This window comes from Psychrobacter glaciei, from assembly GCF_014652895.1.
GTDB classification, from domain to species: Bacteria; Pseudomonadota; Gammaproteobacteria; order Pseudomonadales; family Moraxellaceae; genus Psychrobacter; species Psychrobacter glaciei.
In genome coordinates, this window is sequence record NZ_BMZR01000002.1 from 1 (window position 1) to 57671 (window position 57671).

At 43.1% G+C, this 57671-nt stretch carries 43 protein-coding genes and 4 tRNA genes; 20 read left to right on the forward strand and 27 right to left on the reverse strand.

Annotated elements, in window-relative coordinates:
- Window positions 1-476: 476 nt before the first annotated feature.
- From IE130_RS04805 to IE130_RS04845, 9 genes are all read right to left on the reverse strand, one after another.
- A tRNA-Thr gene (locus tag IE130_RS04805) sits at window positions 477-551 on the reverse strand.
- 119 nt (window positions 552-670) lie between these two features.
- Window positions 671-744 (reverse strand) — tRNA-Gly (locus IE130_RS04810).
- Window positions 745-825: 81 nt separating this feature from the next.
- A tRNA-Tyr gene (locus tag IE130_RS04815) sits at window positions 826-909 on the reverse strand.
- Between the two features lie 67 nt (window positions 910-976).
- Window positions 977-1052: transfer RNA gene (locus IE130_RS04820), tRNA-Thr, on the reverse strand.
- A 193-nt stretch (window positions 1053-1245) separates the two neighbouring features.
- Window positions 1246-2742 carry an anthranilate synthase component I family protein gene (locus IE130_RS04825; protein ID WP_189582600.1) on the reverse strand — a complete coding sequence of 499 codons (1497 nt, stop codon included), beginning with the start codon at window positions 2740-2742 and terminating at the stop codon, window positions 1246-1248.
- 195 nt (window positions 2743-2937) lie between these two features.
- Window positions 2938-4278, reverse strand: coding sequence for an FHA domain-containing protein (locus IE130_RS04830; protein ID WP_189582603.1), 1341 nt, complete (start codon window positions 4276-4278; stop codon window positions 2938-2940).
- Window positions 4279-4357: 79 nt separating this feature from the next.
- On the reverse strand, window positions 4358-5212 hold the full coding sequence (locus tag IE130_RS04835) for an RsiV family protein (RefSeq protein ID WP_189582606.1): 855 nt from the start codon (window positions 5210-5212) through the stop codon (window positions 4358-4360).
- 330 nt (window positions 5213-5542) lie between these two features.
- Window positions 5543-7138, reverse strand: a complete 1596-nt coding sequence (locus IE130_RS04840) for a peptide chain release factor 3 (RefSeq protein ID WP_010201724.1) — start codon at window positions 7136-7138, stop codon at window positions 5543-5545.
- A 181-nt stretch (window positions 7139-7319) separates the two neighbouring features.
- Entirely contained in the window at window positions 7320-8225 is a 906-nt protein-coding gene (locus IE130_RS04845; RefSeq protein WP_189582609.1) for a hypothetical protein, read from the reverse strand.
- A 309-nt stretch (window positions 8226-8534) separates the two neighbouring features.
- Between IE130_RS04845 and IE130_RS04850 the strand changes: the two genes are divergently transcribed.
- The 3 genes from IE130_RS04850 (at window position 8535) to IE130_RS04860 (ending at window position 13388) form a co-directional block, all read left to right on the forward strand.
- Window positions 8535-8948, forward strand: a complete 414-nt coding sequence (locus IE130_RS04850) for an Ohr family peroxiredoxin (protein ID WP_189582612.1) — start codon at window positions 8535-8537, stop codon at window positions 8946-8948.
- Between the two features lie 476 nt (window positions 8949-9424).
- Complete coding sequence (gene polA, locus IE130_RS04855; RefSeq protein WP_189584048.1) at window positions 9425-12403, forward strand: DNA polymerase I; 2979 nt, start codon at window positions 9425-9427, stop codon at window positions 12401-12403.
- 448 nt (window positions 12404-12851) lie between these two features.
- Window positions 12852-13388, forward strand: coding sequence for a hypothetical protein (locus tag IE130_RS04860; RefSeq protein ID WP_189582615.1), 537 nt, complete (start codon window positions 12852-12854; stop codon window positions 13386-13388).
- A gap of 51 nt (window positions 13389-13439) precedes the next feature.
- Here IE130_RS04860 and IE130_RS04865 read toward each other — a convergent pair whose 3' ends face one another.
- Window positions 13440-14744: a right-handed parallel beta-helix repeat-containing protein gene (locus IE130_RS04865; protein WP_189582618.1), complete on the reverse strand. Its 1305-nt coding sequence runs from the start codon at window positions 14742-14744 to the stop codon at window positions 13440-13442.
- 196 nt (window positions 14745-14940) lie between these two features.
- Between IE130_RS04865 and IE130_RS04870 the strand changes: the two genes are divergently transcribed.
- Window positions 14941-15273, forward strand: coding sequence for a hypothetical protein (locus tag IE130_RS04870; protein WP_189582621.1), 333 nt, complete (start codon window positions 14941-14943; stop codon window positions 15271-15273).
- 101 nt (window positions 15274-15374) lie between these two features.
- Here IE130_RS04870 and IE130_RS04875 read toward each other — a convergent pair whose 3' ends face one another.
- Both IE130_RS04875 and hemH read right to left on the reverse strand, forming a co-directional pair.
- The gene (locus IE130_RS04875) at window positions 15375-16214 is read right to left on the reverse strand and encodes a BPSS1780 family membrane protein (protein WP_189582624.1); all 840 of its coding nucleotides are present in this window, start codon (window positions 16212-16214) and stop codon (window positions 15375-15377) included.
- Between the two features lie 192 nt (window positions 16215-16406).
- Window positions 16407-17426 carry a ferrochelatase gene (gene hemH, locus IE130_RS04880; protein WP_189582626.1) on the reverse strand — a complete coding sequence of 340 codons (1020 nt, stop codon included), beginning with the start codon at window positions 17424-17426 and terminating at the stop codon, window positions 16407-16409.
- A 300-nt stretch (window positions 17427-17726) separates the two neighbouring features.
- Between hemH and metX the strand changes: the two genes are divergently transcribed.
- The 5 genes from metX (at window position 17727) to trhO (ending at window position 23719) form a co-directional block, all read left to right on the forward strand.
- A complete protein-coding gene (gene metX / locus IE130_RS04885) occupies window positions 17727-19247 on the forward strand; it encodes a homoserine O-acetyltransferase MetX (protein ID WP_189584051.1) in 1521 nt (506 codons plus the stop codon).
- Window positions 19244-19861 carry a methionine biosynthesis protein MetW gene (gene metW / locus IE130_RS04890; RefSeq protein ID WP_010201738.1) on the forward strand — a complete coding sequence of 206 codons (618 nt, stop codon included), beginning with the start codon at window positions 19244-19246 and terminating at the stop codon, window positions 19859-19861. Before metX ends, metW begins: the two co-directional genes overlap by 4 nt.
- Before the next feature lie 402 nt (window positions 19862-20263).
- The gene (locus IE130_RS04895; RefSeq protein ID WP_010201739.1) at window positions 20264-20845 is read left to right on the forward strand and encodes a tetratricopeptide repeat protein; all 582 of its coding nucleotides are present in this window, start codon (window positions 20264-20266) and stop codon (window positions 20843-20845) included.
- A 172-nt stretch (window positions 20846-21017) separates the two neighbouring features.
- Window positions 21018-22364 carry an AbiH family protein gene (locus IE130_RS04900; protein WP_189582628.1) on the forward strand — a complete coding sequence of 449 codons (1347 nt, stop codon included), beginning with the start codon at window positions 21018-21020 and terminating at the stop codon, window positions 22362-22364.
- A 266-nt stretch (window positions 22365-22630) separates the two neighbouring features.
- Window positions 22631-23719, forward strand: coding sequence for an oxygen-dependent tRNA uridine(34) hydroxylase TrhO (gene trhO / locus IE130_RS04905; RefSeq protein WP_227676135.1), 1089 nt, complete (start codon window positions 22631-22633; stop codon window positions 23717-23719).
- A 288-nt stretch (window positions 23720-24007) separates the two neighbouring features.
- Here trhO and serA read toward each other — a convergent pair whose 3' ends face one another.
- Complete coding sequence (gene serA, locus IE130_RS04910) at window positions 24008-25234, reverse strand: phosphoglycerate dehydrogenase (RefSeq protein WP_189582631.1); 1227 nt, start codon at window positions 25232-25234, stop codon at window positions 24008-24010.
- Between the two features lie 336 nt (window positions 25235-25570).
- Between serA and IE130_RS04915 the strand changes: the two genes are divergently transcribed.
- Window positions 25571-27013 (forward strand): D-2-hydroxyglutarate dehydrogenase, encoded by a 1443-nt coding sequence (locus IE130_RS04915; RefSeq protein ID WP_189582634.1) that lies wholly within the window; start codon window positions 25571-25573, stop codon window positions 27011-27013.
- Between the two features lie 86 nt (window positions 27014-27099).
- Here IE130_RS04915 and IE130_RS04920 read toward each other — a convergent pair whose 3' ends face one another.
- The gene (locus tag IE130_RS04920; protein ID WP_189582637.1) at window positions 27100-27726 is read right to left on the reverse strand and encodes a BLUF domain-containing protein; all 627 of its coding nucleotides are present in this window, start codon (window positions 27724-27726) and stop codon (window positions 27100-27102) included.
- A gap of 772 nt (window positions 27727-28498) precedes the next feature.
- Between IE130_RS04920 and IE130_RS04925 the strand changes: the two genes are divergently transcribed.
- From IE130_RS04925 to lspA, 4 genes are all read left to right on the forward strand, one after another.
- Window positions 28499-30136 (forward strand): carbon-nitrogen hydrolase family protein, encoded by a 1638-nt coding sequence (locus IE130_RS04925; protein ID WP_189582640.1) that lies wholly within the window; start codon window positions 28499-28501, stop codon window positions 30134-30136.
- 120 nt (window positions 30137-30256) lie between these two features.
- Window positions 30257-30808, forward strand: coding sequence for a protein disulfide oxidoreductase (locus IE130_RS04930; protein ID WP_189582643.1), 552 nt, complete (start codon window positions 30257-30259; stop codon window positions 30806-30808).
- Between the two features lie 430 nt (window positions 30809-31238).
- Window positions 31239-34100, forward strand: a complete 2862-nt coding sequence (gene ileS, locus IE130_RS04935; RefSeq protein ID WP_189582646.1) for an isoleucine--tRNA ligase — start codon at window positions 31239-31241, stop codon at window positions 34098-34100.
- Window positions 34093-34743, forward strand: coding sequence for a signal peptidase II (gene lspA, locus IE130_RS04940; RefSeq protein WP_189582649.1), 651 nt, complete (start codon window positions 34093-34095; stop codon window positions 34741-34743). The genes ileS and lspA overlap by 8 nt, the downstream gene beginning before the upstream one ends.
- A gap of 87 nt (window positions 34744-34830) precedes the next feature.
- On the opposite strand, the gene IE130_RS04945 is transcribed toward lspA, so the two are convergent.
- Window positions 34831-35496, reverse strand: a complete 666-nt coding sequence (locus tag IE130_RS04945; protein ID WP_227676136.1) for a DUF1294 domain-containing protein — start codon at window positions 35494-35496, stop codon at window positions 34831-34833.
- Window positions 35497-35648: 152 nt separating this feature from the next.
- Window positions 35649-35966: a hypothetical protein gene (locus IE130_RS04950; RefSeq protein WP_010201751.1), complete on the reverse strand. Its 318-nt coding sequence runs from the start codon at window positions 35964-35966 to the stop codon at window positions 35649-35651.
- Between the two features lie 335 nt (window positions 35967-36301).
- Between IE130_RS04950 and IE130_RS04955 the strand changes: the two genes are divergently transcribed.
- On the forward strand, window positions 36302-36799 hold the full coding sequence (locus IE130_RS04955; RefSeq protein ID WP_189582654.1) for an FKBP-type peptidyl-prolyl cis-trans isomerase: 498 nt from the start codon (window positions 36302-36304) through the stop codon (window positions 36797-36799).
- 48 nt (window positions 36800-36847) lie between these two features.
- A complete protein-coding gene (locus IE130_RS04960; RefSeq protein ID WP_189582657.1) occupies window positions 36848-37888 on the forward strand; it encodes an aldo/keto reductase in 1041 nt (346 codons plus the stop codon).
- Window positions 37889-38022: 134 nt separating this feature from the next.
- Here the strand turns inward: IE130_RS04960 and IE130_RS04965 are convergent, their stop codons facing one another.
- On the reverse strand, window positions 38023-38823 hold the full coding sequence (locus IE130_RS04965) for a lysophospholipid acyltransferase family protein (RefSeq protein ID WP_189582659.1): 801 nt from the start codon (window positions 38821-38823) through the stop codon (window positions 38023-38025).
- A gap of 323 nt (window positions 38824-39146) precedes the next feature.
- Here IE130_RS04965 and hflX point away from each other — a divergent pair, with 323 nt between their 5' ends.
- The 4 genes from hflX (at window position 39147) to IE130_RS04985 (ending at window position 43444) form a co-directional block, all read left to right on the forward strand.
- The gene (gene hflX / locus IE130_RS04970) at window positions 39147-40652 is read left to right on the forward strand and encodes a ribosome rescue GTPase HflX (protein WP_189582663.1); all 1506 of its coding nucleotides are present in this window, start codon (window positions 39147-39149) and stop codon (window positions 40650-40652) included.
- Window positions 40653-41080: 428 nt separating this feature from the next.
- A complete protein-coding gene (locus IE130_RS04975) occupies window positions 41081-41509 on the forward strand; it encodes a CidA/LrgA family protein (protein ID WP_189582666.1) in 429 nt (142 codons plus the stop codon).
- Window positions 41510-41531: 22 nt separating this feature from the next.
- Window positions 41532-42221, forward strand: coding sequence for an LrgB family protein (locus IE130_RS04980; RefSeq protein WP_010201757.1), 690 nt, complete (start codon window positions 41532-41534; stop codon window positions 42219-42221).
- Between the two features lie 407 nt (window positions 42222-42628).
- Window positions 42629-43444 carry a lytic transglycosylase domain-containing protein gene (locus IE130_RS04985; RefSeq protein ID WP_189582669.1) on the forward strand — a complete coding sequence of 272 codons (816 nt, stop codon included), beginning with the start codon at window positions 42629-42631 and terminating at the stop codon, window positions 43442-43444.
- Window positions 43445-43591: 147 nt separating this feature from the next.
- Here the strand turns inward: IE130_RS04985 and tsf are convergent, their stop codons facing one another.
- The 10 genes from tsf to IE130_RS05035 form a co-directional block, all read right to left on the reverse strand.
- Window positions 43592-44476 (reverse strand): translation elongation factor Ts, encoded by an 885-nt coding sequence (gene tsf / locus IE130_RS04990; protein ID WP_010201759.1) that lies wholly within the window; start codon window positions 44474-44476, stop codon window positions 43592-43594.
- A 403-nt stretch (window positions 44477-44879) separates the two neighbouring features.
- Complete coding sequence (gene rpsB, locus IE130_RS04995) at window positions 44880-45683, reverse strand: 30S ribosomal protein S2 (RefSeq protein ID WP_010201760.1); 804 nt, start codon at window positions 45681-45683, stop codon at window positions 44880-44882.
- A 449-nt stretch (window positions 45684-46132) separates the two neighbouring features.
- Window positions 46133-46582 carry a chemotaxis protein CheX gene (locus IE130_RS05000; RefSeq protein ID WP_189582673.1) on the reverse strand — a complete coding sequence of 150 codons (450 nt, stop codon included), beginning with the start codon at window positions 46580-46582 and terminating at the stop codon, window positions 46133-46135.
- Between the two features lie 48 nt (window positions 46583-46630).
- Window positions 46631-47080 carry a chemotaxis protein CheX gene (locus tag IE130_RS05005; protein WP_189582676.1) on the reverse strand — a complete coding sequence of 150 codons (450 nt, stop codon included), beginning with the start codon at window positions 47078-47080 and terminating at the stop codon, window positions 46631-46633.
- Window positions 47081-47110: 30 nt separating this feature from the next.
- Window positions 47111-47473, reverse strand: coding sequence for a response regulator (locus IE130_RS05010; RefSeq protein WP_189582679.1), 363 nt, complete (start codon window positions 47471-47473; stop codon window positions 47111-47113).
- A 20-nt stretch (window positions 47474-47493) separates the two neighbouring features.
- A complete protein-coding gene (locus IE130_RS05015; protein ID WP_189582682.1) occupies window positions 47494-49725 on the reverse strand; it encodes an ATP-binding protein in 2232 nt (743 codons plus the stop codon).
- Window positions 49726-49738: 13 nt separating this feature from the next.
- The gene (locus tag IE130_RS05020; RefSeq protein WP_189582685.1) at window positions 49739-50614 is read right to left on the reverse strand and encodes a substrate-binding periplasmic protein; all 876 of its coding nucleotides are present in this window, start codon (window positions 50612-50614) and stop codon (window positions 49739-49741) included.
- Between the two features lie 421 nt (window positions 50615-51035).
- A complete protein-coding gene (locus IE130_RS05025) occupies window positions 51036-52295 on the reverse strand; it encodes a multidrug effflux MFS transporter (protein WP_189582687.1) in 1260 nt (419 codons plus the stop codon).
- A gap of 244 nt (window positions 52296-52539) precedes the next feature.
- Window positions 52540-53352 carry a crotonase/enoyl-CoA hydratase family protein gene (locus IE130_RS05030; protein WP_010201768.1) on the reverse strand — a complete coding sequence of 271 codons (813 nt, stop codon included), beginning with the start codon at window positions 53350-53352 and terminating at the stop codon, window positions 52540-52542.
- 166 nt (window positions 53353-53518) lie between these two features.
- On the reverse strand, window positions 53519-57094 hold the full coding sequence (locus IE130_RS05035) for an ATP-binding protein (protein ID WP_189582690.1): 3576 nt from the start codon (window positions 57092-57094) through the stop codon (window positions 53519-53521).
- Window positions 57095-57671 lie beyond the last annotated feature (577 nt).

Sequence of the window (57671 nt, forward strand, 5' to 3'; positions counted from 1 at the left end):
TGACGTGTGGCTTGCTGCGTTCAAACTTGGCCTTTGCCATGGGTATTTCCTCTTTTTTTGGTGAATCTTTATCAGTCAAAGATCGATGAATAGCTGTTTGACGGCTTATGATGCGTACAAAACCATCAAACCGTTGACGCTATGGCTTATCTACTAAAAATTACTTTATCGTGTTGCTATTAAATGCTTTAGTACAATATAAACACCGTACTTTTATATGCAGGCATTATACCTACTTTTCAATCACTAGCTTTTCAAGCATTACACTGTATTATACAACATTGTCATTACAGTATTTTTTCGTGAATGCAATTGATTTAGAAATTGACAGCACTAAAAGGCAACACCTCAGTGTCACCCTTAAATTTTTATTTACCGTACCAATTTTTTATTGTTTTCAATATTCTATAATTTCGATATCGACATAAAGCGGTGTGTTAAAGTAGCAAAGCAAACATAAAAGGCTAAATAATAAATGGAGCTCATATCGAGAATTGAACTCGAGACCTCTCCCTTACCAAGGGAGTGCTCTACCGCTGAGCTATATGAGCATGCTTTTAACAACTACAGTAGCCAACCAGTGGGTTGCACTAAAAAAAATATCACGATACAGCAATAATATACTGACTGTCGTGATGAATGTTTAATAGTTTTTGCGATTGTGCCTATATGGAGCGGGTGGCGGGAATCGAACCCGCGTCATTAGCTTGGAAGGCTAAGGTGTTACCATTATACCACACCCGCATTTACTCTTCTGTAAGCTCACTCTAAGAAAGAGTGACTATATATCGAGTATGCTTGGCGCTATGACAAACTTAGAAAATATGGTGGTGGGAGAAGGATTCGAACCTTCGAAGCTTTCGCGACAGATTTACAGTCTGTTGGGTTTGACCGCTCCCCAATCCCACCTTAGGTTGCTTTGAATAAAAATGGCTTTAATTCAAGACATATTCATAAAAAGCTACTTTGAGAGAGATGGTGCCGACTGCCGGGATCGAACTGGCGACCTACTGATTACAAGTCAGTTGCTCTACCAACTGAGCTAAGTCGGCTTGTTCTCTCAAAGTGGTGGCTATTCTATCAAATATTTGGACAGACGCAAGCTCTTTTTCATGTTTTTTCCAATTATTTTAATAATAATATTCAAGACATTGATTATATTGCTATTTTTTTCAGATAAAAATTCAAGCTTGATGGCTCTTTATGCTTGCGACTCTTATTTTTGCGATACAACTGACAATATCGCTAACGAATATACAATCCATTACAGGCCATTTTTACCGCTTTTACCAATATAAGTGCTTTTTTATTGGTTTCATCCCACTTCGCCTCTGGTACAGAGTCGGCATTGATCCCTGCCCCTGCTTGGATATGTATTTGGCCACGGCGCATCACTGCTGTTCGGATAGCGATAGCCGTATCCATATTCCCATTCCAGCCCAGATATCCTACTGAGCCACCAAACACTGTTCGACGCACCGGCTCTATTTTGTCAATGATTTGCATGGCACGAATTTTAGGTGCACCTGATAATGTACCAGCAGGAAAGGTAGCGCAAAACACATCTAGCGTATCTTTATCAGGCAGCACCTTGCCCTCAACATTGGACACAATATGCATGACTTGTGAATAACGCTCGATAGACATCTTTTCAGTTATTTTCACGCTGCCATCTGTACAGACACGGCAAATATCCTCGCAGCTTAAATCAATGAACCTTAAATGCTCTGCAGTCTCTTTTTCATCGTTGAGTAGCTCTTGCTCGAATGCTAGGTCTTCTGCTTCATCTCGGCCACGTTTACGGGTACCAGCCAGTGGACGCACCGTCACTTTGCCGTTTTCGATACGTGACAGGCTTTCAGGAGAAGCGCCAATGATATCAAAACGCTTGTGATCATCAAGCGTATAGCCATGTACCAAAAATAAATAAGGTGATGGATTAAGGTATCGTAGCGCACGATAGACAGCCAGTGAGTCACCTGTATAATCCGCCGTCAAACGCTGTGATGCGACCACTTGCGTCACAGCGCCTTCTTCGATGTGAGCTTTTATCTTTTTGACGTCGCCAACATACTTTTCTACACTTGTCTGCGAGGTAAAAGCTGGAGTCGGCATAACTGGCGCAGATAAATTTGACGGCTCTGCCAACTTCTCTTCGATTTTTTCTAGCTCACGTATGGCCATGCTATAACCATCCTCAGCCTGACAATCAGCATAAACAATAATTGATAAAGTACTTTCTAAATTATCAAAGACAATGACGCTCATTGAGAGCATCAGCCACATATCTGGCATTAACATCGGATTAGGCGCATCAGACAAGCCTACACTAGGCTCAATGACCCGCACCATGTCATAGCCAAAGTAACCCACCAAACCGCCACTGAAGCTCGGTAATGTGGGAATATCTTTAACTGTTGGCATCTGGTACTGAGCCATTAACTGACGAATATATTCAAATGGATTTTCTACTGACTCGGTGTCCGTATGATCGTTTTTTTTGGTCGTCATACTACCGTCAGCATACTGTACAATCAGATCACTACCCAAGCCTATCATAGAGTATCGTGCCCAGCGCTCACCACCTACCACGGACTCAAACAGATAAGCAGAACCATTCAAATCACGTACTTTAGAGAATACCGACACGGGCGTTTGCGCATCCATCAAACGCTTTTTTACCAAAGGGGCATGACTAAAGCCTTGATTTTTGAAAGCTTGATATTCTACAAAGGTCATCATAGTAGCTGTCTCTTAACACAATATTGGCAAAAGGCCATAAATTTAAAAGCAATCTTAAAAAGAGAGTAAAAGTACAATTAAAATATAGCGTCAACACTCTCATGAACGTTGACGCTATAGAACGCTAGTTATAAGTATAAGGACGTTAGCCTTAATTCATCTGAGCATGACATGATGGACATGACAAAGCTTGGCTTATACACCGCCCATATTGAACAGCCATAGCGCTAAGCCAATGATAAGAATGACGGCAAACACCCATATAAACCAACCACCGCTGGGCTTCTTCTCTACGTATCCAGCATTGGCAGGGTTATCAACGGCTTGATCCATGGCATTATTACCTTCGGTACCGAGATCGTGAGCCTGTCCTAGATTGGCCGTACCTGAAAACTGAGCAGTTGCTGCTTGCTTAGCACGTAAGACATCCGGATCAGCCTCTTCCTGCAGTTCAGTTTTGGTGGTTTTGTCATGCTCTGCACGGTCTAATGCTGGTTGCTCGACAACGGGCTGTTTGGCTAAAGGCTTTTCAGTAGCTAAAGGCGTCTCAGCAACAGGCGTCTCAGTTATTGTTTCTTTAGGCATGACCTCTTTAGACATGGCATTCTCTTGCTCAGTAATGGGCGTCGGCTCGTCTAATGCGGCGGCAACTGGAGTCGCTTGCACAGGTGTGGTATCCACAGTATCTTTGGCGGTTAAGACTTCTTCAATCATCGTTTCTTTAACGACTGGAGTAGCTGCCTCATTAGCCTTATCAACCTTGCTTTCCGTAATATCCGCTGGTTGAACAGGTGTGCTATCCGAGCTATTCACTGATGACAACACATCTGCAATGATGGTTTCTTTCACGATAGGCTCAACCTCTACAGGCGGCTCAGGATGAACTTCTGGTGTATCAGTAGCCATCTCTGGTTTGTCAGCAACAGTCGGTGCTAGCTGCTCTTCTACGACGGGAGACGGACTAATCTCAGAGTCAATAGTTTTGGAAGCAACAGTTTCAGAATCAACACTGCTTGAATCGGCAACGCTAGACTCAGCATCATGGGTATTAGCATCATGGGTATTAACAGAATCTGATGCGAGAACTGGCGCAGCAGTAACATCAACGACAGGTTCGTGGTCGACTATCGGTTCTTCAGCGATGACTGGCTGCTCTACAGCTTCATCCACTACAGCCTCATTTACGACACTCAACGGCGTTACTCTGAAGGCAAAACTGGCAAAGCCAAGCGTATCATTGGCCTCAAGGTGCTTAGACTTATTGCTATCAATACGTTGCTCATTAATAAACGTCCCGTTAGAGGAGTCCAGATCTTTGACGTACAGCTTACCGTTTAGTACGCTCAGCACCGCGTGATTGCGTGATACTTCCTTGCTGCCAAGTACGACCTCATTATCACTACCACGCCCCACAGACAAGCTGTCGCTCACAGTTAGTGCCAGATCACCCAGCGCTACTGTTAAGGCGTTGAGACGCCAAGTATCTGTAACTGTTGACTCTGTTGTCGCTACTGTGTTTTCTATATCGCTCGTCATAACATCGCTCCTTAATTTATTATTAAATGTTCAATGGTTCTCTAAAATTTATGACTCATATTATTTCGGAATAAAACGGTTATTTGGGCATAAAACGCGGCTTGATCACACCACCAAGCTTACTGTAAGGGATACTTAAGACTGGCATCCCATAAGCATAAGGCCCAATAGAATAATGTTGATAGCGAATATCGACGCCTTTATCCGTCAATGTGACGTTATCACTCAGGGTAAATGGCCAGTTTTTCTCATAGCTGCTTAGGTCATTGTCGACCGTTTTTACCCATGTTTTATAAGCAGCGTAAGCTTGCGCCTCAAAACGTGATTTTTTGCCCGTCTGTAACATATCTGCCAGCTGGATTTGTTTTTTGCTGCTGGCATCGAATATTAAATACTCACTATAGGGCATGCCATGCGCGCCACCTGTAAACACATACGAGTTGATTTCAAACAACTCAAAATCACTCACATGCCCCAAATAATCAGGCGTGACCATCAAATTATACGACCCTGAACTGTCGTTTGGCATATCTATAAATTGTGAGCTTGCAAAGTCATCGATAGCTACCTTGACAATAGCTGGCGTTGCTCTGGTGTTAATAGATGCTGACTCAGTCGGTTTACTATTGACGACGAAATGATTGATACGGGCATTGGTAATATCGTTTATCCAATCATGATTGGTTTTGAGATACTTAATCTCAATCTCTGGACAATTCTGTCGTTCGGCACATTTCTCTTGCACATCGTTGGGCAACTCATAATCCAAATAATCGGTACTGCTAATGAGATTACCCGCATTAGCTGACAACCCTATTGCCCCAAATAGTAGGCCAGTCACTAACGTACCAACTCGGCGTAGACTGGTCGTTCTCATTACTAACGATTGGTTGGCTTTTGGTGTGGCGCTACTAGATTGAGGTGTGACTGTCATAATTCTTTCCATAAAAAAACAATGGCTAATAATATAATGGTTAATAATATTCTACCGTAACTACTGTGATGTATTGTTGAAACACTGTTTGTGTTTTTGAGGTATTAATCTTTTGAAGTACCAGTTTCAAAAGACTGGTTTCAGAGTACCAGTGTCAAAGTGCTAGTTTCAAGGTGCTAGTATCGATGTTTATGACTAGTATCGATGTTTATGAGAAGTAGCGATTTAATAATGGACTAAACGACAGGCAATAAAAAAGACACGGCTAGCGTGTCTTTTAAAAAATAGAAAATAGGTTTCAACCATTTACTCATACTTAAATAACAGATATTAATGCTCGCGAGTATTGCTAAAAGTCACTTCTGGATAACGATCTTGCATCAGCTGCAAGTTGACTCGCGATGGCGCAAGATAGGTCAGATAACCACCGCCATCGATTGATAACTGGTCGTGGGCTTTTTTCTTAAACTTAGCCAAGGCCACATCATCATCGCAATGGATCCAACGTACCGTTGCAATCGATACTGGCTCAAAAATACATTGAACCTTGTATTCTTCTTTGAGACGATGCGCGACCACTTCAAACTGTAGTACACCCACCGCGCCCAAGATTAAATCATTGTTAATCTGCGGCATGAAGACCTGTGTAGCGCCCTCTTCACTTAACTGCTGCAAGCCTTTTTGTAGAGCCTTGGACTTCAGAGGATCTTTTAGAACGACACGTCGAAACAATTCAGGGGCAAAATGAGGGATACCAGTAAAGTTTAGCTCCTCGCCTTCGGTAAAGCTATCACCGATAGAAATTGTCCCATGATTATGCAGACCAATAATATCACCCGGATAAGCTTCTTCTAGCGCTTCACGGTCACCGGCGAGAAAGGTCAGTGCATCCGCAATACGCACGTCTTTACCCAAGCGTACATGCTTCAGCTTCATGCCCTTTTCGTACTTACCTGAGCACACGCGTAAGAACGCAATGCGGTCACGATGACGCGGATCCATATTGGCCTGAATCTTAAAGACAAAACCTGTAAAATCCGTCTCAGAGGCTGAAACTTCACGCTCAGTAGTCGGATGGGCTTTTGGGGGCGGTGCATATTTCACAAGGGTATCGAGTACCATATTGACACCGAAGTTACCCAGTGCCGTACCGAACAATACTGGCGTCATCTCGCCCGCTAAAAATGCCTCTTCGCTAAAGTCTTCTAGCGCCATTTGTACCAGTTCAAGCGACTCTTCAAAAGCATCAAACATCAGCTTCCCAAGACGCTCGCGTATGTCCGGATAATCATAACCGTCACGGGTCTCAGAGACCGTCATCTTGCCGCCATTACCTTTTTCATAAAGGTAAGTCTTATTTTCAGTCAAATGATAGACGCCAACGAAATCCTGCCCCATACCAATCGGCCACGTCAACGGAATACACTTAATCTTAAGCACCGTTTCAATTTCACTCAGCAGCTCAAGCGGCTCACGAATCTGACGATCTAGCTTGTTCACAAATGAGATAATCGGTGTGTCACGCATGCGGCAAACTTCCATCAATTTGATGGTTCGTTCCTCAACGCCTTTCGCACCGTCAACCATCATTAGCGCGCTATCGACAGCGGTCAACGTACGATAGGTATCTTCACTAAAGTCGGCGTGACCCGGGGTGTCTAGTAGATTGACCATATGGTCTTGATAAGGGAACTGCATGACTGAAGTGGTGATAGAAATACCACGCTCCTGCTCCATACTCATCCAATCGGACGTGGCATGACGGTCAGTTTTGCGGCCTTTTACTTCGCCAACCACCTGAATCGCTTGACCCCATAGCAGCAGCTTTTCGGTCATGGTGGTCTTACCCGCATCGGGATGCGAGATAATGGCAAAGGTGCGGCGTTTGGCCACTTCTTTGTTCAATTTCTTTGGATCTACGCTCATAATTTTTGGCTTCAACCTTAACTTCAAAAAGGCTGTCTTTTAGACAGTAACTTTCTTTTGGGTATTAATTTCAATAAATAATGGGTGTATTGTAGCGGATTTAGCATGAGGGTGCAGAATTAGCGCATAAAAAAACACTCTCTAGATCGTTAAATAGAGAGTGTCAGTCATTTTTTGGAATTTAATAATAGCGCGTGATTTGCGCTGCCAAGAAGTCCCCTGCCACCTCATTGACTAGCGTACAGTCAACGACACCGCGCACACTGTTGGTATTCGGGTCAATGCGGCCTTGCGCCACATAATCGGCTTCATAAATATCATTATCATATTCAACACCATTGTATCGATAAGCAGGCTGGTTGTTAAACTCAAAAAACGTCACTTGCGCCGCTTTTTGGTCGTTGTCAAAACCCACCCCAAAGCGCGAGGTGCTAAAGTCTCTATCGTCGTTAAAACGTTCTTCAGCCGCGTCAATCCATCTGTTTAGCGTACTATAGCCCGTTTTATTACTGTCACTAAAGGCCAAAAACGAGCGCTCGCTAGTGACAACAGGAATATAACAAACCGAGCCAGCTGGGAACGTCACATTGGCTGGTATATCAGGATAGTTGTTCAAATCAGTAATGATGCCGCGACTGTTGTCTCTATTGGTGCCAGAACTATAACTACCAGCGTTCAAACCTGCTAAATCAAGGGTTTTATAGGTGGTCTCATAATTCAATTTATTGTTGCTGTTTGTCTCATAAATAGGACGTTTAACCGTGCGACCATTGACTTCAATATCGTTATTTTCCAGCCTGCCTTCAAAATCATCTGCCAGCACGGTTCTGTCTAAGTTATTAAGACTTTGGTTGTTGTAACTGTTGACCAGATTTTTTATTTTTATTTCACGTCCACCAGTACGGTAGGTCTGTTCGATTCGCGCAATAGCGCTCGCGTTGGCTTGGTTGTCATAGCTATTAGAAAAGCTCGTCAGCGTAATTTTATTGCCGCCTGAACCGTAGACACCGTCATCGTCTTCGCCGCATCCCACGAGTGCCATCGCGAGCAAGGATAAGGTCATAGGCAAAAATACTGTTGCTTTCATAATAAGGTGTCCTTACGGTTAAGGTGTTTTACACATCTCTGCTGATAATGTGGGTATAAAATTGGTATGAAAACCATGTTACTAGTTTACATCAATGTCGTCATGACTTATATATCTAAAGCCATTAATTGTGTAGCAGGGCTTATTGGTGAATGTTAAAAATATTCTCATTATCCATGCAAATGCTCACTTACAAAGTCGTAGCATATAGTTACGACTGACCTATGGAGCTAGGCGCATAGTTTGTTATGCTTAATGGCTGATTGAATTTAATAATTATATAAATAAACCAATTACAAAGGATGTGTTATGAAAACTCTATATTCTACTCAAGCAACCGTCACTGGCGGTCGTTCTGGTAAGGCTAGTCTGCAAGATAGTGATTTGACCATTAATATGGTCGCACCGGGTTCAGGCAAAGACGGTAATAATCCAGAGCAATTATTTGCCATGGGTTATGCGGCTTGCTTCGATGGCGCACTTGCGGCAGTCAAAGGCGAAGAAAAAGCAAAATTTGACTCGACCACTCAAGTATCGGTAGATTTACGTAAAGGTGAAGGTCTAGACTTTCAATTGGCGGTGAAAATTCATGTGGCTGCTGAAAACACTGAACTATCTGCTGATGAATTTCAAAAGCTGGTCGAAAAAGCCAATAAAGTTTGCCCATACTCGAAAGCCACACACGGTAATATCGATAGCGAAGTGACGTCAGAAGTAAAATAATTCCTGATCAATGACAGTATCAGTAATAGATATAAAAGAGCTCAGTTAACGCTGGGTTCTTTTTTTTCTCAAATTTTGGCCAAAAAATAATAACGCTATAGTGGATTCACTTTAAAACAGATACAGTGCGACTGGGATGAATTTTTCGTAGCCTCTGTGATAGCAGCAAGCAAGGAAAATTTATACCAGTCGCACCTAACTAGTAATGTATCGATTTTATTCTGAACTGACTATATAGTGAGTGCAAAGTAGTATCGAACCATCACGCACTGCTGATATCAATTTTTCTTGCTTGCTGTGCCTGCGCAGACAGAGGCGACAAAAAATTGATATCAGCCATACCGTCGTGTTTTTAGAATATTTTAACTATAGAACCTATCATAACTTTTAAGCAGTTCGGCACACGTCATTTTTATCGTTATAATAAGCACATATTTCTATCTAATAGCTGATAAGTGACTTCTATGACTGATCCTATGACCGACTCCATTACCGACTCCATTACCGACAGTGACCACAACTCCCATCAAGCGATTGATCCTGCCGCTTTGCCAAACTTTGATACCATGCCCAATGTAGCGACCATGGACACCAGTCATGTGGACAGCAATCAGCCCCCTTTTATTTTGGTTGATGGCTCTTACTATCTGTTTCGCACTTATCATGCCTTACCAAAGACCATGCAAAACTCGCAAGGCCTGATAACCAATGCTATCCGTGGCACGCTCAATGCGTTACTCAAGCTGATGCGTCGTTATCATCCCACTCATATGGCGGTTTGCTTTGATACCAAGTCACCGACTTTTCGTCACCATATGTCTGCTGATTATAAAGCAGCTCGCCCGCCCATCGACATAGAGCTGGTAGAGCAGATTCCTTATATCCATCGCTTGGTGATCGCATTAGGTATTCCGCTGTTACGTATCGAGGGTGCAGAAGCCGATGACATCATCGGGACACTGGCGCATCGTGCAGTTGAACAAGGCCATCATGTGGTCATCTCAACTGGCGATAAAGACATGATGCAGCTGGTTAATGACTGCGTCATATTGGAAGACAGCTTTACTGGCAAAGTCACGGACACTCAAGCGGTCGTAGACAAACTTGGTATCACGCCAAACCAAATGATTGATTTTTTGACCTTGATGGGTGATGCCTCAGACGGTATCAAAGGCGTCCCTGGTATCGGTAAAAAAACAGCAAAAGACCTGCTCGTTGAGTATGGCGATATCGGCAATATGTTAAAGCATATTGGTTTTATCAAAGGTCGCGGTGCCAAAGGTTTAATTGAACACGCTGACGATATTCCGTTTAATAGGAAGCTTGCCACCATCGTGACAGACTTAGCTATCGGTCAAGATTGGAACGATCTGAAAATCAATACCGATCCTTGTGCTCATATAGACGAATTACGCGAATTGTATAATGAGCTTGAGTTTAGAAACGAGCTAGCGTCTCTTGACCACCCAAATCATCCTGCAAATGGCTCGCAGAGTGTCGCTGACAGTCAAGCAAACACGGAATCACAAGCGCAAATCGCTAAGTCGCTACAATCAAGCAAGATGGATAATATAACTGACAGCCAAAATCCTGATAGAGCGTGGCACACGATTTTAGACGAGCCTGCTTTTGACAGCTTAGTTAAATTGTTAGAATCTGCGCCACATTTTGTCATTGATACCGAGACCACTAGCGTTTATTGGCGTCAAGCCGAAATCGTCGGTCTATCCTTTGCTGTGCAAGCACATGAAGCGTACTACATTCCGCTGATGCATAGTCTAGAAGGTGACGAGCTAACGGCTAAACAGCTCGACCGTGATACCGTTTTGACACGCTTAAAACCAATTTTGGAAAACCCAAACATCGGTAAAATCGGTCAACACCTAAAATACGATGCGCATATTCTCAGTCATTATGATATCGACTTGTTAGGTAGCATTCATGCCAGTCCTAATAATTGGGCGATGGATACCATGCTTGCCAGCTACGTGATTAATGCAGCGGCCACTCGCCACGGTATGGATGATTTGGCTCGTCATTATCTACAAACGCAGACTATTAGCTTTGAGGAGGTCGCGGGTAAAGGCGCTAAGCAAGTTACGTTCGACCAAGTCGCCATCGATATCGCCAGTGACTATGCTTGTGAAGATGCTGACATTACCTATCAATTATTTGAGGTGTTTAGCGTTGAGCTGGCGAACGATGCCAATAATACCAAGCTGCTACATGAGTTAGAGATTCCAACGGCAGAGATACTTTGTCAAATGGAAGCAAATGGCATTTTAATTAAACGCCCATTCTTAAACGAATTATCAAAACGCTTCGATGAAGAAATTATCGCGCTTGAAAAACAGGCTTATGAAATCGCTGGCGAAGAATTTAACTTAGGCTCACCTAAGCAGCTCGGCGAAATGTTATTTGAGAAACTCGGTGTTCCGGGTGGCAAAAAGACCAAATCCGGTCAATACTCTACTGGTGAAGCCATACTATCGAAAATTGATCACCCATTGGTCGATATAACCTTAGAATATCGCGGACTATCTAAACTAAAGAGCACTTATACCGATGCGCTGGATAATGTCGCAGATAGCGAAACTGATCGTGTGCATACCAGCTATCACCAAGCATTGACCAGCACGGGTCGTTTGTCTTCGACTGATCCCAATTTACAAAATATCCCGATTCGTACGGCAACTGGTCGCCTAATTCGCCAAGCCTTTATCGCACCAGAAGGTCGCGTGATTCTCGCAGCGGATTATTCACAAATCGAATTGCGTCTCATGGCGCATTTTTCAGGCGATAAGAACTTAACTGACGCCTTTAACGAAGGGTTAGATATTCATGCTGCGACTGCCGCCGAAGTGCTTGGCAAAGAGGTCGCAGATGTTACGCCAACTGAGCGCCGTAACGCCAAAGCCATCAATTTTGGACTACTGTATGGCATGAGTGCCTTTGGACTTGCCAAGCAGCTACAAATGAGCCGCAATGAGGCGCAAGACTATATCGACATGTACTTTGATCGCTATCCGGGTGTGAAAAACTATATGATCAATACTCGTGCCAGTGCCCATGAGCAAGGCTATGTCGAGACGATATTGGGTCGTAAACTCTATACCCCTGATATCACCCATAGCAACCGCATGGTTAAGCAAGGCGCTGAACGTGCTGCGATTAATGCGCCACTACAAGGCTCAGCTGCTGATTTGATTAAGCTTGCTATGATTGCCGTCGATAAGGTATTGCCAAAAGAGCAAGCTAAAATGCTGCTACAAGTCCATGATGAACTGGTGTTCGAAGTCGATGCCGATAAGGTCGATGAGATTAGCCAGTTGATTACCGATGCAATGCAAGATGTCTTGAGGACGACAGCCGTGGAAAAAGGCTGGAACGTCGACTTTGCAGTGCCATTATTGGTCGAGACCGATAGTGGTCAAAACTGGGATGAGGCGCATTAATTACAGACTGTCACTCGCTTAGACTTGAGATAAGTGGTCTTTAAATGCTTAGAAAAAGTAAAGATTTCTAATAATCAAGACTACAATGAATGATTAGGGCGTGTCTTCATTTCAAAAATGGTGATAAAAATGAGATAAATTGCCGTCAAACAAGAAAAATAGTGCAGATAATATCGGGATATTAACCAGCTATTTGACGATGTTTGGCAAGATTTAGCCATTTTTAGCCCATTCAGATGACTATCGAGTGAATTGAAGACACGCCCTAACTATTATTCGTATTAACAATCACTTATGACCAGTTGGTTATATTTTATAACGGTAATATCTCAGTGTAGGCGTTATAATGGTGGCACATTAAATCATAATTATTCATTCATTATTTTTTGCTTTGAAGTGAGCCTTTGCGCTCACTTTTTTGTTTTTAAAAAATCGGGAGTCATTTATTTTGAGTTCAGATGGCATCATTGAAGCCCCTGGCATTATACTGTTGATAGCATGTTTATTGCGCAGCTCGCAGTATGTTATACAGAGCCATGTCAGACAAATTAAGGCTTTTTGGTTGGCAACGGTGCTGGTTTTTGTCGCTGTTATTCGTCGAGAGTTGAACTATCTACCAGATTTACTGGTTCCCAGTGATTTTTCATTTCTCAATCAGTCTTATGACTGGTGGGAAGACAGTGTACTGACCCTTATTTACCTCGTTGCGCTTGGCTTATTGGCTTATTCGAGGCGTTACCTTTGGGCAGTGTTGAAGAACGTTCATGTCTCACTCTATCTCAGTGTCACTGTATTGGCTGTGATACAGTATATGGGAGAGAACGCTATCATGTTCCCTCACGCTTTTGGTGGGATAGTTGAAGAGCTCGCTGAAACCATGATATATATCATCGCCTTGCTGTACTTATGGAAGTTTACATTAAGCGACTTTGAATCCTGCCTGTTGCACAAGTTAAATGATGAATTGAGCCACGCCAATCACTAAAACTGTCAGTGCAGTGTTTATGGTCTATCAATGTTGCTTAAATATCTACGGCTACTCAATATGGGTAGCCGTTTTGCTTGCAGCGCTAATCTGAATAGCTTGTTCGATAGATTTATCGATAAAGGTATTGTTTTTAATCTGCGTATTTATTATTGCTCCGACTGTGCTTTGTTCACGAATCTCAGAACCAACACTGATAGGTAAGCGGACGTTTGCTGCGAACTTATTGCCCTTAATCAGCGTGCCGTCATCCTCTACGATAATCCCCTGCTCGACTTGCTCAAAACGGTTATTAATGATCTGATTGTCTTTAGCACTGTCTAAATGGTAGCTGGCAAATGGCGTTTGCTTAACCAAATAAGCACCGCATTCAAAACCTTTGAGATTGCGCGACTGTCTGGATGCCACCCACACACCAACTGGCTCATCTTCAAAAATATTGTTGGCGATAATATTGTCACGGCTCGATTCAGTACGTTTAAAATGATTGCCCCGCGTCGGGTCATCGGCGTGCTCAAAGCAATTGCGATATAACAATATACTGCCTGCGCCATTATGGATAAATTGATTGTTTTCGATACGATTGTTGCTCGATGAATCGACGGCGATAGCTTCACGATTGGGTTTAAACGTACGAAAACCATTCCCGACGAACACAGAGTTTTTAATCGCGTTATCGCGACTACCAAACTCTAAATAGAGCCCAACGGTGCCTGCGTTTTGGATATGCACTTTATCAAAAGTGATGTCATGCACATGATCGCCAACGAACATCCCACTATTGATACTATTGCGACTGCTGACATTAATGACGCGAATACTATTTGGAGCAAGGGCACGGTTGGCAGCAGGATGAATAAAGCCACGCGCGTAACGCTGATTGGGATTGCTATATTGGCGAATGTGCAGCGCATGACCGTAGCCCTCCACATGACAATTGGCCACTGCAATATTGTCGATAGCCACATCCGCTTCAGGCTTAATGGTAATAGCACTGGCCTTTGATGGGTCATCAGCCGTGGTACTAAGCAGTGCGCCTCGACAGTCGAGTGAGCTGTTTGAGTGGTTCAGCTCAAAGCGTATCGACTTGCCTGTCAAATCACAGCCGTTACTGAGTGCGCTATGACCTTTTACCGTCACTGTCTGCTTAGGTTTCAATGGTGCACAATTTATTATCGTCGTAGCTTTTGGTAGCTTGGCATCGATTATAAGCGGCGGCTGTACATGACTCGTTTCTCTCATACCCTCAGGATTAATAAAAGGCAAACGTTCGCAAGCTGTCATGCCTACCGTGACACCCATCAATGAGGCTGTTATTAACGAGAATGTGAGTAAACCCTTCTTGCTGGCTACCATTAAGCACCTCTTATTTATTGTCCGTCTTACATTTTTTGAACATCCTGTGACACCTTACTACTATCAGTAGCTATCATAACGCGTCACACTAACTTTGATAAATGAATCTTGATAAACAAAATCAACAATAACAGCTGATAACTATCTAATAATAACCACCGACCTAATAATAACCGCCAATAATAAGGAAACCATTATGGACAATTCAAAGAGTCCGCTACCAGAAAATATGGATCACATTGAAGGTGATACAAACATCAATGATAACAGTCAAGAAGTGAATCTAGACAATCCTATGCTGCACACGATTGATAATGATGATGTGATTGACAATAGTGCTGGGTTTGATAATTCAGAAGTCGGTACAGATGCCACGCAAGGATTAACGCCCATGCACCGCCAAAATATCGACGAATCACGTGTCGATGAAGTCTTGGTTCAAGACAATTTAGATGACAGTGATTATCCAGATGCGATGGATATCGCTGATAGAGAGGCAGCAGAACGTAGTAACGATGACTCTTTTTAGGATAACTATTCAGTCATAAAAAATCCCGCTCGATAGCATTGAGCGGGATTTTTTGTTTCTTAGAAGGTGCTTAAGTTTTAACGTTTTATCAAATTCAAAAACTACACTGCTGACACTGGCTGATCGGTCCAAACGTCACGGTAGCTGGTGTAGTAAGTGAGCAACATAATTGGCAGTATTAAAAATACACCCAGTCCCAAGGTCAGCATAGTCAGGATAGGTAACAACAACACTGATATTAAACCATACACTAAAATAGGCACGACATTAACTTTGCCTGCTTCAAAGCTTTTTTTCATGGCGGCAATGGGGTCGAGGTCATGTAGTACCACTAACGCTGGCGCAAACCACAGTGCCATATAAAGGGGGATTATCAGTAGCATAGACAACAGATAACCAAGGAAAATACTTCCTAGAGAAATATCATTCATCATTCCGTAACTACTACCCATACCGCCTGTCATCATAGAAAACATCATACTACCCATAGCGATAAACAGCGGAATCATACAAATAATAATACCCACTAAATATAATAAGCCAAGGATTAGCAAGGGCTGCCAATGGCTTTTAAATGCTGAAAATAGATGGTCAAAACGCAGCTCTGCCCCTTGCGATTGAGCTGCTGCACCTTTAATAAAGCCCCCAAGAAACATAAACAGAGTCGGTATGATCAGGATATTTAATAAAGGTATTGAAGAAGCAATGCCAACGATCACTAGAAATGTCACACTCATGCCAAACCATAATAATGGTTGATCTTTAAACAGTCCAAACGCTTTAACAATCCAGCTCATGCCAGCCGCTGCATCACATTTTCTTGGATTTGCCAATAACTGCGGTAATAGGCCGCCATACTCATCAGTTGGCGGTAAGTTCGGTGGTTGGCCGTTAGGTTTTTGTAGAGACACATTGGATTGTGAAGAGTTAGAGCTGGACATAGTCATCCTTAAAGATAAAGTTAAGCAAATATAAAGCTAGCAAAGGTTTTAAATAGTTGTTTGGCATATTCTCACACATTGATAACGAATACCCCAACTTTATTTCATTCTAGTCAATTCAATTAAAACCATTTAGGCAAAAAAATACCGGATGCTATGTCCGGTATTTTTTTGATTTGCAAATTTAATCAATTAAGCCCAACCATCCAGCGTGCCTGCCCAGCCTTTGACCAATGGCGCACTCATAGCTTCTAACAAATCTATGTGCGCCTCATCAGCATTCAGCGCTGGAATATAGTGATACTCTTGCCCGCCAGCATGAAGAAAGTTCTCACGGTTCTCAATCGCCAATTCTTCTAAGGTTTCTAGACAATCCGCTGAGAACGCTGGACTGAGAATTTGTACTGATTTTACACCTGATTTAGCCCATTCATCGAGTATGACGTCGGTATAAGGCTTAACCCATTCTTGCTTACCAAAGCGTGACTGAAAGCTGATAATCCATTCATCATCTTTTAGGCCAAGCGCTTGTGCCACTTGCGCTGCGGTACATTTACAACGTCTAGGATAAGGGTCGCCTTTATCCATATACGGCTGCGGAATACCGTGAAAACTAAACATAAGCTTGTCAGGTTTGCCATGTACCGCTTGAAAGCGACGAATACTATCCGCTAATGCTTTGATATATAAAGGATGCGCGAAGTAGTCTTTAACTATCGTAATATTAGGCAAGTTACGCTGCTTTAGAGACCATTTAGTAATGGCATCGTACACTGCACCCGTTGAAGTCGCTGAATACTGTGGAAATACGGGTAACATCACAAAGTGGTCAACGCCCTCGCTACGCAGTTTGTCCATCACATCGGGCAAACCTGGATTACCATAGCTCATTGCAGAATGGACAGAAACGCGAAATGGTGCAGCCTGCTCAGCCAAACGCGTATCTAACATCGCTACTTGTTGGTTCAGGATATTGCGCATTGGCGAGTCACCATCCCAAATACTGGCATAAGCTTCTGCCACGCGTTTAGGACGGCTTGGCAACACAAACAGATTCAGGATAATCGCCCACAGGAATTTCGGAATCTCGATCACACGCGGGTCTGATAAAAACTGCTTTAGGTAGCGACGTACCGCAGGCGCTGTCGGCTCATCAGGCGTACCAAGGTTGACCAATAGAACAGCAATACGTGGGGGCAGTTTTGGTTTCATAAAGTACTATTTTATTATTAGGTTGATTAAAAAAGAATATAGGATAAACGATTATTAGTGTAGCATTTTATAGCGCGATAACGCATGGTAAAAGTAGCAACCCTACAATTTGATACGCACTGAGTTTTTACTGTGCGCGAAAGACTCAACTCGAAGGTTGTGCTCATCCACGCATCGCCATACAATAGGCAAGCATATTGCCGTCCTATTTTTTATTGATAATTGTCGTCTTGCGAGGTAGCTTTGAACGCACGTCCTGATAGTACTACCAGTGACCACTCCCCAAAAGATCACGCTCATGTGGATAGCTCAGTCGATACCGTTGGCTCAGTTGGAATCGTCACACCACAGAACTTCCATTTCGCTGAACCCTTGACCTTGGAGTGCAATCGAACCTTGCCCTCGTTTGACTTGATGGTAGAGACTTATGGCACTCTCAATAGCGATAAATCAAATGCGATATTAATTTGTCACGCCTTATCTGGTAATCATCATGCGGCAGGCAGGTACAGTGCCGATGATAAAAAGGCAGGCTGGTGGGACAATATGATTGGCCCTAATAAGGCCATCGATACCAATCAATTTTATGTGGTGTGCCTCAATAATATCGGCAGCTGCTTTGGCTCGACGGGTCCAACGACGATTAATCCAGACAGTATTAATTCAAATAGTGTCAAGCCAAACAGCATCGATTCAGAAAAAGCAGACAACGCTAGCGCATCAGAAGTTTACGGCCCTGACTTTCCGTTAGTCACCATCAAAGACTGGGTCAAAACCCAAGCCATGCTCTCAGATCGTCTCGGTATCGATGTTTGGCATGCTATCGTCGGTGGCTCTATGGGCGGTATGCAGGCGCTGCAATGGTCGGTCGATTACCCTGATAGGCTGAAACGCTGTGTTGTCATCGCCAGCACACCGAAGCTCTCCGCACAAAACATTGCCTTTAATGAAGTGGCGCGGCAGTCCATTCTGTCCGATCCGGATTTTAAAGACGGGCGCTATTTACAAGCTGGCACCTACCCTCGTCGCGGACTAATCCTCGCACGGATGGTTGGTCATATCACCTATTTGACCGATGATGCGATGAAAGCTAAATTCGGTCGTGATTTAAAATCTGGCAAATTTATGTATGGCTATGATGTCGAGTTTCAGGTTGAGAGCTATCTACGCTACCAAGGCGAGCGCTTTAGCGAAAACTTCGATGCCAATACTTATTTGCTTATGACCAAAGCGTTAGACTATTTTGACCCAACGCGTGGCTATCTGTCAGTACAATCATCCGTACAGCCATCAACCCAGTCAATAGCACCATCAGTAGACTCTACAAATCCGTCGGAGTCAGTAGCGCTACTTGAGGCCTCAATCGCGGCGTCTGTCGAAACGACCGAAAATGCGACCGAAAAATCCGCTGAATATGAGCTTGCAGATGACTTACCTACTCACAACTTAAAAACTGATAATGAAACCGACAATGACAATGACGCTCAAACTGACAATGAAATTGATCGTCAGCAAGAATTAGCGGCGCTCAAAGCGGCCTTCGCCCACACTCAGTGTCAGTACTTAGTGGTGTCGTTTACCACCGATTGGCGCTTTGCCCCTGAGCGTTCGCAAGAGATTGTCGATGCCTTAATGGCGACTGGTAAACCCGTCAACTATATCAATGTCGATGCACCGCATGGTCACGATTCCTTCTTATTCGATATCCCCCGTTATATGGGTGCCGTCAGAGGATTTTTGACCGCGCCATTCATCACGGACAGCCAGTCAAAAAATAGTCAGTCGAAAAACAGCCATCAGAAAACTGGAGAGCACTCATGAGAATGGATCATCAATTGGCTGAGCGTTGGATTGCCCCGCAGTCCCATGTACTAGACTTAGGCTGTGGCAATGGTGAATTGCTCGCGCACTTACAACAAAATCGCGGCGTGACGGGATATGGGCTTGAGATTGACGAAGAAAAAATCAATGATGGTATCGCCAAAGGGTTGTCCATCATCGAGCAAGATCTGAACGATGGTCTCGCGCGTTTCGCTGATGATAGCTTCGATACCGTCGTCATGGCACGTGCCCTGCAAGCGGTCAAGTCACCAGATGTGCTCTTGCTCGATATGCTGCGAGTTGCCCGCGAAGCAGTTATCACCTTCCCTAACTTTGCCCATTGGCAAAACCGGCTGCATTTAGGGCTTAAAGGCATGATGCCCGTTTCAGAAGCGCTGCCTTATGAATGGTATAACACGCCAAATATTCATCTATGTACCTTTAAAGACTTTGAGCAGCTTTGTGCCAAGCATGACATTCATATTATTAACCGCTTCGCCGTTAGTGATTCGGAAAAAGGTCACACACCGCTCATGAAAGCATTGATACGCCAAGCGCCAAATCTACTGGCAGACGTCGCTATTTACCGCGTGACCAAACAAAAACCCGTATAGTCATAGGCAATTCCACTTCCTTTTAAGCTATCTAGTGATGGCTAATAAACACCTTTTTAACCTTAATACATTGTTAATTCTTTATTACCTCTTAGTAACTCTATGATTTTGTTGAGGACGCTAAGGTAGTGTTGAGGATTAAATCGTGTAATTAGTATTTGAGTTTCGTAAGTTTGGGTGTTAAGCTAGCAAAATAGTGTCAACCGCACCCTGATTTCGACCGTTTATCGGTCCGACTAACGGTGATTGCGACACTCAACGATTAATTATATTGCTAATAATTAGGTAGGTTTATATCGCAAGATTTCACCTAATTGTTATCACCGCCTAACTGTCTTTAGCGAGACAATGTTTAGCGGTACAACTCTTTTTGCCTATTAACTGCCTAATTTTGGAGCTGCTATGAAATTATTAAAAGCTGCGTTGTTCACTGCCTTGTTTTCTTGTGCCGGCCTTGCCAACGCTGAGTTAATATCAAACGTGCCACTTGATACCTCACGTTTTGAGCTAATGCCTGTCAGTGAATTGTCTAATCGTGCTGCCCAAGGCAACGATCACGCTCAGTTTTACTTAGCCAAACGTTTGCAAAAAGGTGAAGGCATTGCCCAAAACACCCAGCAAGCCATCCAATGGTATACCAAAGCGGCTCAGCAAGGCGTTGCCCCTGCTCAGTTGAATCTTGCCATCATGTACTTACGCGGTGAAGGTGTGCAGCCTAACTTGCAACAAGCGAAAGTTTGGTTAGAGAAAGCGGCGATGCGTGGCGATAACCGTGCCAGCTATACTCTTGCACTGTTAGATGAGAAGCAAAAGAATTTGGTCGATGCTTATAAATGGTACGACTTGGCTGCCCGTGATGGCATGCTAGATGAAAAAGTACGTAACAAAGCACGCGGTAAAATCGGTCAGTTGGCATTGAACTTATCAAGCTCAGATATTGCTAGTGCCCGTAGCAAAGCCGATACTTGGTTTCAGAGTAAGTAATATTTAATTTTGCCTTACACAGTGAATATAAAAAAAGCTCAGTATTTTACTGGGCTTTTTTGTTGTCTATAGAAAATGGGTATTACTTCGGTAAAATAAAATTTAGTGTACTAAAATTTGCTATTATCAGAACAGTGATTTTCAAAAATATAGTAATTGTAAGGGTAGCATTATGAGCGGAACGGCTAAAATACTTATACTAGGCAATGGCTTTGACTTAGCCCATTTCTTACCGACCAAATATGATCATTTTATGCATGCCATGCGTAATGTGGAAAACTACAATAAAGATGATCCAATGGGTTTTGAGGATTTATATACAGATTTGCTAAGTAGTGAGAATTACTTTTTTGATAATACTGCTAAGCTTTATAAAACTCAGGATATTACGTTATCACTCCCAGAGGTCAACGAGCTTAGAAAAAAATTGAAGAACAATGGTTGGTTTCAGTACTTTAAAAGTTATATTGATAGTGGGATTGATACTTGGATTGACTTTGAGAATTCAATGGAACTATCTTTAGATGCTATTTGTTATATCATATCTGAAACAAAAAACGATACGAAAAATGATACGAAAAACCTTTACAGATTGAGAAGCAGTGACAAGTTAGTTCTACATGAAAATTTATTTAACAATAATGTCAATAGAAATTATCCCTTCATTGATGATTTCATTACAAGTTTTGCTATTGCAAAAAGGGGCTTCACACAGTATGGAAATCATCTAATTTTCAACAAATCTTTTGTTAAGTACTATTTAGGTAACCCTGTAGATATACACCACTCTAATATAATAAAAACGTTAGAAAAACACTTAGTACATTTTATAAAAATATTTTCTGAGTACATTGCCCTTGTTGATAAATTAGAAGTAAAAAATGCTTTAAAAAAGCCAGAAATTTTTGAAAAAGATTTGGATGCTATTTATAGCTTCAATTACTCATCTACTATTGAACGTTTGTATAGCCATTCTAATATCAATTTTATACATGGAAAATCTGATAAGAAAATCGTTTTAGGCATCTCTGAACTCAAAAATCAAGTTCTTATGGACAATAAAGCTTATGGATTTGTTAAGTACTATCAAAAGCTTGTTAATAATACTGATTATCAATTTCTCAAGTCTGACTCTCCAGTTACAGCGTTAGAAAAAAACATGAAAAACCAAAGTCTAACTAAGTACCACCCTATTGAGATTTATATTTGGGGACATTCTTTAGACTCTTCCGATAGTGATTATATTCATGAAATCTTTTCATTTAATCAGAGTGAAAAATTCTCTGTAAGAGTCATTGTTTATTATTATTCTGAACCGCATGCTCAATTATCCAATCTAATACATATATTAGGTAAAGATCTCGTTGAAACTTGGATGAAAAATAAATGGTTAGAGTTTATCCAAACACCTGACATACATAGCCTAAATTTCGATAATAATTATCTTGATAATAGTGCCAGCGAATTCTCAAAAACTGTATCTAGTCCAAAAGAAACGTTTAGACCAATCTTCAATTAGTCTGCTGATATTCTTACATTATAAACTATTCAAAACTTCCCTAATATTTGCTACACTACTCGCGCATTAGCTAATCCCACAATAGGGCTAGTGTTATACCTCATTCTAAACTAACAAAGTCTATTTCAAATGAATGCGATATAAGGAAGCCGAGCACAGATTGTACCCAAAGTACATCAAGCGAGGATGACACCATAGCGTGTTTATTAGAATAAGACTGTTAACCCAACGCACTAGGTTTGCGACCTAGCCAGCAGGAGAAACACATGAGCACCACTCAAGATAGCGTTACCAAAAACAGTAGCATCCAAGACGGCACGGTAACTGATGACAAGTCAGCCCCCGTTTATGATAGCGTCACCAATAATATCGTCGTTGCTGCCCTTTATAAGTTCACGCGCTTTGCTGACTTTGAGCAATATCGTGAGCCTATCCTAAACACTATGCTCGATAATGACGTCAAAGGCACTTTGTTGATTGCCGCTGAAGGCATTAACGGGACGATTTCTGGCACGCGCCAAAGTATTGACACCGTTCTTGATTACCTGCGTAGTATCGAAGCGATTGGCAGTTTTACCTTTAAAGAATCTTATACTGATGCTCAGCCTTTTTATCGTACTAAGGTGAAGCTCAAAAAAGAAATCGTCACCATGGGTGTCGAAAATATCGATCCTTTGCAGTCGGTCGGTCGTTATGTAAAACCAAGCGACTGGAATGCGCTAATCTCTGATCCTGAGGTTATGCTCATCGATACGCGTAACGATTATGAGGTGCAAATCGGTACGTTTCAAAATGCGGTCAACCCGAATACGGAAACCTTCCGTGAGTTCCCAGAGTATGTAGCAAAAGAGCTTGACCCAGCGAAGCATAAAAAAGTTGCGATGTTCTGTACGGGTGGTATTCGCTGTGAGAAATCTACTGCCTACTTACGAGAGCAAGGATTTGAAGAGGTTTATCATCTAGAAGGCGGCATCCTAAAATATCTAGAAGAAGTACCTGCCAGCGACTCTATGTGGGAAGGCGATTGCTTCGTCTTTGACAATCGCGTGTCGGTCAATCACAATTTAGAAAAAGGCAGCTATGAGCAATGCTTCGCTTGCCGTATGCCCATTACTCAAGATGATATGCAAAGCTCCGCCTATATCAAAGGTGAGTCATGCCCGCATTGTATTGAGAAGGCAACCGATGAGCAAAAAGCGCGATTCCGTGAGCGTGAGCATCAAATGCAGCTGGCACAAAAGCGCGGCGAAGCGCATATCGGTAGTGACGTGATGGATGTCATAGAAAAGCGTAAAATGGCTAAGATAGAAGCCCGCCGCCAAGCGGAAGAAGCCAATCACAACAAAGCCAAATAAATCGATATCTTAATTAGGGCCTGTCTTCAATTCACTCGATAGTCGTCTAAATGGGCTAAAAATGGCTAAATCTTGCCAAACATCGTCAAATAGCTGGTTAATATCCCGATATTATCTGCGCTATTTTTCTTGTTTGACGGCAATTTATCTCATTTTTATCGCCATTTTTGAAATGAAGACACGTCCTAGACTTTGAAGGTGTATAAAAAAAGAGAGGCTCTAATTAATAGAGCCTCTCTTTTTTGTGCTTACTGTCTATAACTGTAAAGTTACGACATAAACGTCACTCTAGAATAAGATACGCACGCGAATCGTCTCTTCTACGTCTTTCAGCTGATCTAACGCAGCGGTCGAATCATTGTAATCGACATCCATGACCAGATAGCCGACATCGCCTTCCGTCATTAAACTCTGTGCCAAGATGTTGATATGCGCTTCAGCAAACAAGCGGTTAATCTGTGACAGTACGCCCGGTACGTTTTTGTGAATGTGCAGCAGACGATGCGAGTTTTCTTTGAATGGAACAGACACTTCTGGGAAGTTAACAGCGGTCGCCGTATCACCTTGATCAGAGTATCTGACGAATTTATCCGCTACTTCCAAACCAATATTAGCCTGCGCTTCTTGAGTTGAACCACCGATATGCGGGGTCAAGATAACATTGTCAAATTTACGTAGTGGTGACTCAAACTCTTGGTCAGCAGATTTTGGCTCTTTTGGAAACACGTCAATCGCCGCGCCCAAGATTTTACCAGACTCAAGCACAGCAGCTAGGTCGTCAATTTCGACGCACGTACCACGTGCAGCATTGATAAAGTAACTGCCTTCTTTCATTTGAGCGAATTGTTCAGCTTTCATCATATAGCGTGTGCTTGGGACATCAGGTACATGCAAGGTCACGATGTCGGCAGTTGATAACAGCTCCTCTAAACTTCCCACTTGTACCGCATTACCTAATGGCAACTTGGTGACAGCATCATGATAAATGACTTTCATGCCGAAGCTTTCTGCCAATACTGACAGTTGTGAGCCGATAGAGCCGTAACCGACGATACCGATGGTCTTACCACGCACTTCATGCGAGTTGGTGGCAGACTTACCCCAACCGCCGCGATGCACAGTCGCATTCTTTTCAGGAATGCCGCGATACAGCATAATAGCTTCGGCCAATACCAGTTCAGCCACCGAGCGGGTATTTGAGTATGGGGCGTTAAAGACTGGAATACCCAGTTCACGAGCGGCTTCTAAGTCTACTTGGTTGGTACCGATACAGAAGCAACCAATACCGATCAGCTTGTGCGCATGCTCAAGTACTTCACGAGTCAGCTGCGTGCGCGAGCGAATACCAATAAAGTGAGCGTCTTTAATCTTTTCGATCAGCTCATCTTGATCCAGCGCGTGACTGATATTTTCGATGTTATGATAGCCAGCACCTTCCAATACTTTTAGAGCATTGGCATGTAGACCTTCAAGCAATAAAAAACGTATTTTATCTTTCTGTAGTGATAACGCCATATGAGAACTGTCCTATAATTGTCTTATAAAAATCATCAGTGGGATAAGTCTGAGGGATGAAACGAAAACAGTCCCGATATCTTACACAAAATTCGACGTCGATGTTAGGAGATTAGATGAATTATTGGTTATCAAGCCTGAAAAATTTTTATGCTATAGTGAATCATTCTGTTTGAAACTGACCAGACCATTTTTTTGTGATTTACAACCTGCCATATAGACAGATTATCACCTACTTATTACCATCACGAGCTGACTGATCACTGAATTTAGAGATATTTCGTTATATAATAGTCAACCCCAGCATCGTGTTTACGCTAATATTGAGATTTTACCATGACGCCAACTACCGCTCAGCCTACACCCGAAACCAATACAGCTGCCGTCCAAGCTATTTTGAGTACTTTAATTGATACTCATGAGTTTGATGCCAGCCAAATCAAAACCGACGCTGAGAGCTTAGAACATTGGGGCAAGGACTGGACCAAGCATTTTGCGCCTGCCGCTGCCGCCATCGTCTTTCCAAAAACCACCGAGCAAGTGCAATCTATCGTACTCCTTGCCAACGAGCACAACGTTGTTCTGACTCCAAGTGGCGGTCGTACTGGTCTATCAGCTGGCGCCGTGGCTGCTAATGGTGAAATCGTCGTTAGTATGGATAAGATGAACCGTATCGGACAGTTTTATCCTGCGGATCGCATGATCGAGATTGAAGCAGGTGTTGTCACTCAGCAGTTGCAACAGTTCGCTGAATCAAAAGACCTCTACTACCCTGTCGATTTTGCCTCAGCAGGCTCAAGTCAAATCGGTGGCAATATCGGCACCAATGCTGGCGGTATCAAAGTGATTCGTTATGGCATGACCCGTCAATGGATCATGGGGCTGACTGTGGTCACTGGTAAAGGTGATATCTTGCACCTCAATCGCGGTATGGTAAAGAACGCCACGGGTTATGATCTGCGCCAATTATTTATCGGTAGCGAAGGCACGCTAGGGTTTGTCACCCATGCACAGATCAAGCTTGAGCGTCAGCCACAAGACTTAAACGTCATGGTGCTCGGTATGGACAGCTTTAACGATGTTATGAATGTATTGTCTGCCTTTCAAGCGCAGATTGATTTAACGGCATTTGAGTTCTTTGATGACGTGGCGATTGATAAGCTAATGGCGCATGGTCAAGTACAAGAGCCGTTTGAGTCGCGTACCAAGTTTTATACACTATTAGAGTTTGAAGCACCGTACGAGCCTATCATGGATAAGGCGATGGCGATATTTGAGCATTGTATGGAGCAAGGTTGGGTCGTCGATGGGGTGATGAGTCAAAGTCTCGCGCAGGCTGAAGAGCTGTGGAAATTGCGTGAGTATATCTCTGAGACTATCTCAGTATTTACCCCTTATAAAAATGATGTCTCTGTACTGATAAGCCATGTGCCTGAATTTATCACCAAGATTGATCACATTGTCAGCAGTAACTATCCTGACTTTGAAGTGTGCTGGTTCGGTCATATCGGCGATGGCAATTTGCATCTGAATATTCTAAAACCTGAAAATATGAGCAAAGATGATTTTTTTGCAGAGTGTCAGATCGTCAACAAACACGTGTTTGAGACGGTACAGAAGTATGGCGGATCAGTCTCTGCTGAGCATGGCGTGGGCATGACCAAAAAGCCTTATTTACACTACAGCCGCAGCGAGACTGAGATTGATTACTTACGGGAGGTCAAAAAAGTTTTTGATCCCAATAACATTATGAACCGTGGTAAGATTTTTGATATGTGATTGGTATTTTAATCGCTTACCTCAAATAAAAAGACGCTAAACTCAAAAGTTAGCGTCTTTTTTAGCTCAGCTATAAAACTTATAATTTATAAATACAACAGTATCAGCGCTACTACCAGCAACATACTCAAAAAGCCTTGAACGATTAAAAAGGCCTGATGCGGTGCCGCGATATGACGAAACATATTGCCCAGTGCATTATAAGTAATGCCAGCGGCTTTTATATGTGGCGGGCTATCAAACGTTTTGATAATCTGCAAAAATTGCTCCGTACGCTTCGAGGTCCAGCCATGCGGGGCAAACGGTAAAAAAGGCGACAACTGCATGGCTTGCTTCTTGGTCGCTGGCGACCACAACCAACGCTCCAAAAATAGCAGGCGCATACGCCAATCAGCAAAGCTACGCTGATCGATCACTTGTAATAGCAAGACTTGCACATTTTTATGACGACTATCGGCAAAAATACGCTTTTGCAAAGCCAGCACGTTTGATTTTTCACCTTCAATACATTGTAAGAAGTGACCATTGCCATAACATAAAGTACCCGTAATACCATGCTGTTCATTATAGTCCCGAGCATGACCTTCTACTTCATCAAATATTGAGGCTTTTAAGCGCGTGCTGAGGGTGATACTACTGACATACACCAATTGAACCAATGCTGAATCCTCTACTGTTTCTAGAGGGTCGACCGTATGTGTCAAGGGTGCCATAAAATAATCCTAAAAAGCCGCCTATAGACCGCAAAATGAAGTAAGTAAAACAAAAACCACGTTCAGACCAAGCAAAGACAGGGACATCGATTCACAAAAACGTAGCAAATATTTACTACGCGGGACTGTCATTGACCCGCTACATTGGTATGATAACTATCGAAATATAAAGTAATAAGCCAAGCCATGATGAATAAGCGAAGCCAAAAGTAATAGGAGACGCTACAGAATTTCGATGCTGTTATATTAGAGACTGTTAGATTAGATACTAATTATTAGACTAGGGCGTATCCTCATTTAGATTGTGAGGCTTAAAATGAGGAAAATTGCAGCCAAACAAGGAAGAAATTGCCGTAAATATGAACATATTGACAAAGTTTCTGACGATGTTTGGCAAAATTTAACCATTTTAAGACCACTAAATGTATCCATGTGCTAATTGATGACACGCCCTAGGTACTATTAGAACAGATGCTATTCATGCAAGTACGATTGATTCAGCTACTAACAAGGTCAGTCTTCTTAAATGTAGACACTTGCAAACCTGTTAAAGCCCTCATTAAAACTTTTATATGATATGTAATTGCTATAACTCATTGTAAATAAAAAGATAAATTATTGTAACGATTATATAAGCGTATTGGAATATTTTTATCGCTTTTGTTACACAAAAATCTTTAGGTCTATATATAGCTATAGACACTACATCAGATACTATACCGCACAACGCATTAATTTTACGATATTCATTAACACCGCAGACAGGAACCTTATGAGTAAAATCGAAAAAATAGACGACTTTCACCTCACGATTGCTGAGATCAAGAAAAAAGATTATCCGCAGTTGAAAGCATTGATGGACCGTGTTTATGTAAATTTGGGCGGTGCATGGTCAAAGACCACTATTCATACCTTGATTGATGCCTTTCCTGAAGGGCAGATTGCAATGTTTGATCATGATCAGCTGATCGGTATCGTTCTCTCTATGCGCGTGGACTATGCCAAGTTCTCGAATCCGCATACCTATGATGATTTGATTGGGCACAAAGAAATCATTAGAGACAATCCAGAAGGTGATGCTATTTATGGCTTGGATGCGCTGATTGACCCTGAGTATCGTGGCTACCGTTTGGGTCGTCGTCTTTATGATGCGCGTAAAGAGCTGTGCCGCCAGCTGAACTTCCGAGCTATCTTGGCTGGAGGCCGCATTCCTAATTACTACAATCACAAAGATTTAACCCCTGGTGAGTATATCGATGCGGTCGAATCACGTGAAATCCATGACTCTGCCCTTTCCTTTCAGCTATCCAACGGTTTTATCGTTAAGCGTATTTTGACCGCTTATCTGCCAGATGATGCCCAATCTAAAGGCTTTGCTACGCTACTTGAGTGGGCCAATATTTATTATGAACCGCAAGATTATAAGCCGAATACCCGTAAGTCAGAAGTGCGTATCGGTGGTATCCAGTGGCAAATGCGTGAAGTTGAATCGCCTGAGGAGCTCTTGCAACAAGTAGAATTCTTTGTCGATGTCATGGCCGATTACAATTCAGACTTTGCTTGCTTACCAGAGTTCTTTAACGCGCCATTAATGGGTCTGTGTGAATCCACCGATCAAAACATCGCGATTCGCTTTTTGGCCGGTTACACCGAATGGTTCAAAAACGAAGTCTCGCATCTGGCAGTCAGTTATAACGTCAACGTTATTGTCGGCTCCATGCCGTTAATAGACGAAAACGATACATTATACAATGTCAGCTATTTGTGTCGCCGCGATGGTACGGTCGAAGAGCAGCGCAAAATCCATATTACGCCGCATGAGCGTAGCGCTTGGGTGATCGAAGGTGGTGACGAGGTCAAAGTATTTGACACGGATGCCGGTCGTATTGGTATCTTGGTCTGTTATGACGTTGAGTTTCCTGAGCTTGCGCGCTTACTGGCGCTTGACGATATGGATATTTTGTTTGTACCTTTCTGGACAGATACCAAAAACGGCTATTTACGTGTGCGCCACTGTGCCCAAGCGCGAGCCATTGAAAACGAATGCTATGTCATGATTTGCGGCTCAGTAGGCAACTTACCGCAAGTTGAGAGCTTAGATATTCAGTATGCACAGTCATCGATTTTTTCACCGTCAGACTTTGCTTTTCCGCATGATGCGATTATGGCCGAAACAACAGCAAACACTGAGATGATCTTTTTCTCAGATGTGAACTTAGATAAGCTGACTCACGTCCGTAACGAAGGCTCGGTACATAACCTGATTGACCGCCGTGATGATTTGTTTAGCTTAAAATGGAAACGAAAAGCCAAGATTCCAGCGAGCAAATTAACCGACGAAGAGCGCCGTGAAAACTCAGGCAGTGTGCTCATTGGTGATCCATTGCAAAATCGTGCACAGAAGCCTTAATCGGTTATCTTAAAAAGTAACCACTAAAAAAAGTTACATAAAGTTGATGAGTAATACGGCTGACATTTCAGCCGTTTATTTTTATCTATCAAACACATTTAGAGCAAAAATGCAGCCATTATGACGACTGATCTCACAAGTAAAAAAGATAGTTTTAAGAAGACACCAAAGCAAAAAGTGCTTTCTATAGTTAAAACCCTGCTGATATATGGTTTGATGTTTGCCGTTATTTATATCGCCATCAATTGGTGGCGACAACCCGTCATGCCAGCCAACCCACAATTGCAATTGATAGACTACCAAGGACAAACGGTTGATTTAGCGGCACTGAGTCAGGAGAAGCCGACGCTGGTATATTTTTGGGGTACGTGGTGTTCAGTCTGTAGTTTCACCTCGCCAACCATAAACAAACTTGCCGCCGCAAATGATTATCCGGTCGTTACGGTTGCCATTAAATCAGGCACTGATCAAGAGCTGCACCGCTACCTTAATGAAAACAGTTATCGCTTTACCACGGTCAATGATCAAGAAGGAGAGATATTTGCTGATTGGCAAGGGCAAGTCACGCCTTCTTATATCATCTTAAAAGATGGCGAGATGACGCAAGGATTGACAGGTATTCAACCACTCTGGTCGCTTAAATTGCGCTTGTGGTTATCCTCCGTTTTTTAGACCTACGCCAATTAGGCATCATTCAATAAGTAGGCAATCAAACTTGCCAGACCTATGATTTAATGAGCAAAGTATTTATGCTGACATAAATGATTGGTTTTGGCTAAAAACAGGACGATACTGACCAGCTCTTTTTACCCTTCCCGTTTTGTCATATAATAGCTGCCGTTATCATCGGTGCTAGACTAATTATTCTGATAAATGCATTTTTTGTTGCAATCGTCCCGTTAGTATTTATTATGGACGTAACTATTCACAAGCAACCTATTGTAAGCAACGTTGTCTAAGACAAAAAACGAGTATCGATTATCAAATATTTGACCCCATATTATATTTAACGTTAAGCTTAAATTTCACACCTGACTTTACATCAATTTTTTAGTCACTTTTTAACCTATCTTTTAACCTACTTTTTAAAAAGACACCTTCTATGACTGATAAAAGTACTGATACGCCAAGCCAAGACTATAAAGACACGCTAAATCTTGCCGATACGCCCTTTGCCATGCGCGCAAACCTTGCCAAACGTGAGCCAGATTGGCTGGCTGCGTGGGAAGCGGATGACGTGTACGGCAAAATTCGCAAGGCGCGTACAGGTGCGACCAAATATATCTTGCACGATGGCCCTCCTTACGCCAACGGTCAAATTCACTTAGGTCATGCAGTCAATAAAGTGCTTAAAGACATTATCGTAAAGTCAAAAACCTTATCAGGCTTTGATGCACCTTATGTGCCCGGTTGGGATTGTCATGGTCTGCCTATCGAGCAAAAGGTCGAAGCCAAGGTTGGCAAAGTCGGTCAAAAAGTCTCTGCGACTGAATTCCGTGGTCTGTGCCGCGAATATGCAAGCACGCAGATTGAGCTACAAAAGGCAGACTTTAAACGTCTGGGTGTGTTTGGTGATTGGGACAATCCTTATTTAACGATGAACTTCCATCAAGAAGCCAACATCGTACGCGCACTGGCCAAAATCCATGACAATGGTCATGTCACTCGCGGTATGAAACCAGTCAACTGGTGCTTGGACTGTAGCTCTGCGCTGGCTGAGGCCGAAGTGGAATACCAAGACAAAGTCTCTGATGCGATCTATGTCAGTTTTGATGTGCTTGATACGCAAAAGGTTGCCGCATTGAGCGAGATTGATGGCAATATCGCAGCGGTCATTTGGACGACGACGCCTTGGACGTTACCAGCTAACCAAGCCATCGCCGTACATCCTGAGCATGACTATAGTGTGGTGGCGACTGAAAAAGGCAACTTCTTATTAGCGACTGATTTGGTTGAAAGCGCACTGACTGAGTTTAAACTTAGCAATGAAGGTGTATTGGCAACTGTATCCGGACGTGAGCTTGAAGGTCTACGCGCCCAGCATCCACTGATTGTAGACCGTCAAGTGCCACTTATCTTAGGCGATCACGTAACCACGGATAGCGGTACTGGCTTAGTCCATACCGCACCGGGTCACGGTCTCGACGATTATATCGTTGGTCTGAAATATGATTTACCAGTTGAAAACCCAGTAAGCGGTACGGGCGTCTATTTAGACAGCGCAGCGGTATTTGCAGGCGAGCATATTTATAAAGCCAATCCAAAAATCATCGCTGCCCTACATGACAACGGTCATCTCGTTAGCCATACCAAGATTGAGCACAGCTATCCGCATTGCTGGCGTCATAAATCACCGATTATCTTCCGCGCCACGCCGCAGTGGTTTATTAGTATGGAAACCAAAGGTTTACGTGAGCGCGCGCTTGCCGATATTCCAGCAGTCAATTGGACGCCAGCATGGGGACAGAACCGCATTGAATCAATGATGACGGGTCGCCCAGATTGGTGTATTTCACGCCAGCGTACATGGGGCGTACCGATTGCCTTTTTCACTCATAAAGAAACGGGTAAACTACATCCAAACACGCTTGAACTCATGGAAACTGCCGCGCAAAAAATTGAGGCAGGCGGTGTGGAAGCTTGGTTTGATGCCAGCTGTGAAGACTTCTTAGGTGCAGAAGCGGCTGACTATGACAAAGCGACTGACACATTAGATGTTTGGTTTGACTCAGGTACGACGCATTTTGCCGTACTGGAGCAACGCGATGAATTGACCAATCCTGCTGATCTGTACCTAGAAGGCTCTGACCAACATCGTGGTTGGTTCCAGACGTCGTTATTAACCTCTGAGGCCATGTACGAGCGTCCACCGTTTAAGCAAGTACTGACCCATGGTTTTGTGGTCGATGAAAACGGTCGCAAGATGAGTAAATCACTGGGCAATATCATCACGCCACAAGAAGAGATTAACAAAACAGGTGCGGATATGCTGCGCTTGTGGATTGCGTCGAGCGATTATCGTTATGAGATGAGTGCAGGCAAAACGGTCTTTAAAGGCGCAATCGACATGTATCGCCGTATCCGGAATACCTTGCGTTTCTTGCTTGCCAATACCGATGACTTTGATCCAGCAACCAACAGCATTGATATCAATGAGCTGGTCAGCCTTGATAAGTTTATCATTGAGCGTACGCAAACGGTGCAAGCACAAATCATCGACGCCTATGATGCAATGGACTTCCACCAAGTCACTCAGCTTATTGCCGCGTTTTGCTCGCAAGACTTAGGCAGCTTCTACTTAGATATTATTAAAGATCGTCAGTACACCACCCAGACTGATGGACAGCCGCGTCGCTCTGCGCAAACGGCTATTTATCATATCGCCCAAGCGTTGATTCGCTGGATTACGCCGATTTTGTCGTTCACCGCCCAAGAAGCGTGGGAAGTGTTAGAAGGTAAAAACGGCAATGAAGCAGGCTATGTGTTTACCGAAGAATGGTATACCTTCCCAGAGTTTGAGCTAAGCGCGATCAGTACTGATGATTGGCAACGTATCATGCTAGCCAAAGATATGGTGAATAAGCATATCGAAACCGCACGCGGTGAAAAAATCATTAATGCTAACTTATCTGCTGATGTTGATTTATATGCTGACGGTGCGATGCATGAAAGCTTAGCCAAGCTTGGCGAAGAGCTACGTTTTGTACTAATTACTAGTAGCGCAACATTAAAACCAATGAGTGATGCTCCTGCTGCTGCTAAGAATGACGCCACAGAGCAAGCTGAAAGCAGCACCAAAGAAACGGCAGACTTAGTGGTCAATGTTAGCGCCGCGACGGGCACCAAATGCGTGCGCTGCTGGCATATCCGTAACGACATTGGTACAGATGCCACACACCCTGAACTATGTGCCCGCTGCGTCACTAATGTGACGGGTAACGGCGAGGTGCGCCACTATGCCTAATCCGACACCTAACTCAGCGCCCAACCAATCAGAGTCACCTGAAGACAAGCAGCCGCAGTCTAAGGTCGACCACTCACCAACCCCTGCCCATGCAACAACGGGCAGTTCAACGACACCGAGAAGTCGCTTGACTAAAGCACCAAAGATGATTGCTAATGGCAGTCGTGCTTTTATGTGGTATTTGGTGTCACTGGTTGTACTTATCATCGATCAGTGGACGAAGTGGCTGGCTGAGACCAACCTGACTTTCCATGAGCCAGTGCCTGTTATCGAACCGTTTCTTAATTGGACTTTAGCATACAATTATGGCGCTGCTTTTAGCTTTTTGGCGGATGCAGGCGGTTGGCAGAAGTGGTTTTTTTCGGGACTTGCTCTAATCATGTCGCTGTTTTTAATCATCTATCTGATTAAAGCACCTCGTAAAGCCACGCTATTATCGCTTGGACTGGCTTTAGTGCTTGGCGGTGCAGTTGGTAACTTAATAGATCGTCTGCTACATGGTCACGTGATCGACTTCATTCATGTACACAATGCTGACGTTTGGCATTATCCGATATTTAACATCGCGGATATGGGCATCAGTATCGGTGTCGCGATGATTGTCATCGATATGCTATTTTTAGAAAAGAAGCGTGAGGTTTAGCGCTTACAATCGTACATAGTTTTTAGATTTACAAGGTGGGTTACGAATAAGTAACCCACCTTTTTTGTTGTTTGTTAGCCATCTTTTTTAGATCAGAGAATCAAGCAATTCTTTCAAAGTTTCTAAACCACCACCTGCCAATAAAAACAATAACCCTGCCATGTTAATCACCACGGTCAAATAATACGCCATGCGAAACTCAGGTTTTTGTGATTTATGCCGCAAGTAAGTCTGTGCGACCATTGCTCCTACCCAACCACCCAATGCACTGAGTAGATGCAAAGTAGACTCAGGCGTGCGCCAATCACCACTTTGCGCAGCGGCTTTGTCTTTGGCATACATCATATAAGTAATCAAACCCAAAGCTACATACCAACCCACGACCAACCAGCTTAGCTTATTCATGGCCGCTAATAAGATTAATACCCCATAAAATCCCACACCAAGGAACAAGCGTTTTTTCTGTCCTGCTTCAAATTCCGCTTGATGACTACGCTTTACATTACGATGACGGATTTGCTGATTTTTTTGTGCCATTTTCTGTTGCACAAAGCTCAGCTCTTGCACATCTTTTGCCTGCATCCGTCCTTGGCTATCTTGCCCCAGCGTAAAGACGACTTGCTCACCCAATTCAGGGCGACGGCGCGCTTTAAATTCATTGATATGAAAGAATACTGAATCACCCTGCTCAGTGTCGATAAAGCCAAAGCCTTTATCATCTTGCCACTTTTTAATGTGGCCTTGCTGTCTCACGCTTATCTGCTTAGTTCTCATGACTATATATTTTTGACCTTAATGATTATTTACAACTATTATATAACTTTTTCGAACTCATAAAAAAAGCTAAGAGCTTTACTCTTAGCTTTTTAACATCCATAAAAATGCATTAATACGATGTTAAAATACTAACGGCATTTTTTCTGCTCATAGAGTCTAGTCAAGTTTTCGCGGCGTTCTTTAGCTGCTTCAATGGCCTCTTCTGTATTAGAATAAGTTCCAATCAATGCTGGCCAAAACAATACGGCAGCAGCTACATTTTTACCAGTCACTTTACGCTCAGCACGCGCTTCTTTTTCAAACTGTTCAGCTTCTTCAATTTCGCTAAGAATTTGTTGGCATGATAAATTAACATCACTTACTTTCTTAGTCTGTACGACATGTGGAGTCGCACAACCTTGTGCTAATAATGCAAATACACCAATCACTAAAATAGCTTTTTTCATAATCTTCTCAGAAGTTGTCTAACTTACAATTATTAATAGATAAGTTACGTTGCTTAAATTAAGTTTACATTTATATACATTAAGAAAGATAATGTCAACTTAATTTCACTCCTGAAAGGATCTAATTATCTATATTTTTTTGTTGTGGTACTAAATCATTGTATTTATTAATTTTTTAGAAAGATATATCTAGTAGATTTATCTAAATATTAGTAATATCTGATAAAGATCTTCTAGGACATATCTATCACCTCAAGGTCTCTAGTATATGGGCTATGCTAAACTCTCTATTATGATTAACCCTCTAAATCCTATTTAATAAAAGAAACATGACTATGACCGACTCACAATTTATCAACCCCAATGAAGACACGCGCATCACTTTTGGCAGTCTCGTAAAGCTGCATTTTGAAGTATCATTAGAAAACGGTACGATGATTGACTCTACCTTTAGCCGCGATGCGCCTGTGACGCTAACCATTGGTGACGAGAGCTTACTACCGGGTTTTGAGCAAGTATTAATGAACCTGCGTGCGGGTGACACACGCTCTGCCCACCTTGATCCAGAGCAAGCATTTGGTGATTGGAATCCTGACAATATTCAGCATTTTAGCCGCCCTCAGTTCGCGCTGGTCGCTGATAATCCAGAAATTGGTATGATGATAGAATTTGAAGATAAAGGCAAAAATACCCTACCCGGTACCATCAGTGCCATCGATGATGACCAAGTCGAAGTGGACTTCAATCATCCACTCGCTGGGCAAGCTGTATTGTTTAAAGTAAAAATCTTTAAAGTAACACCGCCCGGTGTAACGGGCATAAAGCTCATGTAAAACAATTCATTTAAAAATACTCTGTTGAATGAACGATAAGGATAAAAAATGCAATATCAAAAACTGCCACAAATTAATGAAGACGTTTCCAAAATCTGTCTAGGTACGATGACCTGGGGACAACAGAATGATGAGACCCAAGCGCATGAGCAGATGGACATGGCGCTAAGCGAAGGGGTGAACTTTTGGGATACGGCAGAAATGTATCCATCGCCGCCGGACAAAGACAAGCAGGGCGATACCGAACGCTTTATGGGCACATGGTTTAGCAAAACCAAACAGCGTGACAAAGTTATTCTTGCCAGCAAAATGTCACCGATGGATTTTTTACGCGACGGGCAAACACGCTTTAATGCTGAGCAAATCAGCAGCGCCATTGATGGCAATCTTGAGCGTTTGCAAACCGACTATATTGATATTTATCAACTGCACTGGCCTGAACGCCAAGCGAATTTCTTCGGTCAGCGCGGTTATACTGAAGAGATGGCAGCGCAGTCACTAGACGATTTAACGCCTTTTTTAGAGACCATTCAAGCGTTAAATGATGAGATCAAAAAAGGCCGTATTCGTGCTTATGGGCTATCGAATGATACTGCGTGGGGTCTGATGCGCTACCTATGGGAAGCAGATAAAAACGGCTTGATTGCCCCCATCACTGTGCAAAATCCCTATAGCCTGCTGAACCGCTTATATGAAGTCAACATGGCAGAGATTGCACATCGTGAAAACGTGGGTCTGCTTGCTTATTCACCGCTTGGTTTTGGTGTGTTATCTGGTAAATATCTCGATGGCAAACGTCCGACTGGCGCACGTCTGACTATGTACGACCGTTTTGGGCGCTACGTAAACGAACAAGCCAAATCAGCCACTGAGCAATATGCCAAGATAGCCGCTGATGCAGGTTTGGACATGGCACAGATGTCATTGGCTTTCGTCAACTCTCGTCACTTTGTCACCAGCAATATCATTGGGGCAACGACTACCGAGCAGCTCAAATCCAACATTGATAGTGTTAATGTCGAGCTGACAGCAGACGTATTGGAAGCAATTGAAGCCGTACATACACAACAGCCTAATCCATCACCATAATCTGCCATCTATCAGAGCGTAGTGGATTAAATTAAGTAGGCTCTATTGAAGCTCCCACCAAAAAGGGCGCAAATCGCTAGCATTATCACTGCGATTTGCGCCCTTTTTTTGACTATTACTTCAATTGCAAATATTTAGTCTTTAGCTGGTACGTTAAGTACTCTTGAATGTAGTTCAGCCAACCCCTCTTGCATACGTGACTGCAATACATTGGTCAGCTCGCTTTTGCTACAGCCTGCTGGATCTATCGGCGCTAATGGCAATACATAAGCGGTTACGTCTTTGCTATCAAGCACTTTTTTCATGCTGTCCTTCATCGTCAGCTTGCCATAATATGGCAGTGCTTCGCTTAATGTACCGTCTTTATTGACATAAGCGATAACGATGGGGCGAACCGGAACGTCTGCTTCTATCGCTGCTTGTAGCAATGTCCCATGAATACGTTTGATTTTTTTACCATCGGTAGTCGTCGCTTCTGGGAAAAATATCACCGAAAATCCTTTTGCTAAAAAGCTAGCAATCTGCGCTGCCACCGAGCCTGCATCACCGGAACCACGCTCAATAAATACCGTACCTGCCGCATGAGCCAGCTTGCCAAATACTGGCCACTCACCGATTTCGGCTTTGGATAAGAAAAAGGCAGGACTCACCGTGCCCACGACCGGAATATCCATCCATGACACATGATTGGATACCCATAGACCATGATGCTGTTGCACTGGCTCAACTTCAACGACCTTGACCCCAAAGGAGCCTGCCATCTTACGACAAAATACTTGAATGTAGCGTGGCAGTTTTTCGCGTGGTGGCTGCTTAAATGCGCCAATACGCTGAGCAGCCCTAAGACCACCAGCGATCGTCGTGGTCATTCCCGCGATTTGTTTACCGCGACCCCATTGTTGTTTGAGTGAAAAGCCTGACTTAGCTTGGCTCATCTTCGTCCCTCATGATTGAATGTTTGGTTTTTAGATAGTTAAAAAAACGAGCTAAGTATAACAAAGTTCTGTCACTCAGTGATAGCTTGTTCACTCAGTGAGTGTTTACTTTTATACAAATGGGTAATGAAGCAGATTTATAGAAAATCAGCCACCATAAATGCTGTAACATAAAATCATCGCTAATTATGCCAATACGCTTTAATATCAAGTGATAAGACCACATATAGACAACCATCTGAACGTTATATCAAAGCTTACTGAATCAAAGCTTACTAAATTGATAATAGCGATTTATTTACTTTATTAATAGGTGATACTCTTTGGATTATTTTGAAAGACATGAAGGTGGCGAACGCGCCATTATAGTACATTTAGACATCCGCCAAATTCAAGATCCTGACGATCTAGGTGAATTTGAGCTATTAGCAGACTCAGCAGGGGCTGATCGTTTGGCGTTGGTCACAGGCTCACGCCAAAGACCCGATGCCAAATACTTCGTCGGTAGCGGCAAAGCAGCAGAAATAGCAGAATTGGTGCGCGAGCATGACGCTGATATCGTCCTTTTTAACCACAGCTTATCGCCATCTCAAGAGCGTAATATCGAAGCCTTGGTGCAATGTCGCGTACTGGATCGTACTGGTCTGATTTTGGACATTTTTGCACAGCGTGCGCGTACCTATGAAGGTAAGCTACAAGTAGAGCTGGCGCAGCTAAACCATTTATCGACACGTTTGGTACGTGGTTGGACGCATTTGGAACGTCAAAAAGGTGGTATCGGTCTGCGCGGACCCGGTGAAACCCAACTTGAGACCGATCGTCGCTTATTACAGACTCGTGTGAATCAGCTAAAAAGCAAACTGGAAAAAGTGCGCCAAACACGCGCTCAAGGTCGAGCACGTCGGCAAAAATCAGACGTGCCGACTATTTCACTCGTCGGTTATACCAATGCGGGTAAATCCACATTGTTTAATCGCTTAGTCGATGAAAACATCTATGCGGCGGATAAATTATTTGCCACGCTCGATCCGACTTTGCGCCGTCTAGACTGGCAGGGTGTTGGGCGCGTGGTCTTGGTCGACACGGTTGGTTTCGTCCGTCATCTACCGCATGAGCTAGTCGAGTCTTTTCATGCAACGTTAGAAGAGACATTAGAGGCAGATTTATTGCTACACGTCATCGACTCTTCTAGTGAAGATATGCACGAGCAAATTCAAGCAGTCAAAGATGTACTGGCAGAGATTGACAATGATGTGCCGGTACTCAATGTCTACAATAAGATTGATTTGACGGATGAGCCCGCCCATATCGGTTATGCTAGCGAAGGTCAACCTAACCGCGTCTATGTTTCCTCTAGAGAGAACCTAGGCATGGAAGGGTTGTCACTTGCTGTGCAACAGCTACTGACTGGTGCTTTAACAACCTTTGATTTAACCCTTCCTTATAATGCAGGTCAATTCAAAAGCACCTTGTATGAGCTGGGCGTCATTTTAGAAGAAAGCTACGATGATACAGGTCATGAATGCTTGACCATTCGTTTGCCAAGTGACAGACTCAGACAGCTCCTTGGTCAAGCCGACTTGAATCCTCTAGATGTATTGCCATTAGCACAAGCCACGCTACTGATGCCAGTCCTTGAAGAGTTCGAGCAGCCTGATGAAGATGAAGACGAAGACCAACTTATGACGAAAGCAGAAGAACAAGCTTTTGATGATTTTGATGCCCTTAACTCTGAGACGTTGAGCTCTGAGACATTGCACTCAGAAACATTGCACTCAGAAACATTGCACTCAGAAACATTGCACTCAGAGACATCAGAAGAAAAATAAGCGTAAAATTTGGGTGTATAGATTTGATTTGGATTTACAAATTCAAATAGCGTCTTCCCAAAACGCTTGGCTTCTCAATTAATAGGCCTTTTCATCAGTGGTTTCTTAACATAGAGTGTTAAATGATAAATGGACGGTATCAACGATATCGTCTATTTTTTTGACCTCCATTTTTTCACCATCATGTGTGACTAGATTTTTCGACTAAAAACTTAGAAGATCAATAACCAGTCCTAGCGTTTTAGAGGCTTTATTAGTTGGTTTGCTCTCTATATAATCAACTTTTATATATTTAACCCATTTAGACGTTATCGATTACATTGAAACCATAACCGAGCAAAGACATCCCTTTTTGCTATGCTCTTGGCGCTACTGCCTACTCGATTTTATGAACACACTCTCTATCTCTGACTTGGCCAGCACTGCTTATGAATTCCACTCACTCCTCGCGTATGCCCCTATGGATGGCCGTCATCCTAACGTTGGTCATGATCATTTTTGTCCGTGAATCTGCCGTTATCATCTGTCAGTGGGCGGGTATCGAAAAAGCCGCCAATATCGTCGGTTTAATCGCGATGTTCTTTATCTTGATGGCATGGCGTTTACTTAAAGGCCTGCCCAGTTGGCTTACCCAAGCCAGTAATGTCTTATTGGTCGATAGTGGCTTTGCTTTTTTGCCCGTGTCAGCTGGTGCAGGCTTGCTATTATTCGCCTTAGGTGATGAGCTGTGGGGCGTGATGCTGACCATGCTAATCAGTACGCTCATACCACTATGGGGACTGGCTATTCTTGCCAACCACTGGCTAAGCGATAGCGCAAATACCAATACTACTCATAAGCAAAAACAGCAGCCTTGAGCTGTTTGACCAAGGAAATGTAATGACTTTTGACAGCGTATTGATGGCGACCCTCGCAGCGATATTATTAACCTTGACAGCACATGTCATTGCCCGCGTCTTGGCTCGTAAGCTATCGTGGTTGCCAATGGTGATTACCGCGTTGATCCTTGTTCTTTTATTCTTGTTTATACTGCAATGGGATTACAATAATTATTATAGCGTTGCCAAACCCGTATTTGACCATCTATTAGGCTATGTCACTGTACTTTTAGCCGTGCCACTCGCGGCAATGAACTTCAAGGGTTTACCAGTTAAAAAGCTGACTTTGATCGTAGCCATGGCCAGCGTCATTGGTGCATTACTACCTATGTCATTGGCTTATCTATTTTCCTTAAGCCACGACACGATACTCGCCTTTGCCACCCGTTCAGTGACCACACCCATTGGCTTGAGCATCGCCGATTTGATTAAAGCGCCACTGGCCATGGCCAACTTGATTATTATTGTCTCAGGTATAATCGGTGGCACTTTAGCGCGATTTTTGTTTCGCGGTATCGATGATGATCGTGCCAAAGGTTTGGCACTTGGCTTGGCAGCCCATGCTTTCGGCACAGTAGAAGCTTGGCAAATCAGTCACACTGCTGGTCGTTATGCTGCCTTTGGTCTGGCGGTCAATGGTTTGGTCACTGCCGTGTGGGTGCCTATTTTTATCAGTGCGTTTTCCATTTAATAGCGTTTAAAAAACCCATCATTATCTTAAATAACTTTTCGTCTTTATTGAAAATTTACCGTCGCAGTGAGCATATTGAGGCGTTTGTATCAGCTTAAAAACACTGAAGCAGACATGTAATCGATGTGCTTAAAAGCCTTAGTCTGTTGATTTTTTTACAAATTAAAGGCGGCTTTTGTGCTTTGTTCTGCTAATCCTATGCGCTAAAAAGTTATTATATGTTATAGTAAGCAACTATTATTTTTTGTATCTATCGCAAGTGGTTTCTTGTTAAGCGTGACCATTGCTAGGTAGCTATCTTCAATGTAGCTGTAAAATCCAGCAAACACGGTAACCGCTTTAACGCGCAACATGACGCGCCTATAGGCAAAACAATTTGCTATTATTCGATAAAAAGTGATATCTCTATGATAAGTACCTCCCCTTTGATTACCCGCTGTTTGTCTCCGCTTTTACTCAGCACCATTGCTAGTACACTTGCCCTCTCAACGCTTTCGATGACTGCTCACGCAGGCAATATGTATATCTATAAAGACAAAGGTGGACAAGTACTGCTCACCAATGTCAATCCTAGCGGCAACTTTGATAAATTCACCAAAAAAGTAAAGGTGACTTACTACAAAGACTCTAAGATGTATGATGGCAGTAATAGCAGCGGTAGTGATTATGGTAGTAGCACAGCAAGTAGTAGCGGTAGTCGCAACGCTTATGACAGTTATATTCGCGCTTCTGCCGAGCGTAATGGTGTAGATCCTGCACTCATGAAAGCCATGATGCATACGGAATCCGCATTCAATCCCAACGCGCGCTCGCCTGTAGGTGCTCAAGGCCTGATGCAGCTAATGCCAGCCACTGCCCGCCGCTTCAAAGTGAGCAACCCTTGGAATCCTGCTGACAATATCGAAGGGTCTGCTAAATATATCGCTTGGTTGATGCGTCGCTTTAACAACAACGTCGAGCATGCGGTGGCCGGTTATAATGCTGGTGAAGGTAACGTTGATAAATATGGTGGCATCCCACCGTTTAAAGAAACCCGCAACTACGTCAAAAGCGTGATGAGCCGCTATCACAGCTTATATAAAAATGACTCAGGTCTGTCTGGTAGTAGCATGAGCGCCAGCAATACCACTGCTAGTAATGGCCTACAAAACGTCAGCTATGGCACTAGCAGCAATACCAATAGCGCCAGTTATGCCAATTCAGCGTATGCGGCATTACGTTAATATAACTGTTAATGATATAACTAAATCAGCAGACACAAAAAAGCCCGTTAATAAATAACGGGCTTTTTTGTGCTTGATTGCTTCTTATGTCAAACAATCTATAAGTACTGAGCAAAAACAAACTCAGTACTTACTGCATTTTAAAACTTACTTATTAGCTAGTGCTTGAGTTGCAGCAACTTCAGCAGCGAAATCTTCTTGCTTCTTCTCAATGCCTTCACCAACTTCTAGACGTTTAAAGCCAAGTACTTTTACGCCTTCAGCTTTCAATACGTCACCAACTTTTTTCTCGTTGTCCATGACGTATGGCTGACGCAATAACGTTACTTCGTCTAGGTACTTACGTAGGCCACCTTCGATCATTTTTTCAACGATGTTGTCAGGCTTGCCAGATTCTTTTGCTTTGGCTTCGATGATGTCTTTTTCGCGCGCTAGTACGTCAGCAGCGACGTCTTCGTCATCTACTGCAACTGGGTTGAACGCAGCGATATGCATGGCAAGGTTTTTGCCAGTGTCTGCACTGCCGCCTTCATAAGATACCACTACGCCGATACGTAGACCATGACGGTATGCAGCAATGTTAGCGCCTTCAAGTACTTCAACACGGCGGATTTGGATATTCTCACCGATTTTTTGTACTAAAGATACACGTGCTTCTTCAACGGTTTGACCATCGCCATAAGGCAATTCAGAGATAGCAGCAACATCAGTCACGTTGTTCTCTAGAGCAATGCTAGCCACTTTTTCTGCAAATGCATTGAAGCTGTCATCTTTTGCAACGAAATCAGTCTGGCAGTTAACTTCTAGCAAGAATGCTTTGTTGTCGCCTTGAGCGATGATGATAGCGCCGTCAGCTGCGATGTTACCCGCTTTTTTAGCGGCTTTGGCTTGACCAGATTTACGTAGGTTATCAATGGCAGTTTCGACATCGCCGTTTGACTCTTCCAACGCTTTCTTACATTCCATCATGCCAAGACCAGTACGGTCACGCAATTCTTTTACCATTTTGGCAGATACTTTTACTTCTGACATAAGAGTTACCTTTTATATTGTTATGTATGGGAGTGCTTAACTTCTATTCAATATTTTCATACTATTTATAGAAACTATCTATAAGTACTATGTTTCATAGGTACTATACTTTATAAGTACTATATTGCTCTTGTAGTGATGATTGCTATTGTGATGAAAGTACTCATCGTTGCTTGTGATAGCAGAAGTCGTTGTGATAACAGATCTTGTGTATCATGAGGGCAACTATAAGCGATAATACTCGCCTATTAACAAACAGTCCATCAACAATAAGGCATGACGAGTAAAACTACATCATGCCTATTGTGAGCTTATACGTATACGCTGTTAATACCTTTATATGGATGCTGAAAGCATAACTATCAATACATCCTTACAAAGGTAAACCTTTTAGGTCAGCTATTTATTCTGCTGGAGTTGCTGCTTCTTCAGTAGCCGCTTCAGCTGGTGCTGCTTCAGTAGCTGCAACAGGTGCTTCTTGCTCAGCTTTGCCGCCTGCTTGAGTCTGTGCGTATTCTTTACCAGCAATGATCGCATCAGCCATAGAAGTTACATACAAAGTCACTGCACGGATAGCATCATCGTTTGCTGGAATGATGTAATCAACGTTATCTGGGTTTGAGTTGGTATCAACGATACCGATAACTGGGATACCTAGATTTTTGGCTTCTTTGATAGCAATCGCTTCATGATCTACGTCTACAACGAAGATTGCATCAGGTAGGCCGCCCATGTCTTTGATACCGCCTAGTGAACGCTCAAGTTTTTCCATATCGCGAGTACGCTCTAACGCTTCACGCTTAGTAAGCTTAGCGAAAGTACCGTCTTCTGCTTGTTTTTCTAGCTCTTTTAGACGGTTGATTGACTGGCGAAGTGTTTTCCAGTTAGTCAACATACCACCTAACCAGCGATGGTCAACGTATGGCATGCCAGCACGGGCAGCTTGTTCACGGATGATACCGCTAGCAGCGCGTTTAGTACCAACGAACAATACTTTGTTTTTCTTAGCAGCTAAGCCGTTTACGTAAGTCAATGCTTCGTTAAACGCTTTTACAGTGTGCTCTAAGTTGATGATGTGAATCTTGTTACGTGCACCAAAGATGTATGGTCCCATTTTTGGGTTCCAAAAACGTGTTTGGTGACCAAAGTGAGCGCCGGCTTGTAATAAGTCGCGCATTTCGATTTTGGTTGGATTCTTTGTAGCCATGTGAAATTCCTAGTGGTTGGGTTATGCCTCCACATCACAAAAACTGCCTATCTAGCGACACGCATCTGCTGAGGGTCAATGCTTATAAATACCACATTAACTTTTTGCAAATTAATCAAGTCGCCAAACACCCAGCAATTTTTTGCCATGATGTGTGTGTCATTGGTTGATGGGTTGGTTTAAAAAATGAGCTATGATTTGAACTTAGCGATAAACACTAAGTTATAAAATAGCTGCGCTGTATTTTATCATAAAAGTACAGCTTACTGCTAGCGCTATTATCATGAGCCGCACAAGCTAAATATCAAATAAATGAACAAGCTATGGGACATATCTTTGGATAAAATTCATAAAAAAAACGACGCTTTAACGTCGTTTTTTCGCTGATTACTATCATTGGATCCACAGACAGCTACGTTCAGTGCCATGCTCAAAGGATCAAACATGCTCTAAGCGATACAAATACCAATCACCGCTTCGTAACCGCGCCAAGTAAATGGCGTGACATAGCTTTGGCGGTCTTTTGGTAAATAAGCGATGCTTGGCGCGCCCTCAATAATCTTGGGCGGTGAGATAATAAAATCTGAGCCAAACTCCGTACGTGCATTACCCGAGATGGTATTGGTCATCTCACCCAACAAGTCTTTCATCATCGTAATCGATGAATCTGGCTCGCCCATCACTTTTATGACTTCTCGCAACATTACGCTTGGCGCGCTCACATAGACGCAGCCTTCGATAGGTCCAGATATTTTAATGATGCCGCTATAATCATAACCAACGGCACTTTTATTACTGTTCAAATATGGCGTATCAATCGCCACTGGCGTATCATCAATCTGCGCAAAGAATGCGCTGATTGAGCTTAAAAAGACGCCTAATTTTTCTACTTTAACCATAATAGTGTATTGTCCATAGCTAACATCGATGATGTGTGGGTGCTTAGTTTAATCTTGCAAACAAACCACAATTTCACCGACTTGACCGCGCCAAGTAACAGGAATGATAAAAGAGCGCTCATCGTGCGGCAACACAATACTTTGCGGTGCGCCTTTAAAAACAAATGGCACAGAGATATGAAACTCTGAACCAAACTCTTTGCGCGCATTACCCGCGATCGTATTGGCAACTTCACCAGCCAAATCGATGTAGTTTTCATCGCTTTTATCCGTTTCACCCATGCTGTCCAATATTGAAGACAGTAAATCACGGGTTGCCGAAAAATACACCACGCCTTTTTGTACCCCTGATATACCAATGACACCGGTATAGTCGTAGACTTTTGGCTGTTGATTTTCCAGCAAATAAGGCGTATCAACGATAAGTGATTCACTACCGAACTGATCAAAATAGTTGGTAATGATATTTAAAAAAATATGTAAATGTTGTTCTTTCATAATGACATCTGCTTAAATCGTTGGCTGAAGTTAGTCTTGCATAAGCTCATGTAAAGCTTCGACAAGCTCTTCTTCTGAAAAAGGCTTACATAAAAATCCACTTGCACCCAACGATAATGCTTCAATACCAGTCGATTTATCAGATAAGGCTGACACCACTAAAATACGAACTTCAGGATCGATCGCAATTATTTTTTCGATACACTCCAGACCGTCCATTTGTGGCATGGTCAAATCCATAGTAATGACATCAGGACGATGCACATTAAACTTCTCAATAGCTTGCACACCGCTGGTCGCTGTAGCCACCAACATAAACTCTCCTGAATCGTACGCACGCTGGATTCGGTTTCGAATAATATTAGAATCATCAACAATCATTAATTTATACATAACGTCTTTCTTATCCTCAATTAAGCTTTAGGCAAGGTAATGGTAAAGCGAGTCATTTTACCAAGCTCACTATTGACGTTGAGCTTACCGTCATACTCTTTTACTTGTGCTTTGATAATATCCAAGCCAACACCGCGACCACCATCTTCATCAGCGTGTTCTTTGGTCGAGAACCCTGACGTAAACAGTTGCTTTAATAGCTCACCCTGACTCATTTGAGCAGTAGCTTCTGCATCAAAGCGACCTTTGGCGATGAGTTTTTGGCGAATGCTGTCGTAATCGATACCCTGTCCGTCATCTTGCAAAGTGATAATGAGATCGCGGCTATCACTCTGTATTTCTAGATCAATAGTACCAACGGCTGGTTTGTCAGCTGACTGACGTACCGCAGGCGTCTCAATACCATGTACCACAGCATTGCGTAATAGCTGAATACTTATTTCTTTGACGACATTTTTAAGATGGGCTGGTATCGCCGTGTGCGCTAACGTCTGACTGCTCAACTGCACTTGCTTACCTTGTCTTGCCGCGATGTCTTGCGCAAAACTTTGATAATAAGACAACTGATCATCATCCGACTCATCACTCAAATCAATATCATTACCACTTGCCACAGGCATGCTCATGGCTGACTGATGCGTTGATTGGTTTTCGCTAGCGGCTGGTGTCTTAATATTTGATGCAGGCGTGGCTGATGATGCTACCGATTGGGTCGCATGAGTATTGTTTGTTGCACTGACACTTTTTGGCGTGGCTTGGTTGATACGCTCACCCAATGTTTCGATGGTATTAGATAGGCTGAGCAAATCATCTAAATGCACTGCTAACGGCAAGAAGTTGTTACCTGATAATTTGCCTTGATTTTGCAACGCATCCAGCTTGTCTTCCGCATCGGATGCAATCTTAGTAAAGCTGTGCAGTTTCAGCGCAGAAGCTTCACCTTTTAAGCTATGCATTTCACGATAGATTGCTTTTAATTTACCTTCGAGCTCAAATTGTGAGCTACCTGGGTTTTTCAAAATGTTATTCATCTTGTCGATGTGCGCTTTGGTATTGGTAATAAATTCGTTAATGATTTTTGGATTGACGTTTAAGATGGTTGTTAACATCTCAATCTGCATGTCATTTTGTGAACGCTCTTTTTCTAGGCGCTGTTCTAAATATACGGCGTCTGAGACGTCATTGACGTTGACGAGAATACGAGCGATGTCTTTATTTTCATAAACCCGCGAAAACTTGAAGTCTAAATAACGACTGTCGGCACCATCTGCTCCGTGAGCATTGTGCAACATGACTTTGTTCAGTGGGTTTAAAGAATCGACCAGCTTTTCTTTCACACGCGGATTATATAGCTGCTCAATGAATTGGCGGGTGGTGTTTAGGTCTTTATCAGAAATACGACCACGCAAGACATTCGTAAAGTTTTCTCCTGCTAGGGTGTCAGCACCGATAATGTTGGTCAGTGCGCGAGAATGCTGCTGACCGATATTCAAATCTTTGTCTAGCAAGAAGAGACCTGTATTCACCGTCTCCATAATTTCTTGGGTTTCACGACGAGCGGCCAAAGCTTCTGCATCGGTATCACGCAGACGACGAACGAAGAAGAAAACGAAAATCAAGAAGTAAGCAAAGATAGCTGCAACACCTAATACCTGAATCAAACGGATAGTGTCGGCTTGGCGCTCAGCGTTGATAAATACCTCATCAGTGAGTTCATCTAACGATTCGTTAATAAACAAACTAGAGGTTTTGGCCTGCTCAACCGCTTGAATCAACTCATCAGAAGAATCAACCATGATGTTATCAGCATCTTTGAGATAGCTTTGAATCTTTGGCTCCAAAAGTTGCCACTGCTCATTGGCGGCAGAAATTTTAGCTTGCGAATTTTCATTAATCTTTGGTAGCGTGTAGTCATTACCATCAAGATCTGTAACCTGTCCACCCTGCCCAATCGCTGCAATTGAGTTGGTAATAAGTGCGGTGTTTTGTTCCAAACGCTCCAAAACTCGTTGAATATGCGGAGAGCTGGTGTCTTCACCATAGCTGCTATCTAAGTCAAATAGATCTTTGATTACCGCTTGGGCGCTATTAGCGACTTGGTTGGTTTGGTCAATTAGAACCGTGTTTCTTTCGAGCAAGCTGGATGTATAAAAAGTAAAGGCCAGCAAAGCACCAATCAATGATAAAAACAGTGCAATTGAAACAATTAGACTGCGATAACGTTTGTTGTCAACATTATGTGTGGTTGCCATCTTTTATAGCCCCTTATTTCGATTGCTCATTGGTAGTAGCGCTTTTAGTAGCTGGCTCAGACGCGCCTAACCACTGCTCATCGATTGCTTTAAACGTGCCTTTTTTCTCAAGCTTAGCAATCCCTTCATTGACGGTATTGATAAGCTTACTATTGCCTTTTGCCATCAGTATGACTTGCTGTGCTGAAGGATTATCCGCGCCTTCATAAGGGACGATGGTGACATCATATTCTGGATGGTTTTTTGCCGTATATTGCAAAATAGGTAGATCATGCAAAATCACATCGACCTTGCCTTGCATTAAGTCTTCATACAGCAAAAAAGCCGTACTTCTAGTGGTCATCTCACTATATTGACCCATCGCATTTAGCTGATCTTCTTGCTTAGAGCCTTCCATCGCCGCAACATGCATACCAGCTAAATCTTCTATGCCTTTGATTTTTGTGTCACTTTTGGCATACATGATTGAAGACGGGTTAAAAAAGTAAGGGTCAGATAAGCCATATTTTTCTGCACGATCATCTTTATAAGAGATACCTGATATCGCTAAATCACGACCGCCTGACGCCACACTGTCGAACATATTTTGCCAAGTTTCTTTGTAAAATTCGACCTTGAACCCCTGCTCTTCACCAAGAGCACGGATAGAATCAATATCAATCCCCTGCATATTGCCGTAGTCATCCTGGAACGAGAATGGAGGCATCGTCCCTGTGGTAGCAACCTTTAAGGTTGGCGCAGTATCAGGCAGTTTACTGACAAACTCGTCTTTACTTTCTGCTGCTATCGCCTTGCCAGTCGAGTTGGCGCTCTCTTGTGTAGAAGAATTACCACATCCGAATAAGCCAACACTTAACACAATCGGTAACATCCGATATATTTGCTTCATATCCCATCCTTAAAGTTTAAGGTTTTTCTAAATTTTAGTGAATAACAATCTAGCAAGGTCGAATAATCATTAAATAATATTTGCTTACAGAAAGTTACTTAGGATGATAATTGAGCAACTCTGTGATTGCAATAATTATGTTTAGAGAATACATACAAATTGTTATATATAGCAAAGGCCGCATATATAATTATTATACATAAGTATATTTATTTACGCTTTATCGTATTTTAAGACCTAATAACGAGCGTTATTTTAATTTTATAAATAACATTTGTTTATTTTAATAAGTAAAAATGTATATACATTTTTTTAGTACAAAGCACACAAAAAAGCACTCACAACGCCTTTGACGTTTGAGTGCTTTTTAGGGAGTAAGTAAGGCATGATTTAATTGATCATTTAATGGCTCATTTGGGACTTATTCGGCATCATCAAGATTTAAATTACGATCTATCTGCCAAATCAAAAAGCAACCGAGACTCATTAAAGAAAACATGGCAATACCGATTTTAAGTACTGGATTGACCGGAAATAGATTCAACAATAAACCGCCAAAAATACCCACGGAGAACATAAGAGAGCCTTGCAATGCACTTGCCATACCTGCGCGGCGTTTTTGGAAGGCTAAAGCAATCGCAGAGGCATTCGGCTGCGTCAAACCAAGACCCGCAATACAAAAGAAAATACAGACCAATACTAGTGGTAGCCAGGCATCAGTACCTAAAAACAGACCTATCACGAATAGCACGCCTGCAGAAATAACCTGCATCATAGCACCAAAACGCAGAATACTCAGGATACGAAAGCGATTGGTGAGCCATTGGTTCAGCTGCGTTAAAGCGACAAAACCAGCCGCATTCATGCCAAAGAGCCAGCCAAAATGGGTCGCCGATACCCCATACGTATCCATGATCAATTCAGAAGCCGAGCTGATATAAACAAACATCGCTCCCATCAACAGACCGCCACCAATCGCAGGATAGCTAAAGGTGCGATCTTTCAGTAAGTCCCAGTATTGACTCAGGACTTCTTTGGCGGGACGCACATTACGGTTTTCTTCAGTCAATGTTTCAAAAAAGAAAAATTTGGTGAGTAATAAGTTGAGCGTGCCAAAAGCGGCTAAAAACCAAAAAATAGAGTGCCATGTAAAAAAACGCAAAAATACTGCACCAAGTGATGGCGCTAATATCGGCGCTAAACCCATCACCAATATCATGATAGAAAAGGCTTTGGCAGTTTGTTTGGCTGTTAGACGATCTCGAATCGCGGCACGGGTAACCACAGCCCCCACGCAAGCCCCCAGTGCCTGAAGGGTGCGTCCCACAAACAATACATATTCATCGTTTGTAGTTGCACAGATGATGGATGCGATGACATACAATGTCATACCTATATATAGAGGTTTGACGCGACCGACACGATCACTAAACGGACCATAAAACAGCTGACCAAACACCAAGCCCAAAAAATACGCTGGCACAGAATTGGCCATAAAGGCAGTGGATACACCAAAGTCATCTGCCATCGATGGTAATGCTGGCAAATACATATCAATAGACAGCGGCCCTACTGCCACTATGAGTCCGAGCATCATGATCCATGCTACAGGCAAATCGGCAGAGCGCACTCGTTCAGAGGCAAGTGGTTTATTGGGCAAAGAAGACTTTGGAGCAGACATAGTGAGACCGTTTTGTATAATGGTTATTATTTTATTATTCAGGCTTTGCGTGTGGCCAGTTTTTATTCAGGATAAAGGTATTCAAAATAAAAAACTGGCAGCAAATCAATAATGCATATTTATGCACAGATACACAAGCAGACAGTGTTATATCTTACTGTCTGCTTGTATTTCAATAGCTCTATGCTATTAATAAAATAAACACTAACAACAAAAACAACCTTTCACGAAGTACCTAAGATTTCTAACGGAATTGGCGCTTGGCAAATGCAGTGCTGGCTTGCTTGGCTTTTCTGAGCGCAAGCTTACGGTTGCGACCTAACATCATCTTTAGCTGCCAGACTTTTTCTTGATATAACGTCAACGCTGATTGTTCGTACATCGCATTGATGACACGTTTACTGGCCAGTACGGCATCTGGTGAGCGCTCTGCAAATTCAGCAGCGAGCTGTTGTGCTTGTGCTAAGGGTGTCTCGCTACAGTGACTGACGAGACCTAACTCTTTGCCTTCGGTTGCATCAATCGTACGGGCACTCATCGCCAGCTCTTTTAAGACATCGACGCGAACCACGCCCAATGCCGACTGAGTCAATCCCATATCAGGCACGAGCCCCCACTTGGCTTCCATAATAGACAAGTTACAATCAGGATGACTGATGCGCACATCACACGCCAGCGCCAGTTGTAACCCTGCACCAATACAATACCCTTCTAGTACCGCAATCACAGGGACAGGCACATCACGCCAAACCAAACAGACACGCTGAAAGAGGCTCTGCCAAGGTTTCATTAACTCCCAAAGTGCAAAGGCTTTATTTTTTGGATGGTTTAAGTCGCTCAAATCGATACCCGCACAAAACGTATCTCCAGCACCATTCAAAATCACCGCACGTATTGTTTTATCTTTGCTAATGCGACCTGCTACTTTAATCAACTCATCTATCATCTGAAAACTCATGGCATTCTTTTTTTCAGGGCGGTTTAAAGTAACGGTTAAAATATGGTCAGTCACACTCACTTGTAACGTTTTATACTGGTACGTGGCAATCGCGTTCATAACAATCCTTATTAATAAATAAAATAAATATGCTGCTAATGATGCCAATATAACAGGGTTATATCTGTCATATCGCATGAATAACTGACTGTCAGGATACCAGCCATCTATCTATCAATAAAAACCAGCCAATTTACAGGCAAAACCCTCTGATATATTATCTGCCTCAAATCATCTTCCACGTCATATCATTTTCACTCAGACGATGATAATTCAGCTGCGCATAAGACGATAAATCCAGCGCTTGTAAGTTATTTAATGCCGTTAATAACGCTTCATAATAGGGCTCAAGCATCGCAAACTGTGCAGGCGTAGTGTGCTGAATATTCAACAAGCTCTTGTCTTCCAAATCTTGGCTGGCCTGACGTAGCTCTGGTACACCAGTATAGCGACTACCGCCTAAGATACGATGGGCAATTTGTGCAAGAGCACTACGGTCACGGGCATCCCACGCTTGAGTGAGGGCGCGCTTTTCCTCATTGATCGTATCGAGCATCATAATTATAAGCTTGGCTGCGAGATCCGGTTTATTCGCTGAGCGAGTCAGCGCATCTTGCCAGTCTAAGATATGGGAGGTGCTCGTATCATTAGCGCTTAGGTCGAGGTTTGTGTGCTCGTCTAACTTATCCTCGGTACTTGCTAGTACCTCAGGGTTGCTGCTGCCTGATATTTGGTACGGAGGGTACAGTAGCGATGCTTGTCTTTGCTGTTGATAGCGCAAGCTTTCATAGCGTGGCTGGCTTTCGCGCAGCGTTCCTTGTCTATAGTCCTCACGAGGCTGGCTGTCCTTTAGATAGTCATCACGGATTTTTTTTAATGATAAAGGTCGGGTTACTTTTTGCTGATTGACAGCTTCGGACACCTGACCATGATAATCGTCATTACCTTTAACCATCGGATAAGCCGGTGCTGCAGTGCCTACATACAAACCTAAAGATTTTTTCACAGCGGTATTCGTTAAGGGGTCACTTTGTACATCAAAACCTTTTGCATCAAAATCTTTAGTAGCGATATCAGTACCAACATCAGTACCGATATTTTGAGTATCAGCATTTTGAGTGCCAATCTCTTGCTCTGGATTGGCTCCAGTCACAGTGGTTAACTGCGGCACTGTCGTTGTGCGTCCTAGCCATTTTTGTAGCACTTGTAACAACTGTGGTTGGCTAATGGGCTTACCCACATAATCGTTAATGCCACTCGCCATGAGCTTGTCGCGCTCGTCAGCCAATCCATGTGCCGTCAACGCAATAATAGGAATACGATTATCAGCATTCTCGATATTACGAATTTGTCGAGCGGCTTCATGCCCTGACATCCGCGGCATTTGTATGTCCATAAATATCAAGTCGATGCTGTTTTTATCTTGATTACTGGTTTTACTCTGAGCATTGGTTGTACTCTGAGTAGTGCTTTTGTCTTCATTATTGTTATCTTCAGAGTATAGGGAACTGTTGGCGGCTTTACCCACTTCGTCGCGCGTTTCCGCTTTTGAAATCTGGGTCTTTTTCGACAAACTTTGCTTATCAGCTTTGGCGGTTTTGATGTTTTTGGTTTGTTGCTTGCTGATAAGCTCTATGGCTTCAAAACCACTATTCGCCGTAATCACCTGAATGCCAAGCTCACTAAGTAAGGCATCGAGCACCAGTAGGTTGGGCAGATGGTCATCAACTGCCAGCACGGTCACGCCTTTCCAGCGCGGCTCTTGCATATTTTTGGGTGCGCTGCGCTTCTGCGTATCAAGCATACCGTAGAGTTGGCGTTTGTCTAACGGCTCATACAATATATTGGCATGATAACGATTTAACAGCGCTTGATCGGCAGCGACCTGATAACCAAACACTGCCAGCTTGCCTTGATAATGCAGACGAATCTGTTTGAGCAGCGCCATCATATCGTCTTGTTTGTCATCATCGACGATGACCCAATCCCAATAATTGCCGCGCTCTTTTAGTGACTCAAGCACGCCTGGCAACGAATTGGCTTGGGTCAGCTTAATCGGTAAGTATTGCAAGCTGGCTTTGAGTACCTGTATCGAAGCAGGATGATTAATCCATACCAACACATTGAACTCATCGGTGGCACTTGCCAGCGGTGCTAACACGGGTAGCGCAATCGTCTGTCCAGTAGCCGCCTCTAGCACATCGACATGGGCTGGCATTCGAAACCAGAACGTCGCGCCTTGATTGGCAATGTTCTCTTGTGCATTATCATAAAAACCAATATCGCCGCCCATCAAACGGGTTAGTTGCTTGGAGATAACCAGACCCAGCCCCGTACCACCATACTGGCGGGTAATTGATGGATCGCCTTGGCTAAAGCTTTGGAACAGCATTTTTTGATCGGCCAAAGAAATGCCTTTACCACTGTCTTGTACGCTAATCATCAAGTAATTGTCGCGATGGTCATCTAAGCTGACACGCACTACCACATCGCCACTGTCTGTGAACTTAATGGCATTGCCCACGATATTGGTCAGTACTTGTTTGAGGCGCAAGGCATCACCATTGACGCGCATCGGCACATCATTATAGAACAGCACCGCCATGCGCAGCCCCTTTTCTGAGGATACCGGTGACAGCATGTCGACCACGTCATAGATGGTGTCATACAGGTCAAACTCATGACGATCGAGCACCAATTTGCCCGCTTCGATTTTAGAAAAGTCCAAGACATCATTGACCAAAGCAAGCAAGTGCGCTGACGATTTTCGTATGGTCTGCACATACAAGTCTTGTTCAGGATTGAGCTCGCCATGACGCGCCAGCAAATTAATAAAGCCGTCAATACTATTTAATGGTGTGCGCAGTTCATGGCTGATATTGGCCAAAAATGCAGATTTGGCTTGGCTGGTTGAGATGGCGGCATCACGTGCATTTCTGATAGAAATATTTTGCATTTCCATCTCATCAAAGGCCAAACGCAAGTCATCTTCGGTTTGCTCAGCATGGTCCTTAAGCTCTTGAAAGCTACCATGCAAACGGCGTAGAGTCCTAATTAAATCCTGTTGTAATAAATTCAGCTCACCAGTTGACTCGACCGAAGCGGGTTGGTATAGATTGTCGACATGGGTACGTTGTAATTGCAGGCGCAACTCATAAATTGGTGCAATCCAACGTTTTGAATAAATATTCAAACTCAGCAACAAGATTAAAATAGTAAACAAGCCAGTAATGACCAGTGCCATGGCGATACGGTAACGGGCGATATAGAGCGGCTCGTTGTCCATGTCAATCATTAACCACAGCTGCTGACCGTCAAAATCACCCAGCATGCTGCCATAGGCGGTACCGATAGGTGTTGGCTTTTGCGATAAAAACTCCCCTGTCGTGGCGATCAGAGGCCACGCTTCATTCGCCCCATAGCCTACCGTCACCAGTACTTGATTGCCCTCGTCAATAATCGCAATACGCTGTACATGCTGCTCAGACTGCATACGCCCAAGCCTATCTTGGAGGCCGCTGAGTGTAACAGCTGATTTTTGCGGTGCCTCACTTGTATTGACATCATCTCTCGCTTGCTGACGCTGCTGCTCTAGTAGTTCGGGAATACGCTCGGCAATCGTGGGTGTATAACGAATAAGCATCGCCTCTGCTAATGCTTCTTGCTCTGAGTTGCTGGCACGCATGGTTTCGTGAAAGACCAAGATACCACCGACCGCTGCTAATAAACAGATCGGCAAAAACACCAATATAATCAGCTGACCATAAGCGCTGCTGGTATCAAAACGTTTCTTGTATGCCATACTGGGGTTACTCTCCACTGATATTTTTGCGATAAATACTCATGCTGCTTTCACGTCTTATGTCGCAGCCAATAACTGGTGCTCGATATTATCTTAACAGTATTTTATGAATGGCTGTTAAACATTCATAGCGCGTACCTTAACCTTTATAATCCCTACGAGAGAACCTCTATCCATTGATAATTTTGACAGTATCTATGTTCAAGTCTTTAATATCAGTAGCAATGCATTTACCAATAATACCTGATGTCATCAGCGCGGCTGAAAACAAAATGATATAATGACGCAACTTTTTATTTGTCATCATTTATACCTCGTCATATGACCAGATTAACGGCGTAATTATGACCCTCGCACTGATGATTGACTGGCTGACGATTGAGTAACAACCTTTATAGTAGCAGTCTCAGAATTTACAGAGATGGTCTCAAGCGATTGTTGAACGATAACAACAGTGTGTTAATCAGCAAGCCGTTATTTAAAACGCGGTGCTTCAGACGACTGTTAAATGAATAACGCTCTAAAAAATACCTAATATTAAAGAAATTGTCCTCTAAAAAACCAATAAGGATACCTT

Coding starts and splice junctions, on each gene's coding strand:
- IE130_RS04825 (WP_189582600.1), bottom strand. CDS start 2,742: ATGATGACCTTTGTAGAATATCAAGCTTTCAAAAATCAAGGCTTTAGT.
- IE130_RS04830 (WP_189582603.1), bottom strand. CDS start 4,278: ATGACGAGCGATATAGAAAACACAGTAGCGACAACAGAGTCAACAGTT.
- IE130_RS04835 (WP_189582606.1), bottom strand. CDS start 5,212: ATGACAGTCACACCTCAATCTAGTAGCGCCACACCAAAAGCCAACCAA.
- IE130_RS04840 (WP_010201724.1), bottom strand. CDS start 7,138: ATGAGCGTAGATCCAAAGAAATTGAACAAAGAAGTGGCCAAACGCCGC.
- IE130_RS04845 (WP_189582609.1), bottom strand. CDS start 8,225: ATGAAAGCAACAGTATTTTTGCCTATGACCTTATCCTTGCTCGCGATG.
- IE130_RS04850 (WP_189582612.1), top strand. CDS start 8,535: ATGAAAACTCTATATTCTACTCAAGCAACCGTCACTGGCGGTCGTTCT.
- polA (WP_189584048.1), top strand. CDS start 9,425: ATGACCGACTCCATTACCGACTCCATTACCGACAGTGACCACAACTCC.
- IE130_RS04865 (WP_189582618.1), bottom strand. CDS start 14,744: ATGGTAGCCAGCAAGAAGGGTTTACTCACATTCTCGTTAATAACAGCC.
- IE130_RS04870 (WP_189582621.1), top strand. CDS start 14,941: ATGGACAATTCAAAGAGTCCGCTACCAGAAAATATGGATCACATTGAA.
- IE130_RS04875 (WP_189582624.1), bottom strand. CDS start 16,214: ATGTCCAGCTCTAACTCTTCACAATCCAATGTGTCTCTACAAAAACCT.
- hemH (WP_189582626.1), bottom strand. CDS start 17,426: ATGAAACCAAAACTGCCCCCACGTATTGCTGTTCTATTGGTCAACCTT.
- metW (WP_010201738.1), top strand. CDS start 19,244: ATGAGAATGGATCATCAATTGGCTGAGCGTTGGATTGCCCCGCAGTCC.
- IE130_RS04895 (WP_010201739.1), top strand. CDS start 20,264: ATGAAATTATTAAAAGCTGCGTTGTTCACTGCCTTGTTTTCTTGTGCC.
- IE130_RS04900 (WP_189582628.1), top strand. CDS start 21,018: ATGAGCGGAACGGCTAAAATACTTATACTAGGCAATGGCTTTGACTTA.
- trhO (WP_227676135.1), top strand. CDS start 22,631: ATGAGCACCACTCAAGATAGCGTTACCAAAAACAGTAGCATCCAAGAC.
- serA (WP_189582631.1), bottom strand. CDS start 25,234: ATGGCGTTATCACTACAGAAAGATAAAATACGTTTTTTATTGCTTGAA.
- IE130_RS04915 (WP_189582634.1), top strand. CDS start 25,571: ATGACGCCAACTACCGCTCAGCCTACACCCGAAACCAATACAGCTGCC.
- IE130_RS04920 (WP_189582637.1), bottom strand. CDS start 27,726: ATGGCACCCTTGACACATACGGTCGACCCTCTAGAAACAGTAGAGGAT.
- IE130_RS04925 (WP_189582640.1), top strand. CDS start 28,499: ATGAGTAAAATCGAAAAAATAGACGACTTTCACCTCACGATTGCTGAG.
- IE130_RS04930 (WP_189582643.1), top strand. CDS start 30,257: ATGACGACTGATCTCACAAGTAAAAAAGATAGTTTTAAGAAGACACCA.
- ileS (WP_189582646.1), top strand. CDS start 31,239: ATGACTGATAAAAGTACTGATACGCCAAGCCAAGACTATAAAGACACG.
- lspA (WP_189582649.1), top strand. CDS start 34,093: ATGCCTAATCCGACACCTAACTCAGCGCCCAACCAATCAGAGTCACCT.
- IE130_RS04950 (WP_010201751.1), bottom strand. CDS start 35,966: ATGAAAAAAGCTATTTTAGTGATTGGTGTATTTGCATTATTAGCACAA.
- IE130_RS04955 (WP_189582654.1), top strand. CDS start 36,302: ATGACCGACTCACAATTTATCAACCCCAATGAAGACACGCGCATCACT.
- IE130_RS04960 (WP_189582657.1), top strand. CDS start 36,848: ATGCAATATCAAAAACTGCCACAAATTAATGAAGACGTTTCCAAAATC.
- IE130_RS04965 (WP_189582659.1), bottom strand. CDS start 38,823: ATGAGCCAAGCTAAGTCAGGCTTTTCACTCAAACAACAATGGGGTCGC.
- IE130_RS04975 (WP_189582666.1), top strand. CDS start 41,081: ATGAATTCCACTCACTCCTCGCGTATGCCCCTATGGATGGCCGTCATC.
- IE130_RS04980 (WP_010201757.1), top strand. CDS start 41,532: ATGACTTTTGACAGCGTATTGATGGCGACCCTCGCAGCGATATTATTA.
- IE130_RS04985 (WP_189582669.1), top strand. CDS start 42,629: ATGATAAGTACCTCCCCTTTGATTACCCGCTGTTTGTCTCCGCTTTTA.
- tsf (WP_010201759.1), bottom strand. CDS start 44,476: ATGTCAGAAGTAAAAGTATCTGCCAAAATGGTAAAAGAATTGCGTGAC.
- rpsB (WP_010201760.1), bottom strand. CDS start 45,683: ATGGCTACAAAGAATCCAACCAAAATCGAAATGCGCGACTTATTACAA.
- IE130_RS05000 (WP_189582673.1), bottom strand. CDS start 46,582: ATGGTTAAAGTAGAAAAATTAGGCGTCTTTTTAAGCTCAATCAGCGCA.
- IE130_RS05005 (WP_189582676.1), bottom strand. CDS start 47,080: ATGAAAGAACAACATTTACATATTTTTTTAAATATCATTACCAACTAT.
- IE130_RS05010 (WP_189582679.1), bottom strand. CDS start 47,473: ATGTATAAATTAATGATTGTTGATGATTCTAATATTATTCGAAACCGA.
- IE130_RS05015 (WP_189582682.1), bottom strand. CDS start 49,725: ATGGCAACCACACATAATGTTGACAACAAACGTTATCGCAGTCTAATT.
- IE130_RS05020 (WP_189582685.1), bottom strand. CDS start 50,614: ATGAAGCAAATATATCGGATGTTACCGATTGTGTTAAGTGTTGGCTTA.
- IE130_RS05025 (WP_189582687.1), bottom strand. CDS start 52,295: ATGTCTGCTCCAAAGTCTTCTTTGCCCAATAAACCACTTGCCTCTGAA.
- IE130_RS05030 (WP_010201768.1), bottom strand. CDS start 53,352: ATGAACGCGATTGCCACGTACCAGTATAAAACGTTACAAGTGAGTGTG.
- IE130_RS05035 (WP_189582690.1), bottom strand. CDS start 57,094: ATGGCATACAAGAAACGTTTTGATACCAGCAGCGCTTATGGTCAGCTG.